57 protein-coding genes, 1 tRNA gene and 1 pseudogene (2 of these 59 running past the window's edge) are annotated in these 55,282 nt (G+C 60.3%); 17 read left to right on the forward strand and 42 right to left on the reverse strand.

The features are described from left to right. A protein-coding gene (locus AC13QE_RS14575) for an MDR family MFS transporter (protein WP_488484200.1) crosses the window boundary here: on the forward strand, positions 1–1,311 show its 3' portion. Its footprint begins 246 nt before the window's first position; the window shows 1,311 of its 1,557 coding nt (coding positions 247–1,557); its start codon lies off the left edge, out of view; its stop codon occupies positions 1,309–1,311. A 252-nt stretch (positions 1,312–1,563) separates the two neighbouring features. Here the strand turns inward: AC13QE_RS14575 and AC13QE_RS14580 are convergent, their stop codons facing one another. The 6 genes from AC13QE_RS14580 to AC13QE_RS14605 all read right to left on the reverse strand — a co-directional run bounded on the left by AC13QE_RS14580 (position 1,564) and on the right by AC13QE_RS14605 (position 7,931). Continuing rightward, entirely contained in the window at positions 1,564–2,022 is a 459-nt protein-coding gene (locus AC13QE_RS14580; protein WP_488484201.1) for a MaoC family dehydratase, read from the reverse strand. Between the two features lie 34 nt (positions 2,023–2,056). Further along, a complete protein-coding gene (locus tag AC13QE_RS14585) occupies positions 2,057–3,250 on the reverse strand; it encodes an MFS transporter (protein ID WP_488484202.1) in 1,194 nt (397 codons plus the stop codon). A gap of 91 nt (positions 3,251–3,341) precedes the next feature. Beyond that, a complete protein-coding gene (locus AC13QE_RS14590) occupies positions 3,342–3,791 on the reverse strand; it encodes an Rrf2 family transcriptional regulator (RefSeq protein WP_488484203.1) in 450 nt (149 codons plus the stop codon). 249 nt (positions 3,792–4,040) lie between these two features. After that, a tRNA-Arg gene (locus AC13QE_RS14595) sits at positions 4,041–4,117 on the reverse strand. A gap of 125 nt (positions 4,118–4,242) precedes the next feature. After that, positions 4,243–5,763: an ATP-binding protein gene (locus tag AC13QE_RS14600; protein ID WP_488484204.1), complete on the reverse strand. Its 1,521-nt coding sequence runs from the start codon at positions 5,761–5,763 to the stop codon at positions 4,243–4,245. Between the two features lie 161 nt (positions 5,764–5,924). Then, positions 5,925–7,931, reverse strand: coding sequence for a HAMP domain-containing methyl-accepting chemotaxis protein (locus AC13QE_RS14605; RefSeq protein ID WP_488484205.1), 2,007 nt, complete (start codon positions 7,929–7,931; stop codon positions 5,925–5,927). A gap of 416 nt (positions 7,932–8,347) precedes the next feature. On the opposite strand from AC13QE_RS14605, the gene rpmH reads away from it, so the two are divergent. From rpmH to yidC, 3 genes are read left to right on the forward strand one after another with little or no spacing between them, the layout of a single operon-like run. Further along, complete coding sequence (gene rpmH / locus AC13QE_RS14610; RefSeq protein WP_041677194.1) at positions 8,348–8,482, forward strand: 50S ribosomal protein L34; 135 nt, start codon at positions 8,348–8,350, stop codon at positions 8,480–8,482. A 25-nt stretch (positions 8,483–8,507) separates the two neighbouring features. Beyond that, positions 8,508–8,909, forward strand: coding sequence for a ribonuclease P protein component (rnpA, locus tag AC13QE_RS14615; RefSeq protein WP_015338668.1), 402 nt, complete (start codon positions 8,508–8,510; stop codon positions 8,907–8,909). Further along, a complete protein-coding gene (gene yidC / locus AC13QE_RS14620; protein ID WP_488484206.1) occupies positions 8,909–10,711 on the forward strand; it encodes a membrane protein insertase YidC in 1,803 nt (600 codons plus the stop codon). Before rnpA ends, yidC begins: the two co-directional genes overlap by 1 nt. Before the next feature lie 90 nt (positions 10,712–10,801). Here the strand turns inward: yidC and arsK are convergent, their stop codons facing one another. Genes arsK through AC13QE_RS14640 form a run of 4 tightly spaced genes read right to left on the reverse strand, consistent with a single transcriptional unit; the run spans position 10,802 to position 13,478 of the window. Beyond that, positions 10,802–12,013, reverse strand: a complete 1,212-nt coding sequence (gene arsK, locus AC13QE_RS14625; RefSeq protein WP_488484207.1) for an arsenite efflux MFS transporter ArsK — start codon at positions 12,011–12,013, stop codon at positions 10,802–10,804. Further along, positions 11,970–12,398 (reverse strand): arsenate reductase (glutaredoxin), encoded by a 429-nt coding sequence (arsC, locus tag AC13QE_RS14630; RefSeq protein ID WP_488484208.1) that lies wholly within the window; start codon positions 12,396–12,398, stop codon positions 11,970–11,972. The genes arsK and arsC (AC13QE_RS14630) overlap by 44 nt, the downstream gene beginning before the upstream one ends. Beyond that, a complete protein-coding gene (locus AC13QE_RS14635; protein WP_488484209.1) occupies positions 12,395–13,096 on the reverse strand; it encodes an aquaporin in 702 nt (233 codons plus the stop codon). Before AC13QE_RS14635 ends, arsC (AC13QE_RS14630) begins: the two co-directional genes overlap by 4 nt. 25 nt (positions 13,097–13,121) lie before the next feature. After that, entirely contained in the window at positions 13,122–13,478 is a 357-nt protein-coding gene (locus tag AC13QE_RS14640) for an ArsR/SmtB family transcription factor (protein WP_488484210.1), read from the reverse strand. A gap of 42 nt (positions 13,479–13,520) precedes the next feature. Here AC13QE_RS14640 and AC13QE_RS14645 point away from each other — a divergent pair, with 42 nt between their 5' ends. Together AC13QE_RS14645 and yihA are read left to right on the forward strand one after the other, a co-directional pair. Next, positions 13,521–14,033, forward strand: a complete 513-nt coding sequence (locus tag AC13QE_RS14645) for a DUF6428 family protein (protein WP_488484211.1) — start codon at positions 13,521–13,523, stop codon at positions 14,031–14,033. Positions 14,034–14,155: 122 nt separating this feature from the next. Continuing rightward, entirely contained in the window at positions 14,156–14,815 is a 660-nt protein-coding gene (yihA, locus tag AC13QE_RS14650) for a ribosome biogenesis GTP-binding protein YihA/YsxC (protein WP_488484212.1), read from the forward strand. A 74-nt stretch (positions 14,816–14,889) separates the two neighbouring features. On the opposite strand, the gene AC13QE_RS14655 is transcribed toward yihA, so the two are convergent. From AC13QE_RS14655 to AC13QE_RS14665, 3 genes are all read right to left on the reverse strand, one after another. Next, a complete protein-coding gene (locus AC13QE_RS14655) occupies positions 14,890–15,447 on the reverse strand; it encodes a fasciclin domain-containing protein (RefSeq protein WP_488484213.1) in 558 nt (185 codons plus the stop codon). 109 nt (positions 15,448–15,556) lie between these two features. Then, positions 15,557–16,270 (reverse strand): anti-sigma factor, encoded by a 714-nt coding sequence (locus tag AC13QE_RS14660; protein WP_112336646.1) that lies wholly within the window; start codon positions 16,268–16,270, stop codon positions 15,557–15,559. Then, the gene (locus AC13QE_RS14665) at positions 16,267–16,806 is read right to left on the reverse strand and encodes a sigma-70 family RNA polymerase sigma factor (protein ID WP_132715708.1); all 540 of its coding nucleotides are present in this window, start codon (positions 16,804–16,806) and stop codon (positions 16,267–16,269) included. The genes AC13QE_RS14660 and AC13QE_RS14665 overlap by 4 nt, the downstream gene beginning before the upstream one ends. A 285-nt stretch (positions 16,807–17,091) precedes the next feature. Between AC13QE_RS14665 and argB the strand changes: the two genes are divergently transcribed. Further along, positions 17,092–17,979 carry an acetylglutamate kinase gene (gene argB, locus AC13QE_RS14670; protein ID WP_015338657.1) on the forward strand — a complete coding sequence of 296 codons (888 nt, stop codon included), beginning with the start codon at positions 17,092–17,094 and terminating at the stop codon, positions 17,977–17,979. Positions 17,980–18,046: 67 nt separating this feature from the next. Here the strand turns inward: argB and AC13QE_RS14675 are convergent, their stop codons facing one another. After that, positions 18,047–18,817 (reverse strand): isocitrate lyase/PEP mutase family protein, encoded by a 771-nt coding sequence (locus tag AC13QE_RS14675; protein WP_132715707.1) that lies wholly within the window; start codon positions 18,815–18,817, stop codon positions 18,047–18,049. 216 nt (positions 18,818–19,033) lie between these two features. Here AC13QE_RS14675 and AC13QE_RS14680 point away from each other — a divergent pair, with 216 nt between their 5' ends. Further along, the gene (locus AC13QE_RS14680) at positions 19,034–19,738 is read left to right on the forward strand and encodes a pyrimidine 5'-nucleotidase (RefSeq protein ID WP_132715706.1); all 705 of its coding nucleotides are present in this window, start codon (positions 19,034–19,036) and stop codon (positions 19,736–19,738) included. A 173-nt stretch (positions 19,739–19,911) separates the two neighbouring features. Beyond that, on the forward strand, positions 19,912–20,595 hold the full coding sequence (locus AC13QE_RS14685; RefSeq protein WP_488484214.1) for an EF-hand domain-containing protein: 684 nt from the start codon (positions 19,912–19,914) through the stop codon (positions 20,593–20,595). Between the two features lie 74 nt (positions 20,596–20,669). On the opposite strand, the gene AC13QE_RS14690 is transcribed toward AC13QE_RS14685, so the two are convergent. Further along, positions 20,670–21,542 (reverse strand): LOG family protein, encoded by an 873-nt coding sequence (locus AC13QE_RS14690; protein ID WP_488484215.1) that lies wholly within the window; start codon positions 21,540–21,542, stop codon positions 20,670–20,672. A 215-nt stretch (positions 21,543–21,757) separates the two neighbouring features. Here AC13QE_RS14690 and dapD point away from each other — a divergent pair, with 215 nt between their 5' ends. The 3 genes from dapD (at position 21,758) to AC13QE_RS14705 (ending at position 24,553) form a co-directional block, all read left to right on the forward strand. Beyond that, on the forward strand, positions 21,758–22,615 hold the full coding sequence (dapD, locus tag AC13QE_RS14695) for a 2,3,4,5-tetrahydropyridine-2,6-dicarboxylate N-succinyltransferase (protein WP_069611177.1): 858 nt from the start codon (positions 21,758–21,760) through the stop codon (positions 22,613–22,615). Positions 22,616–22,773: 158 nt separating this feature from the next. After that, a complete protein-coding gene (dapE, locus tag AC13QE_RS14700; protein WP_488484216.1) occupies positions 22,774–23,967 on the forward strand; it encodes a succinyl-diaminopimelate desuccinylase in 1,194 nt (397 codons plus the stop codon). Next, a complete protein-coding gene (locus AC13QE_RS14705; RefSeq protein WP_488484217.1) occupies positions 23,954–24,553 on the forward strand; it encodes a hypothetical protein in 600 nt (199 codons plus the stop codon). The genes dapE and AC13QE_RS14705 overlap by 14 nt, the downstream gene beginning before the upstream one ends. A gap of 9 nt (positions 24,554–24,562) precedes the next feature. On the opposite strand, the pseudogene arsC (AC13QE_RS14710) reads toward AC13QE_RS14705, so the two are convergent. From arsC (AC13QE_RS14710) to def, 6 genes and pseudogenes are all read right to left on the reverse strand, one after another. Next, positions 24,563–24,963, reverse strand: a pseudogene (gene arsC, locus AC13QE_RS14710) (arsenate reductase (glutaredoxin)). Beyond that, positions 24,941–25,747: a tRNA pseudouridine(38-40) synthase TruA gene (gene truA / locus AC13QE_RS14715; protein WP_488484218.1), complete on the reverse strand. Its 807-nt coding sequence runs from the start codon at positions 25,745–25,747 to the stop codon at positions 24,941–24,943. Before truA ends, arsC (AC13QE_RS14710) begins: the two are co-directional and overlap by 23 nt. Then, positions 25,747–26,694, reverse strand: coding sequence for a methionyl-tRNA formyltransferase (fmt, locus tag AC13QE_RS14720; RefSeq protein ID WP_488484219.1), 948 nt, complete (start codon positions 26,692–26,694; stop codon positions 25,747–25,749). The genes truA and fmt overlap by 1 nt, the downstream gene beginning before the upstream one ends. Positions 26,695–26,765: 71 nt before the next feature. Then, positions 26,766–27,185, reverse strand: coding sequence for a PIN domain-containing protein (locus AC13QE_RS14725; protein ID WP_488484220.1), 420 nt, complete (start codon positions 27,183–27,185; stop codon positions 26,766–26,768). A 15-nt stretch (positions 27,186–27,200) separates the two neighbouring features. Then, entirely contained in the window at positions 27,201–27,461 is a 261-nt protein-coding gene (locus AC13QE_RS14730; protein ID WP_015338646.1) for a FitA-like ribbon-helix-helix domain-containing protein, read from the reverse strand. A 63-nt stretch (positions 27,462–27,524) separates the two neighbouring features. Further along, positions 27,525–28,040: a peptide deformylase gene (gene def, locus AC13QE_RS14735; protein ID WP_488484221.1), complete on the reverse strand. Its 516-nt coding sequence runs from the start codon at positions 28,038–28,040 to the stop codon at positions 27,525–27,527. 186 nt (positions 28,041–28,226) lie between these two features. Between def and AC13QE_RS14740 the strand changes: the two genes are divergently transcribed. The 3 genes from AC13QE_RS14740 (at position 28,227) to AC13QE_RS14750 (ending at position 32,947) form a co-directional block, all read left to right on the forward strand. Further along, positions 28,227–29,405: a DNA recombination protein RmuC gene (locus AC13QE_RS14740; RefSeq protein ID WP_488484222.1), complete on the forward strand. Its 1,179-nt coding sequence runs from the start codon at positions 28,227–28,229 to the stop codon at positions 29,403–29,405. A gap of 102 nt (positions 29,406–29,507) precedes the next feature. Continuing rightward, on the forward strand, positions 29,508–30,407 hold the full coding sequence (locus tag AC13QE_RS14745) for a ribokinase (protein WP_488484223.1): 900 nt from the start codon (positions 29,508–29,510) through the stop codon (positions 30,405–30,407). A gap of 194 nt (positions 30,408–30,601) precedes the next feature. Beyond that, on the forward strand, positions 30,602–32,947 hold the full coding sequence (locus AC13QE_RS14750) for a methyl-accepting chemotaxis protein (RefSeq protein ID WP_488484224.1): 2,346 nt from the start codon (positions 30,602–30,604) through the stop codon (positions 32,945–32,947). Positions 32,948–33,016: 69 nt separating this feature from the next. Here the strand turns inward: AC13QE_RS14750 and AC13QE_RS14755 are convergent, their stop codons facing one another. Further along, a complete protein-coding gene (locus tag AC13QE_RS14755) occupies positions 33,017–33,961 on the reverse strand; it encodes a nucleoside hydrolase (RefSeq protein WP_132715693.1) in 945 nt (314 codons plus the stop codon). 231 nt (positions 33,962–34,192) lie between these two features. Between AC13QE_RS14755 and AC13QE_RS14760 the strand changes: the two genes are divergently transcribed. Next, on the forward strand, positions 34,193–34,624 hold the full coding sequence (locus AC13QE_RS14760; RefSeq protein ID WP_095433817.1) for an Hsp20 family protein: 432 nt from the start codon (positions 34,193–34,195) through the stop codon (positions 34,622–34,624). Between the two features lie 158 nt (positions 34,625–34,782). Further along, positions 34,783–35,040, forward strand: coding sequence for a BQ00720 family protein (locus AC13QE_RS14765; protein ID WP_112336665.1), 258 nt, complete (start codon positions 34,783–34,785; stop codon positions 35,038–35,040). A 159-nt stretch (positions 35,041–35,199) separates the two neighbouring features. Here AC13QE_RS14765 and trmB read toward each other — a convergent pair whose 3' ends face one another. The 20 genes from trmB to mutS all read right to left on the reverse strand — a co-directional run. Then, complete coding sequence (gene trmB, locus AC13QE_RS14770) at positions 35,200–35,901, reverse strand: tRNA (guanosine(46)-N7)-methyltransferase TrmB (protein WP_488484225.1); 702 nt, start codon at positions 35,899–35,901, stop codon at positions 35,200–35,202. Further along, the gene (metK, locus tag AC13QE_RS14775) at positions 35,898–37,151 is read right to left on the reverse strand and encodes a methionine adenosyltransferase (RefSeq protein WP_015338637.1); all 1,254 of its coding nucleotides are present in this window, start codon (positions 37,149–37,151) and stop codon (positions 35,898–35,900) included. Before metK ends, trmB begins: the two co-directional genes overlap by 4 nt. A 192-nt stretch (positions 37,152–37,343) precedes the next feature. Next, positions 37,344–37,763 carry a helix-turn-helix domain-containing protein gene (locus AC13QE_RS14780; protein ID WP_132716659.1) on the reverse strand — a complete coding sequence of 140 codons (420 nt, stop codon included), beginning with the start codon at positions 37,761–37,763 and terminating at the stop codon, positions 37,344–37,346. A 151-nt stretch (positions 37,764–37,914) separates the two neighbouring features. Next, the gene (lnt, locus tag AC13QE_RS14785) at positions 37,915–39,516 is read right to left on the reverse strand and encodes an apolipoprotein N-acyltransferase (RefSeq protein WP_488484226.1); all 1,602 of its coding nucleotides are present in this window, start codon (positions 39,514–39,516) and stop codon (positions 37,915–37,917) included. Between the two features lie 78 nt (positions 39,517–39,594). Continuing rightward, a complete protein-coding gene (locus tag AC13QE_RS14790) occupies positions 39,595–40,764 on the reverse strand; it encodes a hemolysin family protein (RefSeq protein ID WP_488484227.1) in 1,170 nt (389 codons plus the stop codon). Positions 40,765–40,789: 25 nt separating this feature from the next. Continuing rightward, on the reverse strand, positions 40,790–41,296 hold the full coding sequence (gene ybeY / locus AC13QE_RS14795; protein WP_488484228.1) for an rRNA maturation RNase YbeY: 507 nt from the start codon (positions 41,294–41,296) through the stop codon (positions 40,790–40,792). 18 nt (positions 41,297–41,314) lie between these two features. Beyond that, positions 41,315–42,367, reverse strand: coding sequence for a PhoH family protein (locus AC13QE_RS14800; RefSeq protein ID WP_488484229.1), 1,053 nt, complete (start codon positions 42,365–42,367; stop codon positions 41,315–41,317). 30 nt (positions 42,368–42,397) lie between these two features. Further along, positions 42,398–43,810: a tRNA (N6-isopentenyl adenosine(37)-C2)-methylthiotransferase MiaB gene (miaB, locus tag AC13QE_RS14805; protein WP_488484230.1), complete on the reverse strand. Its 1,413-nt coding sequence runs from the start codon at positions 43,808–43,810 to the stop codon at positions 42,398–42,400. A 61-nt stretch (positions 43,811–43,871) separates the two neighbouring features. Then, positions 43,872–44,669: a lyso-ornithine lipid O-acyltransferase gene (gene olsA, locus AC13QE_RS14810; RefSeq protein ID WP_488484231.1), complete on the reverse strand. Its 798-nt coding sequence runs from the start codon at positions 44,667–44,669 to the stop codon at positions 43,872–43,874. A 30-nt stretch (positions 44,670–44,699) separates the two neighbouring features. Further along, positions 44,700–45,128, reverse strand: coding sequence for a Fur family transcriptional regulator (locus tag AC13QE_RS14815; protein ID WP_488484232.1), 429 nt, complete (start codon positions 45,126–45,128; stop codon positions 44,700–44,702). Positions 45,129–45,249: 121 nt separating this feature from the next. After that, positions 45,250–45,744 carry a GNAT family N-acetyltransferase gene (locus AC13QE_RS14820; RefSeq protein ID WP_488484233.1) on the reverse strand — a complete coding sequence of 165 codons (495 nt, stop codon included), beginning with the start codon at positions 45,742–45,744 and terminating at the stop codon, positions 45,250–45,252. 2 nt (positions 45,745–45,746) lie between these two features. Further along, positions 45,747–46,403 carry a tRNA (adenosine(37)-N6)-threonylcarbamoyltransferase complex dimerization subunit type 1 TsaB gene (tsaB, locus tag AC13QE_RS14825; RefSeq protein WP_132715683.1) on the reverse strand — a complete coding sequence of 219 codons (657 nt, stop codon included), beginning with the start codon at positions 46,401–46,403 and terminating at the stop codon, positions 45,747–45,749. Between the two features lie 26 nt (positions 46,404–46,429). Further along, on the reverse strand, positions 46,430–46,996 hold the full coding sequence (locus tag AC13QE_RS14830; protein ID WP_132715682.1) for a NifU family protein: 567 nt from the start codon (positions 46,994–46,996) through the stop codon (positions 46,430–46,432). Between the two features lie 117 nt (positions 46,997–47,113). Beyond that, entirely contained in the window at positions 47,114–47,605 is a 492-nt protein-coding gene (locus AC13QE_RS14835) for a universal stress protein (protein WP_015338625.1), read from the reverse strand. Positions 47,606–47,675: 70 nt separating this feature from the next. Further along, positions 47,676–48,740 carry a tryptophan--tRNA ligase gene (trpS, locus tag AC13QE_RS14840; RefSeq protein ID WP_132715681.1) on the reverse strand — a complete coding sequence of 355 codons (1,065 nt, stop codon included), beginning with the start codon at positions 48,738–48,740 and terminating at the stop codon, positions 47,676–47,678. 111 nt (positions 48,741–48,851) lie between these two features. Beyond that, positions 48,852–49,244, reverse strand: coding sequence for a VOC family protein (locus tag AC13QE_RS14845; protein WP_488484234.1), 393 nt, complete (start codon positions 49,242–49,244; stop codon positions 48,852–48,854). 247 nt (positions 49,245–49,491) lie between these two features. After that, positions 49,492–51,093 (reverse strand): murein biosynthesis integral membrane protein MurJ, encoded by a 1,602-nt coding sequence (gene murJ, locus AC13QE_RS14850; RefSeq protein ID WP_488484235.1) that lies wholly within the window; start codon positions 51,091–51,093, stop codon positions 49,492–49,494. Further along, positions 51,090–54,005 (reverse strand): [protein-PII] uridylyltransferase, encoded by a 2,916-nt coding sequence (locus AC13QE_RS14855; protein ID WP_488484236.1) that lies wholly within the window; start codon positions 54,003–54,005, stop codon positions 51,090–51,092. Before AC13QE_RS14855 ends, murJ begins: the two co-directional genes overlap by 4 nt. Positions 54,006–54,123: 118 nt before the next feature. Beyond that, positions 54,124–54,417: a hypothetical protein gene (locus AC13QE_RS14860; protein WP_132716658.1), complete on the reverse strand. Its 294-nt coding sequence runs from the start codon at positions 54,415–54,417 to the stop codon at positions 54,124–54,126. A gap of 28 nt (positions 54,418–54,445) precedes the next feature. Beyond that, positions 54,446–55,282: the final stretch of a DNA mismatch repair protein MutS gene (mutS, locus tag AC13QE_RS14865; RefSeq protein WP_488484357.1), read on the reverse strand. The gene runs 1,821 nt beyond the window's last position; only the last 837 of its 2,658 coding nucleotides appear in the window; its start codon lies off the right edge, out of view; its stop codon occupies positions 54,446–54,448.

Below are 55,282 nucleotides of genomic sequence, written 5' to 3' on the forward strand. Positions count from 1 at the left end.
AAGCTCAGCGATCAGTACGGCCGCAAGCCGATGATCTATGCGGCAATCCTCATCTTTCTTCTCGGCTCGGTGCTGAGCGGCATGGCGCAAACGCTGATGCAGCTCATCATCTTCCGAGCGATCCAGGGCATCGGCGCAGGCGGATTGCTGCCGCTGGCGCAGATCATCATCGGCGACATCGTGCCGCCGGCAAGACGCGGACGCAATCAGGGTTCGATCGCGGCCGTCTTCGCAGTCTGCAGCGTCATCGGCCCGATCGCCGGCGGCGTCATCACCGATCTTCTGTCATGGCACTGGATCTTCTACGTCAACCTGCCGATCGGCGCGGTCGCCCTCGTCATGATCGGCCGAGCACTCAAGCGGCCGCATCAGGCGCGTAGCCGCCGCATCGACTATCCCGGCGCGGCTCTGCTGACGAGCTGTACGACGACCTTCCTGCTGGTGCTCGCGCTCGGCGGCAATGAATGGGCCTGGAACTCGCCCGAGATTTTCGGGCTTTCTGCGCTTGCACTCGTTCTCTTCGTCTTTTTCATCCTGCATATCCGGCGTGAGCCTGAGCCGGTGCTGCCGCCCGATCTCTTCCGCAACCGGCTCTTCGTCGTCGCCTGCGTCGTGCTCGCCCTCACCTTCATGGGCATGCTGGGAGCAAGCCTCTTCTTTCCGCTGTTCTTCCAGATGGTCATGGGGGTCAGCCCCTCGCATTCCGGCCTGCTCACCGGTCCGCTGATGATCGGCGTCGTCATCTCCTCCATGGTCAACGGGCGTGTGCTGCTGCATCGCTTCGGGCGCTACAAGCCGGCGCAGCTCTGCGGCCTCAGCCTCGCAACCGTCGCCTTTGCCGTGCTCGCCTGGGCTGCCGCCACCAGCCAGGGCTTCTGGATCATCGAGCCGACGGTCTTTGCGCTCGGCCTCGGCCTTGGCCTCGTCATGCCCACAATGACGATCGCGGTACAGAATGCCCTCCCCCCGGCCCATCGTGGCGTGGGGACGGCGACGCTCGCCTTCTTCCGCTCGCTCGGAGGCCTCATCGGCGTCACCGGCTCCGGCGCTATTCTTGCCTATCGCGTACAGAATGCCGGCGGCGCCCTCGACGGGATGCATGGTTCCTCATTGACCGAAGCCGGCATGAAGCAGCTCGCCACCGCCTCCCCCGAAGCGCATGACGCCGCGATAGCGCTCTATCGACATGCGATCGCCATGACCTTTGCGACTGGCACTGCGATTGTGGCCTTGGCGCTGATCGCGCTGTTGTTCTTGCCGGAATTGCCGCTAAGAGCGGATCATGGGCCGGAAACGAAGCGGCAGGGTTGAGCGACGCAAAGAGACGTGAAGGCCCTCAACGCCTGCCGCGATTATCCGACGGCAGGTCCATGGGGCACAAACATCATGCCGTCAGTCAAAAATACAAATGGAAAAATGGCGCACATCTCAGGTGATGATGAGAACTACGCCCACTCTACAGCAGCCCTCTGAAGAGCGACTTTCAAACCTTCCAAGCACGGTCCGTTCTTTAGCTTGCCAAGATCGCATATATGGGCCGACCGGGCCTGCCTCGAATGGATGCTACCCTCGAGCATTTCGCCTCGGGGCGAGGATGTTGGCGACCGCGACTTGGACTTCTTCGTTGTGCTGATTGAGGGTGCGCAGACGTACCTTAAGCAGACCAAGCGCGGGATTCGATCGCGATGGCTTCACCTCCAACACCTCCGTCTCGATGCGCAGAGTATCGCCGGGGTGTACAGGACGCGGCCATCGGATTTCTTCTCCACCGGCGCCGATAACGCCACCGACGATCGGAAGCCCGCCATCCACCAGCAGGCGCATCGTGGCAGCGGCGGTATGCCAGCCGCTTGCCACTAGCCCACCGAAGAATGATGTTTTGGCTGCCGCCGGTTCAAGATGGAAGGGTTGCGGATCGAACTCGGCAGCAAAGCGCATAATCGCGTCGGCTTCCATATGGAACGGCCCCGCTTCAAATCGCTGCCCATCGGTAAAATCCTCGAGATAAAGCTTGGAAGTCATCGTAGATCCTCCGTTAAGGCCGAACTCCTTGGGATTAGGAAGCGCGCGAACTGTCCGTTGCCGCGGCCGGCACAGCGGGCGCGGTACCGCGCACTATGAGGCGGTGGGCGACTTCTGCGGTCAAAAGACCGGCAAAAATCAGAACAGCTCCAACCAAACCCAGAAAACGTGGATCAAGCACTTGGAGGACTGCTGCACCGAGTGCACCAGAGGCCGAGACGCCGATGTAGATCGCAGCAGCGTTCAAGGCGATCAGAAGGGGCGCCTTGGTGGGTGCGATGCCGATGAGGCGATGCTGCTGCGGAACCAGGACGCCCCAACCGGCGAAACCCCAGATTATGAGCGTGACACTCGCGCCGACAAAGGTACCGCTCGTCACCGGCATGAGGGCAAAATCCAGCGCAGCGATCGCCGCGGCGGCATTGATGATCCTACGGCTTCCGAACTTGTCTGTCAGGACGCCGGCAGCCAGATTGCCAGCTAACGCGGCAATTCCCCATATCGAGATCAGGGCTGCCAGAAGCGACCCATCACCACCGGTGGCACGCTCGAAGGCAAGGCTGATATAGTTGTATACGGTATAAAGGCCAGTTAGCACGAAGAGGGTCGTAAGCAGTGTCATCGCTACACGGAGGTCGCCGATCGGCGCCAGCCGTTCCGCAAGTCGCAAGCGTGGCGGAGGCGCCGTTTGCGGGAGAAGCAGTCGGACGCCAACTAAGGCCAGCAGACCCAAGGCGGCGACAAACCACATCGTCAACCGCCAATCGCCAAGGCTGCCGACCAGGGTTCCGATCGGCGCACCAAGCGCGGTTGCTCCGCTCAACCCCGCCATGACGATGGCCAGAGCCCGACCGCGTCGCTCAGGCGTGACTAGGCCCGCTGCCATAGCGCTTGCGGCCGGAGTGAACATGGCGCCGCCTAGGCCTGCTAACGCGCGGCTTACCAGAACGAGATCGAACGTAGAAACCATTGCCGTCAGCACATTGCCGACAATGAAGACGACGAGACCGCCTGCAAGCACGGTCCGGCGCGGCCATTGCGCCGTCAGCGTGGCCATGACAGGCGTCATCAGGGCATAGGCGAGAGCATAGACGGTGATCATCTGCCCGGCCGCAGTCACCCCGATATTAAGTGAGCGCGAAACATCCGGCAGAATGCCCGCGACGACAAAACTGTCAGTGCCGATCGAAAAGGTGCCAAAGGCGAGCACGAGCAGACGCATATCCATTTTACAGCCTTCCCTTCCTCTTGATGTAATCGTTTTTGTTACATTTATAGTTACAAGACATCCACCTGCCGCACCGTCTTATTGGCAGGATCTAAATTCTGTTTGATCCAGGTGTCGCCGAAAGTGTATCGGCGAGGACCTGCTCAATGGTCGTTTTCGCGAGATGTTGCTGGATCAGATGATCCAAAGAACTGTACACACGGCTGAGCGCAGGCTGAATTCCTCGCCCGACCGGGCAGCCTGGATTGGGTGGCGAAGCATGTAGGCCAAATGGCCCTCCCTGCTCGAGCGCCGCAGATACGTCGCCCAGCGTAATTGCGGCGGCGCTTTTGGCGAGCGTCCATCCCGCATTCACGCCGCGATGACTTCTGACGAGGCCCGCCGTACGCAAAAGCCCAAGAGTACGCCGGATCACGACGGGATTGGTGTTCACGCTCAGCGCAATCCGTTCCGAGGTTACGGGATCGGCGCGGTTTCGTGCTACGAGGGCCATCCACGACAAGATGTGAATGGCAACGGTAAGGCGGCTGTTTGCGCTCATTCCAAATGACTCCTTGATGTAACTGTATATGTTACGACAAGGAGATGTCAACAAATGTAGCGCGTCTGATGATCCGCATTATCACTCTCCCGGGCTTTTCATCGAGAAGTCGGTCGCAGAAGAGGGAATCGTTCACCACGATGTGACGCCACGGTCTTTCCTCCGGCATCCCGGTTTCGAGCGGAACCGGCGTAGTCCCGGCAACCATCGGCGGCAAATTTCGGTATCGATGCAGTGAAAATGGGAAAATGGCGCACCCGAAGAGATTCGAACTCCTGACCCCCAGATTCGTAGTCTGGTGCTCTATCCAGCTGAGCTACGGGTGCGTGGCCGAAACGGAAGAAACCGTTGGCGTGGGCGGTTCTCTAAAGCCTCCCTTGAGGGAATGCAAGTGGATTTCTGAAAAAGATCGCAATTTTCGTGCATAGCGACGTCAAATAACTGAAAACAATCAGTTTTCTTGCAGGCTTCTGCTGCGGTAATCATCGAGGGATACCGGGCGGTCGGGAATTTCGATGCGGAACTGCGTGCCGGCCGCCGGTTTTTCGACGAGCGCAATCGTGCCGCCATGGGCAAGGACGAGTTCACGGGCGATCGCGAGGCCAAGGCCGGTACCACCCGAGCGCGCCGAACCGCGAAAGGCCGTAAACAGGTTCTCCCTCGCCTTTTGCGGCATGCCCGGGCCGGTATCGTCGACGGTGATGCTGACGACACTGCCAATCCGATGCGCCGAAACCGTGATTCGCCTGACGCTATCGGGTTCCGCTTCGCCGAAAGCGATCAGCGCCTGATAGGCATTGCGGCAGAGATTGTGGATGACACGGAAGAGCTGTTCGCTGTCGGCATCGACCTCCAGATCCGGGCTGAGCTGCACGATGAACTCGATGCCGCTGTCCGGATCGATCGCCAAGATATCGCGAACCTCTTCAATGAGTTCGAATATGCGAATCTTGCGCCGGCGTGGGGCCGACTCAGAGGTCTGGCCAAAGGAGAGAACCTCGGTCGTATAGCCAACGGCGCGATCGATGGTGCGCAACAGCTTCGGAGCAAAGCGCTTGACCATCGGGTCGTCGACATCGACCAGACGGTCCGACATCAGCTGCGCGGCCGAGAGGATATTGCGCATGTCATGGTTGATCTTCGACACCGCCAATCCGAGCGCAGCCAGGTTCTTCTGCTGCTTGAGAGTCTTTTGCAATTGCGACTGCATCGCGGCGAGATGCCGGCCGGCCACGGCCAGCTCGTCCCGCCCCTTCTCCGGCACAAGAATATGGCCGGGATCCTCCGGATCATCGGAATAGGCCTGCATGCTGTCGGTCAGGCGGCGGATGGGACGGATCATCATGCGATTGATCGCAAAGAAGATCAGCGTTGCGGTGAACAGCGAGATGAGGATGGAGACGAAGAAGACGCTGGTCGAATAGGCAAGCATCGCATTGCGCAGCCGGGTATCCTTCAGCACCACCTCGATGCCCGTATTGGCATCGCCGCCAACCGGACCGAACACGCGGATGATGCGATTGCCGCCGAAGAGCAGCGTATCGAGCGCATCCTTGATGGCGGTGAGCTGGGACACGTCGCTGAGATCGTATTTCTCATCGACGGCAGCCGGCATCTCGGCTGTAGCCAGCAGGCGCGACGTGCCGTCCTTGCGCAGAACGATAGCCCGCGTGCCCGTCGCCATCAGGGTCTCCTTTTGCAGAGCACGCGGCAGTTCAGCCGGCTGCAGACCGTCGATGACGATGGCAGCGGCAGCGGCGGTGTTCAGCCGATCCTGCAGCCACCGCAGTCGCATATTGGCGACCGAAGGCACGAAAATCAGCACTTCCGCCAACGAAATGAAAACGACGGTGAGGATGAGGAGCTTGCCGGAAAGGCCGCCGAAAATACCTGTGGGACGACAAAGCTGGGACAGGCGGCCTTTCTCGACCTTGCCGTCCTTTACGGCATCCTTGTCCTGCCCACTGTCCATTTCAATTGTCCCGCTTCGCTTAAAAAGCGATCTGATGCGACCTGATCGAAACTACATAATAGGCGATTGTGGAGCTTTTTCCAATCGGCTTGGGATTTTGACAGAAGACGAAAGCCGGGAGCGACGCTCAGGCGCCGCAGCCGGCCTCATTGTCTGACGGATCAGAACTCTTCCCAGCCTGGCGCCGCTGCAGCCGGAGCAAGCGTCCCGCCGCCAAAGGCGGACGCGACCCTGTCGATCATGCGTCGGGCCGGCGAAGCGGCCGGACGATGCGTCTCGGCGCGTGCTGGAACGGGAGAGGAAACATTGGCTGCGTCCACCTTGAAGCGCGAGACGAGCTGGACAAGGCCATCCGCTTCGGCCGCCAGCCGATGGGTCGCGGCCGAAGTCTCCTCGACCATGGCGGCATTGCGCTGAGTGACCTCATCCATCTGATTGACGGCCTTGTTCACCTCCGACAGGCCCGTTGCCTGTTCGCGTGCCGCTGTCGCTATCGAGTGAATGTGATCGTTGATCTTCAGCACGCGGGCCTCGATGGAGGACAACGCCTCACCGGTTGCCTGCACCAGTTTGACGCCGACCTGCACCTCGTTACCGGACTTGCCGATCAAAGCCTTGATATCCTTGGCCGCGGTGGCGGAGCGCTGGGCGAGCTCACGCACTTCCTGGGCAACGACGGCAAAGCCCTTGCCCGCATCGCCGGCGCGTGCGGCCTCTACGCCGGCATTCAGCGCCAGTAGATTGGTCTGGAAGGCGATGTCGTCGATCACACCGATGATCTGGCTGATCTCGCCCGATGCCTGCTCGATGCGTCCCATGGCGTCGATCGCGTTGCGAACCACCGTGCCGGAGCGAGCCGCGTCGTCCTTGGCTTCGCTCACCATGACGCTCGCCTCACGCGCCCGTTCCGTCGAATTCTGAACGACGGAGGTGATCTCGTCGAGCGCTGCCGAGGTCTCTTCCAGAGCAGCCGCCTGCTGTTCGGTGCGCTTGGAAAGGTCGTCGCTGGCGTGACGGAGCTCGTTCGTATTGGAATTGATCGAACCGGTGGTGCCGCGCACTTCGCTCATGGTGCTTTTCAGCGTCTCGAATGTCGCGTTGACGTTCTGCTGCAGCTCGGCGAAGGCGCCCTGGAAATTGCCCTTCATCGCCTGGGTCAAGTCTCCCTCGGCCAAGCTCGCGATGACGCGGCGGACCTCACCGATACCCGTGTCGACGCTCACAAGCAGCTCGTTCACATTGCCGGCGAAACGATTGAGGTTGACGTCGCCATAGTCCTTCTCGATGCGGTGGCTGAAATCGCCGGCCGCGGCGGCAGAGACTGCGAGAGACATGCTCGACTGAAGCTCGTCGCTTTTTGCGCGCAAGGCCGCCTCCTCGGCATTCATACGGCGCACGGCCTTGCCGTTTTCCTTGAAGACGTCGACGGCCGCCGCCATCTCGCCGATTTCGTCCTTCCGGCCGGCAAATGGCACTTCGATGTCGAAATGGCCGTCGGCGACATCCTTTATCGCATCGGTCACCCTGCGGATCGGGCGGCTCAGATGGACGGTTCCAATATAGGCGCCGAGGCCGACGCCGGCTACGATACCGGCGACCATGATGCCGAGCACGACCCACAAGACGCTGCTGTGAAAGTCTGCAATCTCGGTCTCTGCCTTTGCAAGCTCCGCTTTGTCGGTCTGAACAATCGCATCTATCTCAGCCTGAAAAGCCTTGCGGTTGGCGCGGTTCGCCTCGTTGTTGCCCTGCTTGCCGGCGGCATCCGGGCCATCGGTCACGCCGAGCCTGGCCGTTTCGGTGCGAAAGGTGCGAAACTCCTGGGCACGGGCCTGCAGCTTGGTGAATTCCGGCTGCTGCATCTCCGGCACCAGGGGCGCCCAGCTTGCAAGCACCTTGTCGATCTCGTCGAGATCGGCCATCAGCCCATCGGCAAAGGGTTTGACATCCTTTGCGGCAGCAGCGGCATAAATGCCCCGCGCTTCCATCACGACCGCGGTCACGTAACGATTCAAGCGCTCGCCCATGTAAGCGCGGCTCGCCGTCTGCTCGTAGCTCTGTAATTTCTGGTCATATTGATGCAACGCATAGAGCGCAGTGACGCCGATCATTAGCGCCGCCCCGGCCATGACAGATACAAGCAGATTAATTTTGCCGCGAATTTTCACAATACCCCTCCGGCGCAGATCCCATCCCCCACAAACCGATGGGTTTTACCGCACAAAGCTAGATATCGGCTAAAATCATTAATGTTATATTGAGTTATCTTTAATCCAAGCGCCTGACATTCTTCACTATACTATCCGTATATTTTAGAAGTTATGCAATTTATATTCAAGGTTGCGCGCACGCCCCGGGGAGCGGCAGCCAGATGGCGATCAGCCGCCGCCGATCGCGCGAAATTGCCTGCCTTAAAGGAATCTGCACCCATATAATTGACTTCCGGAGGCTTGATCCGTATAAGCCCGCGCACGTCCGGTCATGGAGCCTGCATTTGCGGGCCAAGTCCGTTCGCCATAATCAACAACGCTCCTTGCTGTAAAGCAAAGCTCAAGAAGGGCCGCACTCCGCGGTGTTTAAATAAATGAAGCGTACCTACCAACCATCCAAGCTTGTCCGCAAGCGTCGCCACGGCTTCCGTGCGCGCATGGCCACCAAGGGCGGCCGTGCGGTTCTTTCCGCTCGCCGTAACCGCGGCCGCAAGCGTCTTTCGGCCTAAGGGCCGAAGTGCCCGATAATCCAGGATGGCGGGCAAATTGACGAATGAACGACCAAAAAAGACTGTCGGGCGGCTGAAAAGCCGGCCGCAGTTTCTTGCAGTCCGCGAAGGCGAGAAGCGCAGAGGCAGCTTCTTCCTCATCGAAATGCTGGACCGCAAGACCGCCGACGCCGAACCCCGCGTCGGTTTTACCGTTACCAAAAAACATGGCAACGCGGTGGAGCGCAACCGCATGCGGCGCAGGCTGAAAGAAGCCGTGCGGCTTCACGCCGGATTTGCAATGCAGCCCGGACACGACTATGTGGTTGTCGCGCGACGCGAGGTGCTGACCGCGCCTTTCGAAAAACTGGCGAGCGAACTCGTAAGCCGCATCGAAACCAGGCCGAAACACCGGCGGTCGGAAAAGGACCGCTCCAGGAAAGTATGATGGAAAACAACCGCAATTACTTCATTGCAATTGCACTGTCTGTGCTGATTGTTCTCGGCTGGCAGTTTTTCTATATGAACCCACGCCTCGAAGCGCAGCGTCAGGCCGAGCAGGCCGCCAAGCAGCATCAGCAGGCGCAGCAGGCCCAGACGACGCAGCCAGCTCCCGCGGGCACTGCGGTCAACGGTTCGCTGCCCGCAGGTGGCCAGACGGCGCCGACGGTTCTCACCCTCGAGCAGTCCGTGGCCAAGACCGCTTCGTCGCGCGTCACCATCGACACGCCCGCGCTTGCCGGCTCCATCAACCTGGAAGGCGCCCGCTTCGACGACCTCCAGCTCAAGGCCTACCACGAGACCGTCAGCAAGAGCAGCCCGATCATCACGCTTTTCAGCCCGGCGGACACCAAGGACGGCTATTTTACCGAACTCGGCTATGTCGGCAGCGACGCGACGGGCGCAGTCCCCGGCCCCTCGACCGTGTGGAAGCTTACCAGCGGCGACAAGCTGACCGACAAGACGCCGGTGACGCTTTCCTACACCAATGACAAGGGCATCACCTTCAGCCGGACGATCTCCGTCGATGATCGCTACATGTTCACGATCACAGACAAGATCGCCAACGCCAGCCAGGCTCCAGTTTCTCTGTCGAGCTACGGCCGCGTCACGCGCTACAACAAGCCCGAGACGCCGTCGGCTTACGTTCTGCACGAAGGCTTTATCGGTGTCATCGGCGATGATGGTTTGATCGAAACCAAATACGCCTCGACCGAAAAGGAAGCCACGACGCCCGCCAAGGCGACCGGCGGCTGGCTCGGCATGACGGACAAGTACTGGGCTGCGACCATCGTGCCGCCGCAGGCGACAGCCTATGACGCCCGCTTCTCGCACTTTACCGATGGCACTCCGCGCTATCAGGCCGATTACAAGCAGGATGCGGTCACCATCGCTCCCGGCCAGTCGCAGGATCTGAAGAACCTGGTCTTCGCCGGCGCCAAGGAAGTCCCGGTCATCGACCGCTATGAGACCAGCTACTCGATCCCGCGCTTCGACCGCCTGATTGACTGGGGCTGGTTCTATTTCATCACCAAGCCGATGTTCAAGCTGATGGATTTCTTCTTCCGCTACTTCGGCAATTTCGGCGTCGCCATCCTCTGCACCACCATCGTCGTCAAGGCGCTCTTCTTCCCGCTCGCCAGCCGGCAATATGCCTCCATGGCGAATATGAAGCGCGTGCAGCCGAAGATGGAGGAGCTGAAGGCCAAGTTCGGCGACGACCGCATGGCCCTGCAGCAGGCGACCATGCAGCTTTACAAGGAAGAGAAGATCAATCCGATCGCGGGCTGCTGGCCAGTGCTTCTGCAGATCCCGATCTTCTTCTCGCTCTACAAGGTGATCTACATCACCATCGAGATGCGCCATGCGCCGTTCTTCGGCTGGATTCAGGACCTTTCCGCGCCGGATCCGACCTCGATCGTCAACCTTTTCGGCCTGCTGCCGTTTGCGGCTCCCACCTTCCTGCATCTCGGCGTCTGGCCGCTGATCATGGGTGTCACCATGTTCTTCCAGATGCGCATGAACCCGACGCCGCCGGACCCGACCCAGGCGATGATCTTCAACTGGATGCCGCTGGTGTTCATGTTCATGCTGGCAAGCTTCCCGGCCGGCCTCGTGATCTACTGGGCCTGGAACAACACGCTCTCGGTCATCCAGCAGTCGATCATCATGAAGCGCCATGGCGTGAAGGTGGAACTCTTCGACAATCTGAAGGGCCTCTTCAAACGAAAACCGGCGCCATCGAAATGACGACAAAGCCCTGCTTCGGCAGGGCTTTTTCTTTTGTGGCGACAGGTGCCATCGGCGCGAACTCCGGCACCGATGTACCGCCAATAACGGTCATCGCAATGCTGCGATGGAAGATAGAGCAGCGATGGAAAGCCCACCCAGAGCGGCCGCGATGGCGAGTGACGGCGTGATGCCGATATTCTGCATCGCGAAGGCTAGGACGAACGGGGCGAGAGCTGAAAGGATCAGCCGTGCCGCCATCATCTTCCCCTGTAGCTTTCCGTAGCCATCGCTGCCGAAAAGATGCAGAGGCAGCGTGCCGGTGACGATGCTGAGGAGGCCGTTGCCCATGCCGAAGATCATCGCGAAGGCCATGGCGCCGAGTACGGAGGGAGCAGAAAGCACAAGCACCAGCACTCCGCCCGGGATCAGCATCGAGGCGATCACGGCCAGATGGAGTGCGGGCAGGTTCTTGCCGAACACCATGTTGATGAGGCGGCTGCCGACCTGCGACGGGCCGAAGAGTGTCCCCACGAGAGCGGCGGTCGCGCCGAGGCCGAGACCAGACAGCAGCGGCACCAGATGCACCAGAATGGCCGAACTGACGAGCGACATCAGCGAAAAACCCGTAACCATGATCGCAAAGCCGAGGCGACGGCGGGCAGGTGGCAATACCCCCTCGACGCGCGTAGCGACGGTCGATGCCTTCGCGCCCTGCGTGGATCCCTGACGCGACAACCATGCGTGGATTGGCAGGCAGATACAGAGGTTGAGGGCGGCGAAAACCAGATAGACGTTCTGCCAGGCGAGATGCGCATGGAGCGCCGTGGTTGTCGGCCAGAAGATTGTCGAGGCGAACCCGGCAATCAGCGTCAGATAGGTTATGCTGCGGGAAGCGACCTGTGGTCGGATTTGCACGAGCAGCGCAAAGGCCGCGCCATACTGGACCAGATTGGCGGCAACCTCGATCGCAATGAGTGCGACGACGTAGACCGCCTTGTTAGGCGCTAGGGCGCAAGCGGCCAGAGCTGCGGCTGCCACGAAGGAGCCGATCGTCATCACCCGTGCGGCACCGATCCTGTCGAACAGCACGCCCAGCCACGGCGCGGTAAGGCCGCCTGCCAGAAGCGCGACCGACAGTGCGCCAAAGACCCATTCGCTCGACCATGCGAACTGCATGGCCATATCGGGCGCAAGGATGCTGAAGCTATAATAGAGGGTGCCGTACCCGATGATCTGCGTGATGCCGAGCGCAAACACGGCATGAAGCGGCACGCGTTCAGACAAGGCGCTTGCCGTCGGCGTCGAGAACCAGCTCGCCATCTTCCTTGGTGAACGGGCCTTTATGCGTATCGGGCAGGATATCCAGGACAACTTCTGAAGGCCGGGCCAGACGCGTACCCATGGGCGTAACGACGAACGGGCGGTTGATCAGAATCGGATCCTTCAACATGGCATCGAGCAACTGGGCATCGGTTAGATCCTGGTTATCGAGGCCGAGCTCGGCATAGGGTGTGCCCTTTTCGCGGATCGCCTGCCTGATGGTCAAACCCGCATCGGCAATCATCTTGATGAGATCATCGCGGCTTGGCGGATCTCTCAAATATTCGATGACGGTCGGCTCGATGCCCGCATTGCGGATCATCGCCAGCGTGTTGCGCGAGGTGCCGCAGTCGGGATTGTGGTAGATCGTAACATCCATGGTCATGGGACGGTTTCCGTTTCAGCGAGAGTTTGAGGATTGCGGGCATCCATCAGCAGCCAGTTCGCAAGCGTCAGTGCCAGCAATGCGCCGAGGATTTCCGCGACGATAAAACCCGGCAGATCGACAGGACGGATGCCGGCGAAGGTGTTCGTCAGCGAGCGAGCGATTGCGACAGCCGGATTGGCGAAAGAAGTGGAAGCGGTAAACCAGTATGCAGCCGTGATGTAGAGGCCGACCAGCCATGGCACGGCGTCGGCGCGAAACCGCAGGCCGGAGAGGATGACGAAGACGAGGCCGAAGGTGGCCGTCACCTCGGCCAGCCATTGCGCGCCGCCACTGCGGATGGTTGTCGAGGCCTGCAGCAACGGCAGTTCGAACATGGCATGCGCGAGGATCGTCCCCGCAATCCCGCCAAGGATCTGGGCGACGACATAGCCCAAAGCCGACATCGCGGTCAGCTCGCGGCGTATCGCAAAGACGAGCGATACCACCGGGTTGAAGTGAGCGCCGGATATCGGACGGAGGACGATGATCAGCACGACGAGGATCGCGCCCGTGGGCAGCGTATTGGCGAGCAGCGCAAGCGCCGTATCGCTCGTCAGCCTGTCCGCCATGATTCCCGAACCGACGACCGTCGCGACCAGAAGGCCCGCGCCCAAGGCCTCCGAGACAAGGCGGCGCGAAAGCGGAAAAGATGTCACGGCTTCGGACCTCAGATCAGCATATTCATGGAACATTACCCGCCGCAGCTGGTACACAGCAGGCAGCGACTTGCGCCGCCGGCGCGCAGACCTCCGGATGCCCCGCACAGCAGTCTTCCATCAGGAAGCGGACGAGACCTCCGAGCACATCGTAATTGGCGGTGTAGACGATAGAGCGGGATTCCCGCTGCTGGCCAATGAGGCCGGCCCGATCCAGTTCCTTCAGATGGAACGAAACATTCGAGGGCGATACCTCGAGCTTCTCTGCAATCATGCCCGCAGCCATCCCATCAGGACCGGCAACGACCAGCATGCGGACGATCTGCAGGCGGGTCTCCTGAGAGAGTGCGCCGAACGAAGCGAGGGCTTGACCTTCATCCATATTTCAACAATCCTTGAAATGTTGAAATATGGAGTACATCAAATGAATGCGATCGACAAGAGCCTGCCTTCGGATATCAACCTCGGCCTTCTGCTTGAGACTTTGGCCGTTGCCGGCGATCTGCCCCTTGTATTCCGCTATGACGGTCGGCCGGTGAGGCCGGGCTATCACGTCACAGAAGTTAAGGCCGGGCAGTTTTCGGCACTGGACTGCGGGGCCAACCCGGAAGCATGGGCTGAGATTTTCGTGCAGCTTTGGGATATCGAGGAAGGCAACCGCACGCATATGCCGGCGGGCAAATTCGCCGCTATCATCCGCAAAGTTTCCGAGCACGTGCAGCTCGACGGCTCCGCGAGGCTGACCTTTGAGGTGAGCGACGGGTTGCAGCCGATGCAGCTCTACTGCGCATCAACTCCTGTTATCGGCGACGATGCCGTCTATGTCGAGCTCATTGCCCGCGCAGCCAGCTGCAAACCACGTGACCGGTGGCTGGCAGAACAGACCCAAGCGGCAACCTGCTGTGGATCAGCGAATGCTGCCAAGTGCTGTGGCTAGTCATTACCGGCTCCTTGGCCGACACCGAAGCTCGGCGGCACGAAGCCAAATGCCGATCCAAACTTGACTTTCGCGGACAAAAGCTTGAAGCCAATCCACGAAACCAAGCAAAGATCGAGAGAATGGCAGACCAGACGACCAAAGACGACAAGCCGCTTTTCGGGCGCCCGTGGATTTTCATTCGCGGCGTGCCGTCGATGAAATTTCTGCCACCGGAAGGGCCGCCGGAAATCGCCTTTGCCGGCCGCTCCAACGTCGGCAAGTCGTCGCTGATCAATGCTCTGGTCGGGCATAAGGGACTGGCGCGCACGTCGAATACGCCCGGACGTACACAGGAGCTCAACTATTTCGTTCCCGACGGCTTTTCCGGCGAGGCTGGCGACCTGCCGCCGATGGCTCTGGTTGACATGCCCGGCTACGGCTATGCCGAAGCACCGAAGGATCAGGTCGATGCCTGGACGAAGCTGGTCTTCGACTATCTGCGCGGGCGCACGACGCTGAAGCGCGTCTATGTGTTGATCGACAGCCGCCACGCTATCAAGAAGAACGATGCGGAGGTTCTGGACCTTCTCGACAAGGCCGCCGTTTCCTATCAGATCGTGCTGACCAAGACCGACAAGATCAAGGAGGCGGGCATACCGAAGCTGCTCGCTGATACCGCCGAAAAAATCCGCAAGCGCCCGGCCGCCTATCCCGGCATTCTTGCGACGTCTTCGGAAAAGGGCCTTGGACTTCAGGAATTGCGCGAAGCCATTGGCCTAACGGTCGGCATCCAGGTTTGAAGACCGCATCGATACAATGAGACCGCCGCCCCTGACCTCGTATCAGGAGACGACGGCCGTGTTGCCGATGAGGATCACATCTTCGGCAACAACACCTTGTCGACGACATGGATTACGCCGTTCGACTGCTTGACGTCGGCGATGGTGATGTGAGCGGCGCCGCCCGCTTCGTCGGTCAGCGTCAGCTTGTCGCCCTTGGCCATAGCCTTGATCGTGCAGCCGCCGACGGTCTTCAGATCGTATTCCCCGCCTTTGCTCTTTGCCCATTTCTGGATGGCGGCCGCCATGTCATCACCAGCCACGACATGGCAGGTCAGGATCTTGACCAGCTTCTCCTTGTTCTCGGGCTTCAGCAACGTTTCGACGGTGCCCGCCGGCAGCTGCTTGAACGCTTCATTCGTCGGTGCGAAGACGGTGAACGGGCCTTTACCCTCAAGCGTGTCAACGAGACCGGCCGCCTTCACGGCTGCGACCAGAGTCGTGTGGTCCTTGGAGTTCACGGCATTCTGGATGATGTTCTTGCTGGCATACATTGCAGCACCACCGACCATCGGGTCCTTGGCGTAGGCAAGGCTGCTCGCAACGGACAACATTGCGGCTGCGGCAGCAATGCGAAATACGGTCTTGATCATAACGTCTCCTCTTCCTCTCTATTGCCCCGATCGGGCGGGGTCGGAAGAAGATACGGAGCACGCTTTCAAACAGTTTCAGCTTGGATCGCTTTTCGCGAGCGGAAATTCGTCAGGGCAAATGGATCGTGCCGGAAGCGACCACATCGCCCGTCGGCTTGCCGGTCGGCGAACCGCCAAAGGGTTCGACGCTGACGGCGATGATTGCGCCCTCCGTCAATTTACTGTGAAGCTCCGGCGGGAGGACGATTTCACCATCGCCACCCTGCGGCAGAACGCCAAGCGCCTCGGCGGGATCGCTGCCACGAATCAGCCAGAGCTCCAGCGACTTTTCTTCGGGTTTGCCCGCAGCCACCGGCGTCACCTTCAAACGCCCATTGGCAACGTCGTAATTGGCGAGGAGCGTGATAGGGCTATTCTGACCGGAAAGCGATGCCGTCAATTGCTTGCCCGATGTTCCGCGCAGAGCACCTTCATTGGTTATGGCAAAGACGAGAACGCCGGCCGCCAAGAACAGCGAACCGAAGGCCATCGAGCGCCAGACCAAAAGGGAGTTCCAGAGCTGGGCACCGAATGCCACGTCACCGAAAATCCGCTTCTCGATCTTCGGATAGACCGAAGAAGACGGCGTCACCGTTTCATATTCCTCATTGAATTCCGAGAGGTTCTGTTCCCAGCGGCTGACGATGGCGGCAAACTGGCGGTCGCTGCGCATCCGGCGCTCGACCTTCTGTCGATCCTCCAGGGAGAGCACGCCAAGCACATATTCTCCGGCCAGGACTTCATCGCGGGAGCGGCCTCCCTTGCTTTGATCGGGCGTACTCATCGGTCCATGCACTCTCTCAGTCTGATCAGGCTTCGACGCAGCCAGGTGCGCATCGTGTTCAATGGTACAGCGTGTTGGTCGGCGAGCTCCTGGTAGCTCAAGCCCTCGACATAGGCGCTGCGGACCGCCCGCGCGCGATCAGCTTCCAACTCTTCCATGCACCTGTCAATCCGCCTTCCCTCCCCCTTCACGATTGCTTGCTCTTCGGGGCCGGGTTCCAGGTCGGCGAGATCGTAGGCGCTGTCTATTTCATCGGCTACCGGCTTGCGAGCACGCACGAAATCGATGGCTCGATTGCGCGCTATTGCCGTCAGCCAGGGCATCGCGGGCCCTTCCGTAACAGCAAATTGTTCGGCTCGCTGCCAGACCTTGATATAGACCTCCTGCAAAACCTCTTCCGCATCCGTTTTGTTGCCGACGATACGCAGGCAAACACCGAGAAGTTTCGGGCTGGTACGCTTGTAGAGCGCGGCAAAGGCTTTCTGATCGCGCATGGCGACGCGGCCGATCAGCGCTTCCGTCTCCTCGCTCGCCATCCAAATCCCCAGGGTGCGACGCCTGCACCATCTTTAGAAGAAAACTTCGCTTCGGCAAACGTGTCCGCACCATCAATTTCCGCGACGCTAATGTGACATAGCGTCAATGAAAGCACAGCGCGCTCTTTCAGATCGGCATTCGCGCTTTAGATCTTTGATTTCGCGTGTGCGATTGCGGCAAAACCGCTGCGCACTTTCGCGCGACATGTTTTATTGGCGAGATCATTATTCCCTCTGTCAAAAACTTGAGATAAAAGGCCCGCGAACAATTTCGAAGGGTGCACCATGTCCGAAGCCCAAAGCGAACTCCAAGCCAACCTGCTCGCACAGGCGCTGCCCTATATGCAGCGTTACGAAAACAAGACCATCGTCGTGAAATACGGTGGCCATGCCATGGGCAATGTCGAGCTTGGCAAGGCCTTTGCAGCCGATATCGCGCTCCTGAAGCAGTCCGGCGTCAACCCGATCGTCGTCCACGGCGGCGGCCCGCAGATCGGCGCCATGCTGACGAAGATGGGTATTGAATCGAAGTTCGAAGGCGGCTTGCGCGTCACCGACCAGAAGACGGTCGAGATCGTCGAAATGGTGCTCGCCGGCTCGATCAACAAGGAAATCGTCGCGCTGATCAACCAGACCGGCGAATGGGCGATCGGCCTTTGCGGCAAGGACGGCAACATGGTTTTTGCCGAAAAGGCGCGCAAGACCATCAAAGACCCGGACTCCAACATCGAGCGCGTGCTCGATCTCGGCTTCGTCGGCGAAGTGGTCGAAGTCGACCGTACGCTGCTCGACCTGCTTGCCAAGTCCGAGATGATCCCGGTCATTGCCCCTGTTGCCCCCGGCCGCGACGGCGCGACCTACAACATCAATGCCGATACCTTTGCCGGCGCGATCGCCGGTGCGCTCAGTGCCACGCGCCTGCTTTTCCTCACGGACGTCCCGGGCGTCCTCGACAAGCAGGGTCAGCTCATCAAGGAATTGTCCGTCGCCCAGGCCCATGCCTTGATCGCCGACGGCACGATTTCCGGCGGCATGATCCCGAAGGTCGAGACCTGCATCGACGCCATCAAGGCCGGCGTTCAGGGCGTCGTCATCCTCAACGGCAAGACGGCCCATTCCGTGCTGCTCGAAATCTTCACGGAGCGTGGCGCGGGCACGCTGATCGTTCCGTAAATCAGCCTAGCCTGCAATGTCTCAAAGGTGCTTCGCAAATGTTGATTGCGAAGCGCTGGCAGGTCCGTCAGGACGGCCGATAGATCGCTTCGGCCTCGCTTTTCAGCATTCCCATGACCGAGCGGTAGGGAGCCGGCCCATAGCTGATGCGGCTGACGCCGAGCTTTGCCATGGTCTCATTGTCCGGGGTCGTTGGGCGCACCATGATGTTAACCGGCAGTGGCGAACGTTCGCAAAGGGCGCCAATCAGATCCGGTTCGACCAGGCCCGGTGCAAAGAAGCCGCTGGCGCCAGCCTCGGCAAAAGCATCGGCGCGCTGAAAGGCGTCATCCAGCAGGAGCTGATGATGCGCCGTATCGCTTTCCTGCAGGAAAAGATCGGTGCGGGCGTTTATGAACAAGGGTATTTCCCGGCGATCGGCCATTTCACGGATGGCGCGGATGCGTGCCGCCTGCGTTTCGATAGGATGAACACCCTGACCGCCAATCACTTGATCTTCGAAATTGATGCCGATGGCGCCGTGATCCATGATCTTTTCGACATTGGCGGCGACCTCCTCGGGTTCGATGGCATAGCCGCCCTCGAAATCGACCGACAGTGGCAACGGGCTCGTCACCGAAATCAGCCTGGCGGTCACCGCCAGCAGCGATAGCGGAATTGCCTGTCCGTCTCCGAAACCGTTGGCGGCGGCGACCGACCAACTCCCCGTTGCCAGCGCCTTGGCGCCGGCCTCCGTGACAGCCTTGGCAGAGCCAGCATCCCAAATATTGAAAAGGATCAGCGGCTCGCCCTTCTTGTGCAGCCGCGCAAATTCCAGCGCCTTTTCCACTTGACCCATCGCATCCCCTCCGAAAAGCCCAATCGGGCGATTTCCCCTCCGCGACCATAAAGAGCGTAAGCTCTCCCTCACATGGCAAATAGCGTAAAACCCCGGAAATCAATAGTAAAATCATAGCCGGCATTGAATCGCACGGCAATCTCTCCTATGGCCGGGGATGCAGCAGCATGAATATTTTCCTTCCCCCGTGCCGACCGTGCGTGCCATAAGACGGGCATGAACCAGACAAAAACGCTATCCGAACCTTCAGATTTTGCCGGCATCCGCGATTGGGTGTTCGATCTCGACAACACGCTTTATCCGCATCATGTCGATCTCTTCGCGCAGATCGACAAGAACATGACGGCTTACGTCTCGACACTGCTGCAGATGGAGCGTGAAGACGCCCGCAAGCTGCAGAAGCAATATTATCTCGAGCACGGCACGACCCTGCAGGGATTGATGATCCATCATGGCATCGACCCCAACGATTTCCTGGAAAAGGCGCATGCGATCGACTATTCGGCGCTGACGCCGCAGCCGGAGCTCGCCGCCGCCATCAAGGCGTTGCCGGGACGCAAGTTCATCTTCACCAACGGCAGCGTCAAACACGCCCAGGCGACGGCCGGCGCACTCGGCATTCTCGACGGCTTCGACGACATTTTCGATATCGTCGCTGCCGACTACGTGCCGAAGCCTGCCGGCAGCACCTATGACAAGTTCATGAGCCTCCATCGCGTCGATACGAAGAAGGCGGTCATGTTCGAGGACCTGCCGCGCAATCTCACCGTGCCCAAGGCGCTCGGCATGAAGACCGTGCTTCTCGTACCGCAAAATCTCGAGACGACGATCGTCGAATGGTGGGAACGAACGACCGGCGAAGATGACCACATCGACTACGTGACGGACGACCTCACCGCTTTCCTGAAGGCGCTGGTTTAACTGTTCATTTGAGCACTTCCAGGAAAAGTGCGCAGCGGTTTTCCGTTCGGAATGCGGAAACATACGCCCAAGGCGGGGTTACGAAAGTTTCATGCGCCTTACAGAGGTTTAATTGGCCGTTTTTGACCGCCAACCGTATCGTTTGCCCATTCCTCGACACGAAAGGAAAAGCGATGAACGGGAAAAAACTTCTTCTGGCCGGACTTTCTGCAACCCTGCTTCTCGGCGGCGCCGCACAGGTGGCGCTCGCCGCTTCGCATGATAGCGACCGTGGGGACAGACATCATCATCACGGCCGCTGGCACAGACCGCATATTTCGCCCGAAGTCCTTTACGTGCGCATGCTGAAGGAATTCGGCAATCCGGGTGACACAAAGCTCACCAAGGATGAGGTCAAGGCAGGCGTCGACAAGATCTTCGACCAGATCGACGTCAACCACGACGGTGAAATCACCCCCGGCGAATATCGCGCCTACCGCCAGGAGCAGATGAAGCAGTGGCGGGCCGAACACGCCAAGGCCGATGGCGATCAGGCTCAAAACGGCCAGGCGCAAGGCGGCGACCAGGCACAAAGCAATCAGGCGGGGGGTAATCAGGCCCCAGACAACCAGGCGCCGGCCGACCAAGCTCAAAACGACAATGACAACGACAAGGGCGGCGAAGGCCATCGCCATCACGGACCACATGGCCGCTTCATGCATGAAGCGATGATCTTCCGCTTTGCCGATACCGATCAAAGCGGACAGATCAGCAAGAAAGAGGCCGAAGACGCCATGAACAAGCTCTTCGACCGGCTGGATCGCAACCACGATGGCGTTGTCAACCTTGACGACATGCCGGGCCGCCCGCTGCTCTAAGCCGATCGCTCCGCCGGCAATAAACCCATGAACAAAAGCCCGCCCTCGCCCAAGCGACGGCGGGCTTTCCGTTTTCAGTGGCCGTTATCGTGCTCGTAGAAATCGGTGACGATCTTCCAGGCTTCGTCGGCGGTATCGACAAAGCTGATGAGGTTCACATCGTCGGGCGCGATGGTGCCGAACTCGGCCAGTGCCTCGAAATTGATGATGTTGCGCCAGAATTTTTCGCCGAAGAGAATAAGCGGCAGGCGCTCCATGCGGCCGGTCTGAATGAGCGTCAGGCATTCGAACAGCTCGTCGAGCGTGCCGAAGCCGCCGGGGAACACCGCGATCGCCTTGGCGCGCACCATGAAGTGCATCTTGCGGATCGCGAAATAATGAAAATTGAAGCTGAGCTCCGGTGTCACATAGGCATTCGGCGCCTGCTCATGCGGCAGGACGATATTGAGGCCGATCGAGGGAGCCCCTTCTTCCGCCGCGCCGCGATTGCCCGCTTCCATCACGCCGGGACCGCCGCCGGTGACAACGACATATTCATGGAAGTCAAAACCGGCGGAATACCGCGAGCAAAGCCGGGCGAACTTGCGCGCCTCCTCGTAATAGACCGATGCCGCTTCGAGATTGGCGCGCTGCACCTCGTTGCGGGCGGCCCAGGCATTGGTGCCGGGGGCAGGAATGCGCGCGCCACCGAACATAACGACGGTCGATTTGATGCCGCGCTCGGTGAGCGACATTTCGGTCTTCAGCAGTTCCAGCTGCAGGCGGATCGGCCGCAGTTCCTCACGGCACAGGAAATCTTCGTCCGCATAGGCAAGCCGGTAGGACGGCGACATCGACTGCGGCGTGCGCGGCACGGATTCGGCTCGTTGCTTGTCCGCCGAGCTCGTCTTCAACGGGTCCCAAACCCCATCCTTGCGCCTCAGCCTGCCGTTCTTCCCCTTGCTCATCTATTCATGCCTTTCAAATCGATCATGACCCGCCGTTTCCGTCCGCGAACGGAAATAGCCAAGCTCTTGCATATGCCCCTACAACGCCTTGAATCCAAGCTCAATCGCCGCGGAAAAGACATTCCATTTTCGGCATGCATGCTATAGGACCAATCGACCGCTTCCGGACCTTTATCCGGAAATCACGATAGGCCCCGACGTTGTAAGGAATTCCCATGAGCGCTACCGATCTCGCCTCCCTCGAAAAGTCCATCGAGGCTGCCTTCGACAATCGCGACAATGTGAACACATCGACGCGCGGCGAAGTCCGCGATGCCGTCGAAACGGCGCTCAATCTCCTTGACAGCGGCAAGGTTCGCGTGGCCGAGCGTGGGGCCGACGGCAATTGGACCGTCAACCAGTGGCTCAAGAAAGCGGTTCTGCTCTCCTTCCGCCTCAACGACATGAAAATCGTCGAAGGCGGCTCCGGCGGCGCCACCTGGTGGGACAAGGTTCCCTCGAAATTCGAAGGCTGGGGTGAGAACCGCTTTCGCGAAGCCGGCTTCCGTGCCGTGCCGAACGCCGTCGTGCGTCATTCCGCCTATATCGCCCCCAACGCCATCCTGATGCCGTCCTTCGTCAATCTCGGCGCCTATGTCGGCGAAGGCACCATGGTCGACACCTGGGCGACCGTCGGCTCCTGCGCCCAGATCGGCAAGCATGTGCATCTTTCCGGCGGCGTCGGCATCGGCGGCGTGCTGGAGCCGATGCAGGCCGGCCCGACGATCATCGAAGACAATTGCTTCATCGGCGCCCGCTCCGAAGTCGTCGAAGGCTGCATCATTCGCGAAGGTTCCGTGCTCGGCATGGGCGTCTTCATCGGCAAGTCCACGAAGATCGTCGATCGCGCCACCGGCGAGATCACCTATGGTGAAGTTCCGCCCTACTCGGTCGTCGTCGCCGGCGCGCTGCCGAGCGGCAACACCATGGCGAACGGCCAGCCGGCCCCGAGCCTTTATTGCGCCGTCATCGTCAAGCGCGTCGACGAAAAGACCCGCTCGAAGACCGGCATCAACGAACTGCTGCGCGACTGATATCGCAAATTTCGGAAGCGCGGTTGCCATATCGCGCTTCCCGGATGCTTGCCGGCTGAGCATGCCTGTGCGATTGCTGGAATCGCGGCAAAGATTTTCGAGTCGTCACCGATCCTTTGCCATCGCTTTGCCATTTCCCGCCGGATAAGTTGCCTCCGATGACTGTTACGAATCCCATCACGAATCTGCAGACCCTGATCCGCTGCGCTTCTGTCACGCCTGCCGAGGGCGGTGCGCTGACCGCGCTTGCCGATATGCTGGCACCGCTCGGCTTCAAGGTCGAGCGCATGACGGCGAGCGAGCCGGGAACGCCCGATATCGAAAACCTCTATGCGCGGCTCGGCTCGGACGGGCCGCATCTGATGTTTGCCGGCCATACGGATGTCGTGCCGGTCGGCGATGCCGCTTCCTGGAGCCATCTCCCCTTTGCCGCCGAGATCGCCGATGGCGAACTCTTTGGCCGTGGCGCGGTCGACATGAAGGGCGGTATTGCCTGCTTCGTGGCAGCGGTTGCGCGTCATATCGAGAAGCATGGCAAGCCCGCCGGCTCGATCTCCTTCCTGATTACCGGCGACGAAGAAGGACCCGCGATCAACGGCACGGTCAAGCTGCTGCAATGGGCAGCCGAGCGCGGCGAAACATGGGATGCCTCGCTCGTCGGCGAGCCGACCAATCCCGACCGGCTCGGCGACATGATCAAGATCGGCCGCCGCGGCTCGGTCTCCGGCACCATCACCGTCCATGGGGTTCAAGGCCACGCCGCCTATCCGCACCTTGCCGATAATCCGGTGCGCAGCATCATCAAACTGACGGAAGCGCTGCTCGATCCCCCCTTTGACGCCGGCACGGACAACTTCCAGCCGTCGAACCTCGAAGTGACGACGATCGACGTCGGCAATACCGCCACCAACGTCATTCCCGCCAAGGCGACCGCTGCCTTCAACATCCGCTTCAACGACACCTGGACGGCCGACACGCTGAAGGCGGAAATCCTGGCGCGCCTGGATGCAGCCGCCGCCGACCAGACATTACGGCCCGGGCGTCCGCCGGCGAAATACGATATCGTCTGGTCGGAACGTCCGAGCCAGGTCTTCCTGACGCGCAATAATGCGCTGATCGCTTCGCTCTCCTCCGCCATCGAAAACATCACCGGTCAAAGGCCGGCGCTGTCGACCACCGGCGGCACGTCGGATGCGCGCTTCATCAAGGACTATTGCCCTGTCGTGGAATTCGGGCTTGTCGGCCAGACCATGCATATGGTCGACGAGCGCGTGGCGCTCTCGGATCTCGAAACGCTGACCGAGATCTACCAGACCTTCATCCAGCGCTGGTTCGAGAATGCCGAGCTTTAAAGAAGTCCAGTATTACCTGTCCGGCCTGTGGCTGCTGATCCGGATGGATGCGCGCGGATTCCAGTATCTGGATATTTCAGACCGCGGCATGCTGCGCTCCTTCTGGGCGATTTTCTGGAGCCTTCCCTCGATCGGCATTTCCTGGCTGTGGTGGCAGCAGGCCTATCTGCGTGCCATGCCGCCGGAAACAGCGACCGGCCTCGCCTTTTTCCTGAGGCTGGCGCTGGTCGAAGCGGCGAATTGGCTGATCCCGCCCATTCTCGCAGGCGTGCTGCTTCTGGTCTTCCGCTTCGACGATAAGTTTACGCCGATCGTCGTTACCGTAAATTGGCTGTTCGTGCCGGCAAATTATTTGAACGCACTTCTCGTTGCGATGATTGTCTTTGTCCCGGCCTCAAAAGGGTTGGCAGCGCTCCTATCGTTGGTTCTCACCATGGCGATAATCTTTTCGCTGGCGCGCATTCTGAGGATGATCTGCGGCACGCATCCGCTCTTTATCGGCACGCTGACGCTGGTGCTGCTGATCCCGACCATGCTGCTGACGGATTTCCTGCAACGCTTCCTCGGCGTCTATCCGCCGGTCTAAGGCCTGCGTCTAACGAACGACGATTTCACCGTCTTCCTTGGTGAACGGGCCAACGTCCGGGTTCGGCAGAATATCGAGCACGAGTTCCGACGGACGGCAGAGGCGTGCACCTTTGTCTGTAACGACGATCGGGCGGTTGATCAGGATCGGGTGCTCAATCATCCGGTCAAGCAGTTGCTCCTCGGTAAGATCGGGATTGCCAAGGCCGAGTTCGTCATAGGACGTTCCCTTCTGCCTGAGAATATCGCGAGCCCTCAGCCCATGGCGGATATGAGTCCCGCCAGCTGTTCCCGGCTGGGCGGGTTCTTCAGGTACTCGATGACAACGGGTTCCTCGCCGGATTGGCGGATCATCGCCAGCGTATTGCGCGACGTGCCGCAGGCTGGGTTATGATAGATCGTCACCGACATCGATATCCTCCCCTTCGCTGCCGACCGAACCGGCGCCGTCACGATAATCCACCTGCATGAAATAGAGCCCATCCGGCGGGGCGACAGGACCGCAGGCCTTGCGATCCTTTGCCTCGAGCGCCGCGCGCACATCGTCGGGCGTCCACTTGCCCTCGCCCGCAAGCTTCAGGGTACCGGCAAAGGAACGGATCTGATTGTGCAAGAAGCTTTGCGCCGTGGCGCGGATCTCGATGAGCTCGCCGCTGCGGGTCACATCCAGCCGGTCGAGCGTGCGCACCGGGCTGTTTGCCTGGCAATGCGCCGAGCGAAAGGTGGTGAAATCATGCCGCCCCACAAGGGTCTGGGCCGCGGCATGCATGACCTCGTGATCCATATCCTTCGGCACCCACCAGGCACGTCCGGCTTCCAATGCAAGCGGCGCACGACGGGCGATAATGCGATAGAGATAGTGGCGACGGATGGCTGAAAAGCGCGCATCGAAGCTTTGGTCGACCTCGACGATATCGAGAATAGCAATACGGTTCCCGGCAAGCCTCAGATGGGCATTGAGCGCATTGCGCAGCGTATAGACCTTCCATTCCTTCGAGAGATCTGCATGCATGACCTGCCCCATGGCATGCACGCCGGAATCGGTGCGTCCCGCGCCGCGGATCGAAACGGTCTCGCCGGTCAAGGACAGGATGGCGCCTTCGATTGCGCCCTGCACGGAGGGGCCGTTTTCCTGACGCTGCCAGCCGACATAGGGAATGCCGTCATATTCGACGGTCATCTTGTAACGCGGCATCAGGCTTGCTCCGAGGCGAGCACGGTGCCCGGCGCGATCGGCGTGCCGCGCAGGAAATCGGCGGCCGCCAGCGGTTTGCCACCGGCCTTTTGCAGTTTGGTCAGTCTGACCGCGCCGGAAGCGCAGGCAATGACAAGATCATCCGTCAGAACGTGACCCGAGGCTCCGTTGCCCTCGGCCAATTCAGCGCCTAACACCTTGATACGCTCTGGCCTGCCGGCGATTTCGGCCTCGAACCAGGCGCCGGGAAAGGGCGACAGGCCACGGATATGATTATGGACATCGGCTGCCGGCCTGCCGAAATCGATACGGGTTTCACCCTTGTCGATCTTTGCGGCATAAAGAACGCCTTCGGGCGGCTGAGCGGTCAGCGATAGTTCATCATGCTCCAGCTTGTTCATCGCTTCGACCATGGCCTTTGCGCCGACGAGCATAAGCCTGTCATGCAGTTCGCCCGCAGTCATGGTGTCGCCGATCTCGACTTCGCGTGTCAGCGCGACCGGACCGGTATCCAGCCCCTTGTCCATCTTCATCACCATCATGCCGGTTTTTTTGTCGCCGGCCATGATCGCTCGCTGGATGGGAGCGGCGCCGCGCCAGCGCGGCAGCAGCGAAGCATGACCGTTGTAGCAGCCGAGACGCGTGCCTGACAGAATCGCTTCCGGCAGCAACAGGCCGTAAGCGACGACGACGGCAACATCGGCATCCAGATCGCGGAAGCGCTGGCGTTCGTCGGGATCCTTGAAGTTGACGGGCGTGAAGACCGGCAGTCCCAATAGCTCAGCCGCCTGATGCACCGGCGATTTCTGCAGGTCGAGCCCGCGCCGGCCGCCGGGACGCGGTGGCTGCGTATAAACGGCACGAATCTTGTGGCCGGCATCGATTAGGGACCGCAATGTCGGCACGGAGAATTCGGGCGTTCCCATAAAGATGATATTAAGCGACATGCGATCCATCCGGCTAAGATATCGGTTTTCGAATGACCCAGCGGCGGCGGTACACGCCATCGAGTCCAATGCTAGCCGCCTTCAAACGGGTTTACGAGCTTGAGATCAAGCCCCTCGAAGTCTTTTGTATTGCGCGTCGCCAATGTCGCACCGCTCGCAAGGCAGATGGCGGCGATCATGGCATCCTTCGTTTCCATCCTTCGCCCAATCTTGTGGCGCTGAGCGGAGATTATTCCGTATTGATGGGCTGCGTTGCTCGAAAATCCCAGAACGCGGCCCGAAAACTCTGCCTCTATCGCATCCAGTTCCGCGACCAGTGCCGCCTTGCGCTTCCCGTCAGCCAGGAGTTCCAGTCCAAACCTAATCTCGCCGATGGTGATGGTGGTCAGAAAAACGGCCTCGACGGCGAAGCTATCCAGCCAGGATAATATGCGCTCGCTATGCAGCCGCCCTTGCAACTCCGATACGACATTTGTGTCCAGAACGATCATGCGCAGGCCAGAGCACTATTCGAAATGGGGCGGATCGCGATCCGGCGCATTCCGAAAAGCATTGATTGCCTCGATTTCCTCTTCGCTGAGCTTTTCTGCGCCAAGAATTGCTCTCAACCCCTCCCCCGCCGAGTTGCTCCCACCCTGCTGGCGTCCAAGCGATTGACGCAGTAGTTCGATCGCCTCATCCGAGAGGCTGCGGCCATGCCTGCTGGCATTGGCCTGCAACTGCTTCTTCAAGCTGTCGTCGATGCCGCGCAGCAACAGATCACTCATTCGCGCCTCCTATGATATCAATGATATCATAGGAGCTTGAAGCCGATCTTTCAATGTCTGGGATCAGAGAGCCTTGGACTTCGCAGCTTTGGTGAATTTCTTGATCACCATCTCCCGCTTCAAGCGCGAGATATAGTCGATGAAGAGCACGCCGTTCAGATGGTCGATCTCGTGCTGCACGCAGGTCGCAAGCAGGCCGTCGGCCTCGGTGAGCTGCTCCTTGCCATTGCGGTCCAGATGCTTGACGGTGACGCGCGCCGGGCGCTCCACCTCTGCATAATAATCCGGAATGGAGAGGCAGCCTTCCTCATAGACCGAACGTTCATCCGAAGACGCGACGATCTCCGGATTGATGAAGACCAGTGGCGTTTTCTCTTCGCCCTCGCGCGCGACGTCGATGACGAGCATGCGGCGGGGAACGCCGATCTGGATCGCAGCAAGGCCAATGCCCGGCGCGTCATACATGGTTTCCAGCATGTCGTCGGCGAGGCGCTGAATTTCGGTATCGATCTGCTCAATGGGCTTGGAAGCCTGGCGGAGCAGCGGATCGGGCAAAATGATGAGTGGCTTGATCGTCATGACGTTTCCCATAACGCATCTTGTTGTGCGATGGAATCGCCAAGATGGCGGTGAGACAGTGTTTTTTCAACGACGGCCATCTGGATCAGCGCAAATGATCCAGAAATTATGTTCACGTTTTGATCTGGATATTCGCGATGGTTTTGTTATGGTGCCCATAAGAACTTCATCAGCGCGCCAGGTTTCATGTCTTTCATCATCTTCGGCCAAGCCATTTCCACCGTCCAAGTTCTGACCGGCCTCGTCATCCTGCTTGCGATCGCAGTCATCGTCCTTTTCGTCCGCGGCAAGGCACGCGCGGAAGACGACGCGCTCGACGCCGAGCATACGATGGCGGCGCTGCTACGGTCGCAGGCGGAGATGCAGGGACGGCTCGCCACCATGGCCGAAGTCTTCGGCTCCAGACAGGCCGAGCTCAATCAAGCCATCGGCCAGCGCCTCGACGGCATGTCGCAGCGGGTGACGGCGACGATCGGCGAGCAGACGCGCTCGACCCATGAAAACCTGCGCCGCCTGCAGGAACGGCTCGCCGTCATCGATGCCGCCCAGACCAATATCCAGACGCTGGCGAAGGATGTGGTCGGCTTGCAGGCCATCCTTTCCAACAAGCAGACACGCGGCGCCTTCGGCCAGGCACGCATGGAAACCATCATCGCCGATGGGCTGCCGATGGGCGCCTATGCATTCCAGGCGACGCTATCGAACGGCTCACGGCCTGACTGTACCGTTCGCATGCCGAACGGTTCGCCACCGCTTGTGATCGACGCGAAATTTCCGCTGGAAGCCTGGAGTGCCATTCGCGCTGCTGCCAACCCCGAACATGGCAAGATCGCCGCACAGCAGTTCCGCCGGGATTTGGAGCTGCATATTCGCGATATCTCGGAAAAATATCTGATCCCCGGTGAGACGCAGGATACGGCCTTTCTCTTCGTGCCGTCCGAGTCGATCTTTGCCGAGATACACGAGAATTTCGAGGCGATCGTGCAGAAGGCCCAGCGCGCGCGCATCGTCATCGTCTCACCCTCGCTGCTGATGTTGTCGATCCAGGTCATCCAAGCTGTCCTGAAGGATCAACGCATGCGCGAGCAGGCCCATGTGATCCAGAGCGAAGTGGCGCATCTGATGGATGACCTCTCGCGCCTCGATGAACGCGTGCGCAAGCTGCAGGGGCATTTCGCCATGGCGCAGAAGGATGTCGATATGATCGTTACCTCTGCTGACAAGCTGGCGAGGCGCGGCGAGCGGATAGAGGCGCTGGAATTCGAGGCGGCAAAAGAGCCTGCCAAGCCGCGCGCGGAAGAACGGCCCAAGCCTGTCGACAACCGCACAAGCCAACTCAAGCTCAGGGTAGTTGACGAAGACTGATCGCTTCGGCAGTGTCGCGCCCACTCGATGCATGATCCGAAAAGACAAAGGCAGCCTTCTGGGCAGGATCATGCAGGCGCAACACCCAGGGCAGGACATCGCATGATCACTATTTTCGGCTCCATCAATATGGACCTCATCGCCACCACGGATCGTTTGCCGAAGCCGGGCGAAACGGTTGCCGGCAACGGCTTTTCCACGGCCGCCGGCGGCAAGGGCGCCAACCAGGCGCTGGCCGCGCGCCGCGCCGGCGCAACGGTCCGCCTCAGCGGGGCGGTCGGCAATGATGCCTTCGCGGAACCTGCGCTTGCCTTGCTCGATACGGCAGGGACCGATCTTTCCACCGTCCGGCATGTATCCGAAGCGACGGGCACGGCTCTCATCCTCGTGGGGGGTGACGGTGAGAACATGATCGCCGTTGTGCCGGGCGCCAATGGTACGAACACCGCCGAACACGCAGCGGCCGCCATTGCTGCTCTGAATGCCGGCGATACGCTAATGCTTCAGCTCGAAATTCCGGTCGCGGCCGTCGAGATGGCGCTGAACGCCGCGAAAGCAAAGGGCGTGCGCACCGTGCTCAATCTGGCGCCGCTGATCCCGGAAGCTGCCCGCCTCGGCCGCCTTGCCGATATCGTCATCGCCAACGAGACGGAATTCGAGAGGCTTGCCGGCCAGGACAACATGTCGGCTTCCGAGCGCGAGGCAGCCCTGGTTCGCCTACATGGTGAAACCGGCCAGACGCTGATCGTCACGCTTGGCGGCGATGGTGTCATCGCCATTCGCGACGGCGAGCTCGCGCGCGCCAAGGGTCTCGTGATCGAGCCGGTCGACACCGTCGGCGCCGGCGATACCTTCTGCGGTTATTTTGCAGCCAGCCTCGATCAAGGCCTGGATTTCCATGCCAGCCTGCGTCGGGCTGCCGTCGCCGGTTCGCTCGCCTGCTTGAAGCCTGGAGCACAGCCGTCCATTCCGGTTGCAAGCGAAGTGGCCGAAAAGCTTTAAAGCTAAAATTCCCCACGCATCGGGAAGCGCAATTAATTAAATTTTTGCGCTTCCATATCATTCTCCTCTGGCCTGGCGCGCATAGCCTTCCGGTTGCGGCAGGAATCTTAACGGCGGCTCCATGACAGGGCCATCCTGCGCCGACCTTGCATTCGGATAATGTGTATCCGACGCATCGCTTTTTCGAGGAAATGATGTTCATCTTTCGCATGAAGTCGCTTGCGGCCAAGCTCATCTTGGTCACCGGGCTGGCGATCGCACTCGTTCTGCTGGTTTCCAATTTTCTGCTGATTTCCCAGACCCGCGATCGCGTCGAGACGCTGACAATGGATCAGGCGAACACCGAGGCCAAGTCCATTTCCAACGAGATCGCCGCAAATGTCGGCGAACTGGCGAGCGCCGCCCGCTCCATGGCCGCCATCATCGGCCGCGGCCACGAGGGTCATACCTTCGACCGCAAGGGCATGATCAATATCCTCAAGGCCAATGTCGAGCAGAATGCCTTTGCCTTCGGCAGCTGGTTCTGTGAGCAGCTCGGCGCGCTGGATGGCAAGACGACCGAACTTGCCAACAACAAGGATCAGGCCGTCAACGACAAGGGCGCCTTCACGCCCTATTGGTCGAAGACCAAGGATGGCGGCATCCAGTTCTCGACTTTCGACAATGATTACAGCGCCGCCTGGTGGAAGCTTGCCGCCGACAGCGGAAAGGGCGCGATCACGCCGCCCTATCTCGCGCAGGGAACCGACGTTCCGACGACCATGAGCTCGATCGCCTATCCCGTCATGTCGGGCGGCAAGCTGATCGGTGTCGCAGGGGTCGACATTTCTCTCGGCTCGCTTTCGACGAAGCTGCAGAAGATGCAGCCTTTCGGCACCGGCCGCGTGCTGCTGGTTTCCCAGGACAACAAGTGGCTGGTGGCACCGAGCGTCGACCTGCTGATGAAGGACTATAACGGTTCTGGCGCTGACGTCATCAAGGCGGCGCTGACCACCTCTTCTTCAAGCGTCCTCAAGAACCTTTCTGAAAATGGCGGCGAAGCATTCGACCGCGTCGTCTATCCTTTCGCCGTTCCCGGCCTCAATGCCACCTGGGTCGTTCTCATCGACGTGCCGCATAGCGCCATTGCATCACCGGTACGCGATCAGACCTATATGATGATCGTTGCCGGCATTCTCGTGCTTGCCGCCGTCATGCTCGCCCTCTACGTCGCTGTGCGCGGTTTCGTGCAGAAGCCGCTCGCCGGCCTCGTCGCAAGCGTCAATCGCCTCAGCACCGGCAATTATGCCGAACCGGTCGCCGGCCAGGCAGGTGCAGACGAAGTTGGCTCGGTCGCCAAGGCACTGGAAGGGTTCCGCTTTGCGCTTGCCGACACCAAGCGCCTCGAAGGCGAAGCCAACGATCAGCGTCTGGCTGCCGAGGGCGAACGCCGCCGGTCGGAGAGCGAACGCAACGAGAGCGTCACCCTCCAGCGCCATATCGTCAGCATTCTCGGCAATAGCCTCGCCGAGCTCTCCAAGGGCAACCTCACACAGCGGATCACGGACGATTTCCCCGGCGAATATGCCCAGCTCAAGCAGGACTTCAATGCTGCGCTGGCGAGCCTTGAGGAGACGGTTCATACCGTCAATGTCAGCGTCGGCAATATCGGCAGCGGCACCGGCGAAATCAGCAACAGTGCCTCGGATCTCGCCCGCCGCACCGAACAGCAGGCGGCCAGCCTCGAAGAGACGGCGGCAGCCCTCAACGAGCTGACCGCGCAGGTCAATTCCAGCGCCGAAAACGCACGCACGGCGGCAAGCAGCGTAAACGCGGCGTCTCAGGATGCCGAGCATTCCGGCGAGATCGTGCAGAAGGCCATTTCCTCCATGCACGGCATCGAGCAATCGTCGCAGGAAGTGTCGCGCATCATCGGCGTCATCGACGAGATTGCTTTCCAGACCAATCTCCTGGCGCTCAACGCCGGCGTCGAAGCGGCGCGGGCGGGCGACGCTGGCAAAGGCTTTGCCGTTGTCGCGCAGGAAGTGCGCGAACTGGCTCAGCGCTCGGCAAATGCCGCAAAGGAGATCAAGACTTTGATCAACGCCTCGGCCGGACAGGTCAAGGAAGGCGTCGATCTGGTCGGCCGCACGGGCGATGCCCTGCACAAGATCGCCCAGCAGGTCATGGAGATCAACGGCTTGATCCGTCAGATCTCCGCTTCCGCGAGCGAGCAGGCTATCGGCCTGAAGGAAATCAATTCTGCCATGAACCAGATGGATCAGGTAACCCAGCAGAATGCCGCGATGGTCGAGGAAACCACAGCCTCGAGCGTTGCCCTTGCCGAAGAAGCCCAGTCACTTCGGACACTCGTTGCGCGCTTCCGCACTGCACGTGCCATCCAGGAGAATGCCAGCGCGTTGCGGGCGACCGCTCAACAAATGCGGGCTCCGGCCGCGCCGCGGCGGGCAGCTCCTACCGCTGCATCACCGGCACGCAAGGCAATTCCACAGACGCAGGGCGCCAACGCACTCGCCCAGGACGACTGGGAAGAATTCTGAGCCGAGCCTGGACAGGTAAAAGGTACAAAAGGCCGCCGGATCGCTCCGGCGGCCTTTTTGATAAGTTAGTCAGATGCGGGCGAAGCGCTCCGTCAACAGCGCGAAGAAGCCGTCGGCATCGACATCGCGCATGACCTTGGCGTTGCGCTTGCGGTCGGTGACGTGCCACCAGTCGACGACGGTCATGCCGACGGTCAGTTCCGACGTCACTTCGATTTCCACGTTGCATTCGCGGCCCTTGAAGAGCTCGGGCTTCAGAAGGTAGGCGATGACTGTGGGATCGTGCAGCGGACCGCCGTCCGAACCGTATTTCTCGATATCAAAACGCTCGAAGAACTGCAGCATTTCGACCATGGCCTTGGCTGGCGGCGTGCCGACGGCAGCAATGCGCTCGACGCGATCCTTGCGCGTCAGCAGCTTATGGGTGACGTCGAGCGGCATCATGACGATGGGCACGCCGGAACGGAACACCACGTCCGCCGCCTCCGGATCGACATAGATGTTGAACTCGGCCGCCGGCGTGATGTTGCCGCCCTCGAAAAAGCCGCCGCCCATCATTACGAGTTCGCGCACGCGACCGACGATGTCAGGCGCCTTCTGGAACGCCATTGCGATATTGGTCAGCGGGCCGAGCGTGCAGAGGGTCACAGCGCCTTCCGGCTCCTTGCGCAGCGTATCAATGATGAAATCGACGGCGTGGCCTGGCTGCAGTTCCATCGTCGGCTCGGAGAGTTCCGGACCGTCGAGGCCGGTCTTGCCGTGTACATGTTCGGCAGTGACCAGCTTGCGCTTGAGCGGTGCATCAGCGCCGGCAAACACCTTGACGTCGCGACGATCGCAGAGCTCGCAGACGATGCGGGCATTCCGGCTCGTCAACCGCAGCGGCACGTTGCCGGCGACGGTCGTGATGCCAAGCACGTCGATCTCCTGACGGCTGCCGAAGGCAAGAAAGATCGCCGCGGCGTCGTCCTGACCGGGGTCGGTATCGATGATGATTTTTCTAGGTTCGGTCATGTCTTCAACTTTCCTCCGGTACAGATCGACAGGCTTTGTCGCGGGTCCGGTCCGGCTTTGTCAAGCGCTCGCTCGCCATGTGACAAAACCATTTTTCACCACGGATTTCGATCTCGCAAATGCGAAGACCTCATGGCTTGCACTCGCAGGCGCGTACTCCCATATTAGGGACAACCGGGTGCTGAAGATCAGGTCCGGAACGGTCGCTTGACACCCAAGGACTTTGAGACGATGAGCCGGACGACTCCCTTTGCCAGCCCGCTGCTTCTGGGCTTCGACACTATGGAAAAGACGCTTGAGCGAATTTCCAAGGTCAGCGACGGTTACCCTCCCTACAATATCGAGCGGATGCGCGCGGATCGCCTGTCGGGCGAGCCGGAACGCCTGCGCATCACGCTGGCGGTCGCCGGCTTTTCCGAAGACGAGCTTGACGTCACTACGGAAGAGAACCAGCTGCTGATCCGCGGACGCCAAATGGAACAGGGCGAGCGAGACTATCTCTACCGGGGCATCGCGGCCCGGCAGTTCCAGCGTGTTTTTGTCCTTGCCGACGGCATGCAGGTGCTCGGCGCCACGCTGAAGAACGGTCTGCTCTCCGTCGATCTCATTCGGCCGGAACCGGACCGCGTGGTAAAGAAAATTAACATTTCGGTCTCACAGTAGAACAACGGCCTAGAGCCGGATGATTTCAGGCCGAATCAACCTGAAGTCCGAATCGGCTCTAGAATCAAAGAACTAGAGCACGACGTCACCCGAAAGCCGCTCACACTTTTGGTCATCATGCTCTGGAGCCGTTGGTCCCTCATACTGGAGGTACGAGCATGTTGTTGAAAGAAGCTAACGCCCGCCTGACCCCATCCGAACTTGCCAATATCGGCACCGGCGAGGTCGCCTATATCAGAAAAATGGATTGGTCCGAAGTATCCCGTTGCTTCCCGGAAGCGCCGGATATCGATCCGGACGTCGATCTCTGGGCGCTTTTCGGCGCTGACGGCACCCCTATTCTGCTGACCGATAATCGATCCAGCACCTTCTATCGTGCTGCAGAAGACGAATTGAAGACGGTCAGCCTGCACTGACCGTGAGCCTCGTCCGGCGGTGAAACACCGTCCGCAAGGACCTTATCGAGGCGCCGGCGCATAGCCGCGCATGCGCATGATCCAGACCGCCTCGAGCGGCGCTCCTCACGGGATGATGCGAATATTTCAATTTGAGATTCTCGCCCGTAATTGGAGCGATCAGACCCTCTTGAAGGTCAGATAGGCCGACGAGCGCCCTTCGCGCCTGGCCTTGGCCTCGTAACGCGTGCTCGGCCACCCCTCATAGGGCGTCAGCCAGTCGGCGGCATTCTGCGCGGTCCATTCGAAGCCACCATGCGCCTGGCAATGCTGCAGCGTCCAATTGACATAGGTGTCGATGTCGGATGCGAAGCAGAAGAGCGCCCCGGGCTTCAGGACACGATGGAAGCGGGAAAGGTTCACCTGCGAAACGAAGCGGCGTTTCCAATGCTTCTTCTTCGGCCAGGGATCGGGATAGAGCAGGTCGATCTGGTCCAGGCAGGCGTCAGGCAGCCAATCCAGCACCTGCGTCGCATCGTCATTATAGACACGGATGTTGCGCGCGCCGGCGTCGTCGACGCTCGCAAGCAGCTTCTGCATCGAATTGACGAAAGGTTCTACTCCGATAAAGCCGGTCTTCGGCTGCTCCAGCGCCCGGTGGATCAGATGCTCCCCACCGCCGAAACCGATCTCCAGGCGCAGACGCTCGGTCGGCACCGGGAAGAGATCGTTCAGCGGCTGCGGCGCCGGGGCGGAAAGATCGAGGATGAACTGCGGCAGCAATGCTTCCAGCTTTTCGGCCTGCTGGCCGCGCAAGGCTTTACCCTTGCGGCGGCCGAAGAATGCTTCCGTCGCCCGCGACCGGCGCTCGGTATCGATCATGCGGCTTCCCGGAGCTTTACGGCTTCCTTGAGAGCCTTCACCAGGTCCGTACGCTCCCAGGAGAAGGAGCCGTCGCGACCGGCCTTGCGGCCGAAGTGACCGTAAGCCGAGGTCTTGGCGTAGATCGGCTTGTTGAGGTCGAGGTGACGGCGAATGCCGGTGGGCGAAAGGTCCATGTTCTTGCGGATGGCCGCTTCGACCTGATCCTCGGTGACGTCCTTGCCCGTACCGTGCAGGTCGACATAGATCGACAGCGGCTGGGCAACGCCGATCGCGTAAGAGAGCTGGATCGTGCAGCGATCGGAAAGACCGGCGGCAACGACGTTCTTTGCAAGGTAGCGCGCAGCATAGGCAGCGGAACGGTCGACCTTGGTCGTGTCCTTGCCCGAGAAGGCACCGCCGCCATGCGGGGCTGCGCCGCCGTAGGTATCGACGATGATCTTGCGGCCGGTGAGGCCGGCATCGCCGTCCGGACCGCCGATAACGAACTTGCCGGTAGGGTTGATGTACCACTTGCAGTCGGAGGCAATCTTCAGGTCGCCGAGCGCTTCGCGGATATAGGGCTCGACGACGGCGCGTACCTTCTTCGAATCCCAGCTGTCGTCGAGATGCTGGGTCGACAGCACGATCGAGGCCACTTCGGAGGGCTTGCCGTCGACATAGCGAACCGTCACCTGGCTCTTGGCGTCAGGCCCGAGCTTGGCGACTTCGCCATCGCCCTTCTTGCGGGCGGTTGCGAGCAGCTGCAGGATCTTGTGGGAATAGTAGATCGGCGCCGGCATGAGGTCAGGCGTTTCCTTGCAGGCGTAGCCGAACATGATGCCCTGGTCGCCGGCACCTTCGTCACCCTGCTGGTCGGCGGCATTGTCGACGCCCTGGGCGATATCGGCGGACTGCGAGTGCAGAAGCACATCGATGCGGGCCTTCTTCCAGTGGAAGCCGTCCTGCTCGTAGCCGATATCCTTGATGGCGCGGCGGGCGGCGGCCTTGAACTTCGAAGGATTGATGACATCGTTGCCGTCCTTGTCCTTCTTCATCAGGCTCGGCGGGAGACGAACCTCACCGGCGATGACCACGCGGTTGGTGGTGGCAAGGGTCTCACATGCAATGCGCACGCTCCAAGGGTTCACGCCGGTCTTTGTGGCCTCGCGATAAACCAGATCAACGATTTCATCGGAAATGCGGTCACAAACTTTATCCGGGTGACCTTCGGCAACAGACTCACTCGTAAACAGATAATTCGCGCGCATACGGGATTCCCCTCAAAGAACAAATCTCTGCTTTTGATATTCGTCTCCGGCGCGAAAAACAAGTCGCACAAGGACATAAATATATCTTTATATCCCCGCCAAAGTGATAAATTTTTGCCTTAAATAGGGAAAAGGCGGCCAAAACGGCCGCCTCCCGACTTTCTCGATCTTTGCTTGCTTTCGAAGTACTGCTTACTCGGCGTCGGCCTCGGCCGCGAGTGCCTTGACCAACTCGACAACCTTGCGTCGGACCTTGCCATCGGAAATCTTCACGAAGGCGCGGTTAAGCTGCAATCCTTCGGAAGAGGACAGAAAGTCGACGACGTAGTTGGAGCTGGATGCTTCGGCCATGCCGCCGGCACCGGCTGCGTGGTCACCCGGCGCATCCTCGAAAAAGAAGGAGACCGGGACATTGAGGATGCTGGAGATGTTCTGGAGGCGGCTGGCGCCGACACGATTGGTGCCTTTTTCGTATTTCTGAATCTGCTGAAACGTAATTCCGAGGCTTTCGCCGAGCTTCTCCTGGCTCATGCCAAGCATCGTGCGGCGGAGGCGTATGCGGCTACCGACATGAATGTCGATGGGGTTCGGCTTCTTTTTATTCTCTATCATCATTTTACCCTAACATAGGTTGAATTCAGGACCTGCCACCCGGTACCCTTCTCCACCCCTATAACGCTACGTTGCAGCCGATGCCCCCAAGGCCTCCAGTCTACGTTCAAAAGGCGGATGTCTAGCACTATGCAATTTTAGGGTTTTTTGGTCAATTCACCCTAAAAATAAAACCCATGCGCGAAATCGCAGCGATCAGACCGGCTGCAGCGATGATCAACCAAAAGTATGTTTTTCTGGCCTTATCGTCGATGCGCGAAACGGTTGCGCCACCCAGAGTAGCATCAATAAAGCCTTGCTGGTTATAATCGATACCAGAAAGCAGACGTCCGCGTGCATCGACAAATGCTGAAATACCAGTATTGGCGCTCCGAATCAGCGGTAATCCCTGCTCCACCGCTCTCACTCTTGCCTGCAGGAAATGCTGGTATGGCCCTGGCGTATCGCCAAACCAGCCGTCGTTCGTAACGTTGAGGATGGCGTTGGCCTGCCTGATTTCCGGGGTCATCTCGTTCGGAAAAATGATCTCGTAACAGATCAGCGGATAGAATTTCAGGCCATCCGGCATGCTCAGCAATTCCCGTTTGGCGGCCGCTGAAAACCCTCCCGGCAGTTCGATGACATTTTCGATGCCGAGATAGCCGAGGATATGTTCGAAGGGGACGTATTCTCCGAAAGGAACCAGATGGGTCTTGTCGGAGGCCCCGATGATCTGACCTCGCCCATCGATGACGTAAATGGAGTTGTAATAGCGCGGATCGACGCCGGGTCCCATATCTTCGATGCGGACGGCACCGGTAATCAGGATCTGGTCGTCGTCGAGCTGATCGGCGATGCGGGCGAGCGCATCGCGATTGTCGGTGAGGATGAAGGGCACGGCCGTTTCTGGCCAGACGATGATGTCAGGCCGCTTGCCGCCATTGGCAGGCGGCTGCACGGAAAGCGCCAGGTGCCTGTCGAAGATGGCGGCGCGATCGCCGGCGGTGTCCATCTTGGCTTCCTGGTCGATGGAAGGCTGGACGATGCGCACGACAGGCGCCGTCTTCACACCTGCCAACGGCGCCTCCGGCTGGCTCAGTGCATAATAGCCATAGCCGAAATGGGCTGAAACGATGAGAACGGCAAGCCCGAGCCCCGGCACCCGGCCCTGGCGCGTACCAAGCAATGCCGGTGCCGCGAAGACGAAGACGGCAAGCACGGTGACCCCGAGCACCCCGATCAAATGCGCCGACTGCATCATCAGCGGAATGGGCATGGCGCCATAGCCGACGGCATTCCAGGGAAAGCCGCTGAAAAGGAAACTGCGCAACCATTCGAGAATGCCGAAGCTGAAGGCAAGCGCGGCGATGCGTCCCATGCCATCGGACCACAGGACACGGGCAAGCATGGTCGCGGCACCGTAGAAGACCGCCAGGAAGGCGGGAAGACCGAGGATCGCGAGCGGCAAGGCCCAGGCGAACTCGTCGGCATCGATCAGCAGCGCGTGGCCGAGCCACCAGAGGCCGGCAACAAAATAACCGAAGCCGAACAGCCAACCGGTGAAGAAAGCCGGCCACAGACGCCCGAACAGGCCACTATCCGGCCCAGCGGCAACGCCATCCAGCAGCCAGACCAGGAGCGTGAAAGAAATGAACATCGCCGCGAAGAAGCCGAAGGGCGGCAGCGCCAGCACCCCGATGGCTCCGGCAAGGATTGCAAGCAACGCACGTTTGAAACCCCAGACGAGGATCACCTTGCCCGAAAGCCATTCCATGCGCCAGCTCCGTCCAATCGCGAATCAACTGGCGGCAGTCTTTCAAAAAAGCAGCGATTTGTCCCGCTGAAGCGCCATTTATTGGCTGGCGGCATTGCGTTCGGTTGGCATTTCCTCAGCGATCGCGTCGTGTGCCAGCAAGCCGCGTTCAGATGTTCCCGCTTCGCCCTCGAGCTTTGCTGGACGACGCCGGACAGCATGACGCTTGCGTGTGATGCGCACCCGCTTGATGCGGCGCGGATCGGCATCGAGAATATGAAACTCGAAGCCCGGAAGCGCCTGCACCACCTCACCGCGCACGGGAATGCGTCCGAGCGCGGAGAAGATCAAGCCACCAAGCGTATCCACCTCGTCCACCTGCTCGGCGATATCGAAATCCGGACCGATCGCGGCGGCGATCTCCTCCAGCTCGACACGGGCGTCGGCAACGAAGACGTCCTCGGAAACGCGCTTGAACATGACTTCTTCATCATCATGCTCGTCGTCGATATCGCCCACGACCATTTCGACGATGTCCTCATGCGAGGCCAGACCATCCGTGCCGCCATATTCGTCGATGACGAGGGCCATCTGCGTGCGGTTGACCTGCATGCGGCGCAGCAGGTCGGAGGCGAGCATCGAGGGCGGCACGAAGAGGATCTTGCGGATGATGCCGGCCTCAGCCAGCGTCTTCTGCAGATCGACGCGCGAAAGATCGAAATTCGGCTTGGCGGACCGCACCGGCTTTTCGGCCGCAGGTGCTGCCGTTGCGGCGGCCGCCGTCTTAGCGCTGCCGCTGCGGCGCTTGTTGCGAGCCTGCTTGGCAACATAGGACAGCAGGTCGCGGATATGCACCATGCCACGCGGATCATCCAGCGTATCGGCATAGACGGGCATGCGTGAGCGGCCGCTTTCCTCGAAGAGGATCATCAGCTCGCCGATGGTGATGTTCTGATCCACGGCCTCGATGTCGGCACGCGGCACCATGACATCCTCGACGCGCACCTCGCGGAAGCGCAGGATATTGTGCAGCATCGCCCGCTCATCCGCGGAGAAGGCGTCGTCACCGGCCGCGTTGGTCATCAGCGCGTCGGCAAGGTCCTCGCGCAACCGGGCGGAATCCTGTGCCGGGCGCAGAATGCGCGCGGCACGTGCCCAGAAGGAAGAGTGGGATCGCTTGCCGTTGCTACTACTGCCTACCTCGTCGGAGGAGGCTGCATCGGCTCCGTCTTTGGCCTCGGGGGCCGATCTTGTCGTAAAGTCGCTCATTGTTCCTGGTCAGACAGGGTTCAGATCAAATGGGGTCTTGTCCCGCATAGGGATCAGATAGGCCAAGACTAGCCAAAATGCGAGTCTCCAGCCCCTCCATTCTTTCGGCTTCGCTATTATTCATATGGTCGTAGCCGAAGAGATGCAAGAAACCATGCACCATCAAATGCGTGAGATGGTCGTCAAAACTCTTTTCGAGTTCCACCGCCTCACGCTCCACCGTCTCCCTGGCGATGATGATATCGCCCAGCATCGGGCCGGGTTTGCCGCCGGGTTCAAGCGGAAAAGCTGGAAAGGAAAGAACGTTTGTCGCCTTGTCCTGAGAGCGCCATTCCGCATTGATCTCGCGGATCGAGGCATCGTCGGTGAAAACCAGCGACAATTCGGGCGCCATTTTTGGAAATGGCTGCTTCTCGTGTTTCCTAAGATAATTTGCAGCTTCGCCCAGCACGCGCTCGGCAAGCGACTGCAATATTTCTTCGGAGGGCCAATCGCCCTCCTCCACGCTGATCTGTATGTCGAGTTCGGCCATGAGCTTTCGTGCCGCAGATCAAATCTGCGGATCGCTTTCCTCTGCCTTTACGGCATAGGTGGAATCATAGGCCCGGACGATGCGCGCCACCAACGGATGACGGACGACGTCCGTATCCTTGAAGCGGACGATGGTGATGCCCTCGACGCCGTTCAGCAGCTCGAGCGCCTCCACCAGGCCGGACTTGACGCCGCGCGGCAAGTCGATCTGGCTTGGGTCGCCCGTCACGATCATCCGCGAATTTTCGCCGAGACGCGTCAGGAACATTTTCATCTGCATGGATGTCGTGTTCTGCGCCTCATCGAGGATGACGGCGGCATTGGCAAGCGTGCGGCCGCGCATGAAGGCGAGCGGCGCGATCTCGATGACGCCTGCTGTGATGGCACGTTCGACCTTGTCGCCGGGCATCATGTCGTAAAGCGCGTCGTAGAGCGGGCGCAGATAGGGATCGACCTTTTCCTTCATGTCGCCGGGCAGGAAGCCCAGACGCTCGCCGGCTTCGACGGCCGGGCGCGACAGGATGATCTTTTCGACCGCACCGCGCTCCAGGAGCTGGGCAGCATGCGCGACGGCGAGATAGGTTTTACCCGTACCGGCCGGACCGACACCGAGGACGAGCTCGGAGCGCTCCAGGGCCCGCATATAGGCATCCTGAGTCGGCGTCCGCGCAATGATCGTCTTCTTGCGCGTCGAAATCTGCGCCATCGTCAACTTTGCTTTTCTCTCCATGGTCGGCAGCGTCAATTGATCGTCGGCGGCAACCGCCATGCGGATTGCCCCTTCCACATCGGAACGCTCTACATTGCCGCCTTTTTGCAGCTTGTCATAGAGGTAATCGAGCGTGCGGCGCGCCTGATTGGTGGCCAGCACATCGCCTGTTATGACGACGGAATTGCCGCGAGCGCGAGCGTCTATGCCGAGGCGCTCCTCTAGAAGCTTCAGATTCTGGTCGAACTGCCCGAAAAGCTCGCTGGCGAACCGATTGTTTTCGAACGTCAGGGTGAAGTGATTGGCGTCGCTCGCGGTGCGGGGCTGGCGCGATGAAGAAGAAACCAATTCCTGTCCGTTCAAGCGGTGCGGCTCCTTTGATCCGTCCGGAACCTAGAGCAATTCAGCGAAAAGGCTGTTGGTGCTGGTTCCGGTGATTCGTACGTTAATAATGTCACCGATTTGCGATGCTTTTGCATCAACATTCACAGATTGCAGCCAAGGGGAGCGTCCAATCAACTGGCCAGGCATCCGGCCCGGCTTTTCCAGAAGGATATCCACCGTTTTGCCGACGCAAGCCTCCGCGAACGCATGCTGCTGACGCAGCAGCAATGCCTGCAATCGCTCCAGCCGCTCGGTCTTGACCTCTTCGGGCACCTGATCCTTCAGCTCCGCACCGGGCGTGCCCGGCCGCGTCGAATATTTGAACGAGAAGGCCTGTGCATAATTCACCTCCTCGATGAGCTTCAGTGTATCCTCAAAATCCTGGTCTGTCTCCCCCGGGAAGCCGACGATGAAATCGCCGGAGAGAGCGATATCGGGGCGCGCAAGACGGATCTTCTCGATGAGCGTCAGATATTCGGCCGCCGTATGCCGTCGGTTCATTGCCTTCAGGATGCGATCCGAGCCGGCCTGCACCGGAAGATGCAGATAGGGCATCAGCGTTCGCAGGTCGCGATGGGCGCCGATGAGGCGGTCGTCCATGTCTCGCGGGTGGCTGGTCGTGTAGCGCAGGCGCGCGAGACCGGGGATTTCCGCCAGGCGATAGAGGAGATCGCCGAGGCTCCAGGCTTCGCCCTTCGGGCCGATGCCGTGCCATGCATTGACGTTCTGGCCTAGCAGCGTGATCTCGCGAACGCCGCCATCCACCAGCTTCTCGGCCTCCTCGACGATCTGAGAGACCGGACGGGAGACTTCGGAGCCGCGCGTATAGGGCACGACACAGAAGGTGCAGAACTTGTCGCAGCCTTCCTGCACCGTCAAAAAGGCGGTGACGCCGCGGGCGCGGATCTTTGTCTTTTCGGCGATCGGCAGATGTTCGAACTTGTCCTCGATCGCATATTCCGTATCGACGACGCGCTGGCCTTCCTTGGCGCGACGCAGCGCGTCCGGCAGGCGATGATAGGTCTGCGGGCCGATGACGACATCGACGGCAGGCGCGCGGCGCAAGATCTCTTCGCCCTCGGCTTGCGCGACGCAGCCGGTGACGCCGATCATCATTTCGCGGCCATCAGCGGCCTTGCGCTTCTTCATCTCACGCAGGCGGCCAAGCGCAGAATAGACCTTTTCGGCCGCCTTCTCGCGGATATGGCAGGTGTTCAAAAGGACGAGATCGGCCTCTTCCATGTCCTCGGTCGGCTCATAGCCGTCGCGCGCGAGCGCATCGCTCATCCGCGTGGAATCATAGACGTTCATCTGGCAGCCATAGGTCTTGATGAAGACCTTGCGGCTGTTGGAGCCGTCGCGGGAACCGAGCTGCAAAGCGTCGGTCGCCGGGGCGTCGAGGGTCAGGCTATCCTTGGTCATGCGCCGCTATGTAGTGGCTTTTGCTTTCGGAGAAAATGGAAAAGTTGGAATCACCTGGAAATCAGGCGATCTCGCGCCCGAGCAGGCGGCTGGCAAGCATCTTACGGATCCGCTTGGCGATGGTGGCACTGACTTCCTTGCGATTGGTGCCGGCGCGATAATCCACCGCCTCGCCGAAACAGACGTCGACATCGATGGCACCGCACTGGATGATGCCCTTCAGGTGCGGCACAAGCTCGATATCTCCAGGCCATGCCGTCAGCGGGCGATAATAGCGGCCCATCGGTGTTCCATGGACGCGGGTATAGGCGACCGCGACCGGCTGGACATGCACGACGGCATCTGGCGCCTTCGGCAGGGCGGCAGCGGCAGCACCGAACAGCGAGGATTTGACTTCGAGCAGCCGATTGCCGTCCGACGTGGTTCCTTCAGGGAACAACACCATGATTTCGCCGTCCGCCATGCGCTCGGCGATCTCGTTCACCTGCTCGCCGGTCTTGCGCTTCTGTTCGCGCTCGACGAAGACGCTCTTCTGCCATTGTGCGAAAAGCCCGAAGATCGGCCAGTCCCGTACTTCGGACTTGGCGATGAAGGAGACGTCAGCAACCGCCGACAATACGAGAATATCGAGCCAGGACGAATGGTTGGACGCCAGCATGAGAGGCCGGCTCGTCTCCATCTTGCCGACCACGTGGATGCGCACGCCAAGCCAATAGCAGACGATGCGATGCCAGCAGCGCGGCAGATAGCGCCGGAGCTTCCAGTCAAAGCGCAGGCAGAGGATCTGCAGCGGCAGCATCACCGCGCTGACGACGCCAATGACCACGGCGGCACAGCCGATGCGCAGCCAGGTCATCAAATCATTCGCTCCTGCTTGAAAGCCTTCACGTCAACGTTCGTCCTTCTTCAGCGGGATGCCGTAAAGCTCCAGCCGGTGGTCGACGAGTTTGAAGCCGTGTTCGCGGGCTATACGTTCCTGCAGCGCCTCGATCTCCGGCGAGTGGAATTCGATCACCTGGCCGCTCTTCAGATCAATCAGGTGATCATGATGTTCTTCCGGCACGGTTTCGTAGCGGGAACGACCATCGCGGAAATCGTGGCGGGCAAGAAGGCCGGCATCCTCGAAAAGCTTTACCGTGCGATAGACCGTGGAAATCGAGATCTTGGCATCCACCTCCACCGAGCGGCGATAAAGTTCCTCGACATCGGGGTGATCGCCGGAGCTCTCAATGATGCGCGCAATGACCCGGCGCTGCTCCGTCATGCGCATTCCGCGCTCGGCGCAAAGCTCCTCCAGGGATTTTACGGCGTCTTCCATCAATCGCTGTCTTCGGTCTGTTTGGACTGTGGCAACAGTTAGAGCGTCGAATTGCTGCTCTAACTATTTGTTTTGCCGCATTTGTGCGACGCCAGGTGATGCCACTTGGCTGCAAAATGCTCTAGCGAAGAACGCGGCGCATGACAAGCGCCGTCGACTTCTGGCCGTTTTCACCGACATAATAGGCCTTGCGCTCAGCGACGGTTTCGAAACCGAGCTTGCGGTAGAGGCCTAGCGCCGGCTGATTGCCGCCATCGACCTCCAGGAACATGGTTTCGCCGCCGCGATTGCGGGCTTCCCGCAGCGCCGCCTGCATGAGGCGCCAGCCGAGACCGGAGCGTCCGAGCTTGGCATTGACGGCAATCGTCAGGATTTCGCCCTCGCCCGCCACATGCCGCGCCAGCACGAAGCCGGGAAGCGCCTTTTTCAGGATGGCGTTGGTCTGACGGGCGACGAAGCCGAAGGTGGTCTCCTGCGAAAGGAGACCCTGAAACTCAGTCTCGTCCCATACCCGCGGGAACCGTTCGCCATGCAGGAGCGCCACTTCGGCGCAATCCTTCAGTTCCATCGGAACGATTTCGTATTCGGCTTTCAAGGTAAGATAGGATTCGAGCATGTCTATTGCCTGGCAACTGCGTATCCGGCCTGCGGTCTGGCATCGGGTCCGCGAAGATAAAGCGGCTTCGGCTTTTCGCCGGCAGGCTTGCCGGCGCCCAGCCGGGCGACGATGGCAATCGGAAATGCGTCTGGCCGCTCCGCAGGCGGCGCGTCGCTCAACCGGGCGACAGCCGTTCCGGTGACGACCCCGTCGAATGCGCCGGCGATTGCCCGCGCTTCGTCGATCGTCACGGCCCGAGCCTCGTCCAGCGGGTTGCCATCGGCACCGAAGCTCTGGAGATAGATCTCCTCGCGCTTGGCATCGATGGCAGCCAGAACCGACTTGCCCGGATTCTGTGCTCGCGCGGTCGCCGCCATGACCTCGAGGGTCGTGACGCCAACTGCTGGAACATTGAGGGAAAGTGCAAATCCGCGTGCGGCTGCAACGCCGATGCGGATACCGGTGAAGGAACCGGGGCCGACGGTCACGACGACATGCTCGATCGCCGAAAGCGCTACGCCGGCTTTCGCCAGCGCTCCGTCGACAACGTGCATCAGATGCTCGGCATGCCCCCGTCCGATCGTTTCCGTGACCTCCCCCATCACAGAATCACTGCCGCTATCATACACAGCGGCAGCGCAATCCACACCTGCCGTGTCGAGCGCCAGTACGATCATGTCAAATTTTCCGAAAAGCCTAAATATTAAACGGCTTCGACTTCCTGAACTTCGGGCACGAAATGGCGCAGCAGGTTCTGCACGCCATGCTTCAGCGTCGCCGTCGAGGACGGGCAACCGGCGCAGGAACCCTTCATGTTGAGATAAACCTTGCCGTCACGGAAGCCACGGAAGGTGATGTCGCCGCCATCCTGGGCAACGGCCGGGCGAACGCGTGTATCCAGCAGCTCCTTGATGGTCAGCACGATCGATTCATCGCCTTCATCGAAGAATTCGCCACCGGCATCCTGCACTTCGGAGAGAACCGACGCCGAGCCCATGACCGGCTTGCCGGACATGAAATGCTCCATGATCGAACCGAGGATAGCGGGCTTCAGATGCTGCCACTCCTGATTTTCCTTGGAGACGGAAATGAAGTCGTAGCCGAAGTAAACGCCGATGACGCCCGGGATTTCGAAGAGGCGTGCAGCCAGCGGCGAAGCTTCGGCTTCCTCGGCGCTGCGGAACTCGGCCGTGCCGTTTTCCATCACCACTTTGCCCGGCAGGAACTTGAGGGTCGCGGGGTTCGGCGTCGCTTCGGTCTGAATGAACATCTTGATCTCCATGCGGCGGGCGGAAACCCTGTCCCGACTTTAGAATATTTCAAAAGAAGATAGGCCTTTTGGCCATTCTATTCAAGAGAATGTTTCTCAAGAAATAGCGTCTGCCCATCAACTCAGAGCGTCGATTTCCTCGTTGCTCAGCGTGTCCGGAAGCACCGTCACCGGGATCGGAAAAGCGGTTGCGCGACCGGCGATCGACGAAACCAGTGGACCGGGACCCTCCTTAGCAGACCCTGCCGCAAGAACGAGGAGCGCGATGTCCCGATCCTCTTCAATCAAGGCATTGATCTGCTCGGCGGCCGATCCCTCACGAATGACAATTTCGGCGTCAATCCCGACATTCTCGCGCACGGCCTGCGCCGCCTTTGCCGTTGCTGCCTCCGCTTCCTCGCGTGCTTCCGCCCGCATGATCTCCTCGACGCCAAGCCATTGCTGGAAGTCGCCCTCGGGAATCACATAGAGCAGAACGAGGCCGCCATTGGAGTTCTTGGCGCGCCGGCCGGCATAATGGACGGCGCGCTGGCATTCTGGAGTGCCGTCGATGACCGCCATGAACTTGCGGCGATGACCTTCGAGCCGTGAGAGACGTTTTGAAACCATGCGGCGATTCTGACACCCGAAGACGACGTTTTGCAAGCCCCCGATTCAGGCGGCGGCTTGCATGCCGATATCAATATAGAAAGCCGATAATATCGCGAACCTGCTTCATGGTCACATCGGCACGAGCGCGGGCGCGGGCGCCGCCATCGCGCAGAACGGCGTCAATATGGCCGGGATCGGCCATCAGGCGGCGCATTTCCGTCGTGATTGGCGAGAGCACATGTACGGCGAGATCGACCAGCGCCGGCTTGAAGACGGAGAACTGCTGGCCGCCGAATTCGGAGAGAACCTCCGCCTTCGACTTGTCGGCAAGGGCCGCGTAAATGCCCACCAGATTGTCGGCTTCCGCACGGCCGGCGAGACCGGCGATTTCGCTCGGCAAGCCATCCGGATCTGTCTTCGCCTTGCGGATTTTCTTGGAGATGTTTTCCTCATCATCGAGCAGATTGATGCGCGAGAGGTCCGATGCGTCGGATTTCGACATCTTCTTCGTGCCGTCGCGCAGCGACATGACGCGCGGCGCCGGGCCATCGATCAGCGGCTCGACCATCGGGAAATAGGCATGCACCGGCTCGTCGCCGACAGTGATATCGATGCCATAACCCGTGCGGCGGATATGCTCCATGTAGTCCAGATTGAACTTCATGGCGATGTCGCGGGTCAGCTCCAGATGCTGTTTCTGGTCGTCACCGACTGGAACATGGGTGGCGCGATAGAGCAGAATGTCGGCGGCCATCAGGCTTGGATAGGCATAAAGCCCGAGCGAGGCCTGCTCGCGGTCCTTGCCGGCCTTGTCCTTGAACTGCGTCATGCGGTTCATCCAGCCGATACGGGCGACGCAGTTGAAGATCCAGGCAAGCTCGGCATGGCCGGGCACGGCGGACTGGTTGAAGACGATATGCTTTTCCGGGTCGATGCCGGCGGCGAGGAAGGCCGCGGTGATCGAGCGCGTCTGGTTCGGCATGTCCTCATGGACGAGCTGCGCCGTCAGCGCATGCATGTCGACGACGCAATAGATGCAGTCGTTGTTGGCCTGCAGGGCCACGAACTTGCGGATCGCGCCAAGATAGTTACCGAGGTGGAGGTTGCCGGTAGGCTGAACGCCGGAGAATACGAGCGGCTTGAATTCGGTCATGTCGTCCTCAAAAGGCTTGTGGAGGGCCCGGGTGAGCAATGCTCGACCCTTGGTTTCGAGCGGCTTATGCACGTGGGATCGATGGGGATCAAGTGGCTATGTGACAGAGTCTCAGGAAGAATGCTGGATCAGATCCCAAGTGTTGCCATAGGGATCGGCAAAGACCGCCACCGTGCCATAGACCTCATGGCGCGGTTCCTCCAGAAAACGCACGCCCTTTGCCTTCATCGCGGCATGATCGCGGGTGAAATCATCGGTCTTGAGGAAGAAGCCGACGCGGCCGCCGGTCTGGTTGCCGATCGCCGCGCGCTGGCTGTCGCTGGCGGCTTGAGCGAGCAATAGCGCGGCGCCCTCCGTGCCTTTCGGCCCGACGACAACCCAGCGCTTGCCCTCCGGCTGCACCTCGTCAGCCAAGCACTCGAAACCAAGGGCATCGCAATAGAAGGCTTTGGCGCGGTCGTAATCATCGATGACGAGGGCGACGAGGAAGAGGGATTGGGGCATTGGAGGGCTCCGCTTCTGGCAGAATCGTCCCCTCGCCCCGCTTGCGGGGAGAGGGCTAGGGTGAGGGGCCATGTACAAACATGCGGCTTGGGCAGACTATCTTGGCCAGCCACAAATATGGCGGTGCCTGCATATTTTATTTCGGCGGGAACATCGGTGAAAGCCCCTCATCCGACTTGTCGCCATCTCACCCTGTTCGATCGCGCCAAGCCACCTTCTCCCCGCATTGCGGGGCGAAGGAGCCTTGTTATTCCCCGTTCACCGCCTTCGCATCCGACGCTGGCGCCGGGCGCTTGCGCTTCAAATTGCGGCGTATCATGCCCACATCCACGCCGCCGATCAGGAAGGCGACAATGAAATACACTGCCATCGCAATCAATATAAGCAAGCCCAGGACGCCGGTCTTGGTGAGCAGCGTCGAGCCGGATCCCAGAAGTGGCTCCCACCGATGAGACAAATATACGATGACGCCACCCATGACGGCGGAGGAGACGAGCAGCATGGCGGTGCGTCGCACCAGCGACCATTCCCAGACGAGATGCCCGCGGCGATAGAGGGTCACGAAGAGCTGTACAGCGTTCAGCCATCCGGCAACCGCCTCGGCGAGCGCAATGCCGCGTTCGGCCAGCACCGGGAAAAGCAGGATGGACAGCGCCGAATTGACGGCGACGGCGATCGCCGTGTAACGCATCGGCGATTTCGTATCTTCGCGGGCATAAAAGCCGGGCTGCAAGGCCTTGATCAGCACGAAAGCCGGCAGGCCCAGGCCGAAGATGGCGAGGATGGAGCCGACCAGCGTTGTATTGTTCGCGTTAAAGGCGCCGCGCTCGTAAAGCACGCGGATGATATCGTCGGAGAGCAGCCACAGGGCGACAGCGGCCGGCAGCGTCAGGAACAGCACGAATTCGATCGAGCGGTTCTGGATATTGGCGGCTTCCTTGATGTGGCCCGACTTCAGCGAACGCGCCAATTCCGGCAGAAGCACGATTCCGACCGCGACGCCGACGACACCGAGCGGAAGCTGGTAGATGCGGTCTGCATATTGCAGGGCGGCGATCGCGCCTTCCTTGCCCGAGGCAATCGCCTGGCCGATCACCAGATTGATCTGAGTGACGCCGCCGGTAATGGCCGCTGGGATCGCAAGAAGCAAGAGCCGCTTGACATTGGGCGTGAAGCGCGGAAAGCGCAGACCGATATTGATGCCGGCATGGCGCACGCCGATATAGACGACGGCCAGCTGCAGCACGCCTGCCACCAGTACCGACCAGGACAGATACCAGGCGGTGGTCAGCGGATCGGCGCCGAAATAGATCGCGTAGAACAGCGCGCTGATCATCACCAGGTTGAGGAAGATCGGAGCCACGGCCGCGGCGAAGAAATGATGCAGCGAATTCAGCATGCCGCTCATCATCGCCGTCAGCGACATCGACATGAGATAGGGGAACATCACGGCCGCCAACCGGACCGTCAGGTCGAATTTCTCGGCATCGTCGGCAAAACCGGGCGCGATGACCCAACGCACCAGGAGCGGCATGGCCAGTTCCATGACGATGGTGATCAGCAGCAGGACCGAGAAGAGAACGCCGAACACCTCTTCCGAGAAGCGCTTGGCGCCATCAATGCCGTTCGCCTCGATTTCCTTGGCAAAGAGCGGCACGAAGGCGGCGTTGAAGGCACCTTCGGCAAACAGCCGGCGGAAGAGGTTCGGAAAGCGGAAGGCAGCGTAGAAGACGTCTGCCATCGGCCCCGTGCCGAGCGCGGCGGCCATCAACGTTTCGCGGGCGAAGCCGAAGATGCGGCTGCCGAGCGTCGCGCCACCGACGGTGATGAATTTCTTGACTAGGCTCATGCGGCTGAACCGGCTTTCTTCTCGGTGTCTGACTTTTCGACGGCAACGCCGCGCGTGGCGGCGGGCGCGATGATGCCGGAGGGCATGCGCTCGCGCATTTCATCCTCCTCGCCCGCCATGACGGCTTTCAGGCGGGCGGTGATATAGGCTCGCCTGTTCTCGTTGGAAATCTTCTGGCCCACCAGGTCGGCGACATAGAAGGTGTCGATGACCTTTTCACCGAAGGTGGTGATGCGGGCAGACTGGATATCGAGCGACAGATCCGAAAGAACGGCGGTTATTTCCGACAGCAGGCCCGGGCGATCGAGGCATTCGACCTCGATGACCGTGAACTTGTTGGAGAGGCTGTTGGTGATGATCACCGACGGAGGGATAACGAAAGCCTTGTTCTTGCGGCGGTTCTTCGTCCGCGTCGCGATGACCTCCGGCAGCCGTTTGCGGCCGGCCAGCACATCCTCGATCATCTTGCCGATGGTGGCGGCGCGGCGCAGCTCGTCGGCATCATCGGGGAATTCGCGGCTGACATGGATGGTGTCGAGCGCGCGGCCGTCCGATGTCGTGAAGATCTGCGCATCGGCAATATTGGCCCCGGCCGCGGCGCAGGCGCCGGCGATCACAGTCAAAAGACGCGGATGGTCGGGCGAGAGCACGGTGATTTCGGTAATGGCGTGGAAGCTATCGGTGCGCACCATCGTGGCGAGGACCTTGCCCGCCTTGTCGGATTCACGCATGAACTGCGTATGGCGGATCTGATCTTCCAGCGGCACGGACAGCAGATAGGGCTGATAGTGCAGCTTGACGTAGGCCTTGCGCTCCTTCTGGCTCCAATCGGCAAGTGCGTGTTCCAGCGCTTCGGCGGCAGCCTCCGCCCGTTCCTTGCGCGACACTTCGGAGAACCCGCCTGACAGCAGCAGCTCGGTTTCATAATAGAGCGTGCGCAGCAGCTGACCCTTCCAGCCGTTCCAGACGCCAGGGCCGACGGCGCGGATGTCGCAAACGGTCAGGATCAGCAGCATCTTCAGCCGGTCGAGCGACTGGACCCGGTCGGCAAAATCGATGATCGTCTTGCGGTCGGTCAAATCGCGCGTCTGGGCGACCATCGACATGGTCAGATGTTCCGCGATCAGCCAGACCACCAGCTCCGTCTGCTTCGGTGAAAGGCCGAAGCGCGGGCAGAGCTTGCGTGCGACTGCGGCACCGGCTTCCGAATGGTCCTCCTCGCGGCCCTTGGCGATATCGTGCAACAGGACGGCGACATAGAGCGCATCGCGATCCTCGATATTGGGCATCAGCTTGTTGGTGAGCGGATGAATATCCTCAGCCTTGCCCTTGTCGATCTCCGACAGCACCTCGACGGCACGGATCAGATGCTCGTCCACCGTATAGTGATGATACATGTTGAACTGCATCATCGAGACGATCTTGCCGAATTCCGGGATAAAGCGGCCGAGCACGCCCGCCTCGTTCATGCGGCGCAGGATCAGAGCCGGATCGCGCTTCGAGGTGAGGATGGAGAGGAAGAGCCGGTTCGCCTCCTCGTTTTCGCGCAGATCGTTGTCGATCAGGCTCAGCGAGCGGGTGACGCGCTTCAATGCATCCGGATGGAATTCGAGGCCATTGATGTCGGCGACGAAGAACAGCCGGATGAGACTGACCGGATCGCGCTTGAAGACATCGGGATTGGCAAGCGCGATGCGGCCGCGGTCCTCGACGAATTCGACGGTGCCGGGGATCTTGCGCGAACGGTTGGCAAAACGGCTGATGACGCCGGTGAGGCCCGGAGTGGCCTTCGCCTGCTGGTCCTCCAATGCGGCGCAGAGGATGCGGGTGAGATCGCCGACATCCTTGGCGACGAGGAAATAGTGCTTCATGAACCGCTCGACGGCGGAAAGGCCCGGGCGGGCGTTATAGTCGAGGGCTGCAGCGATATCGCGCTGGATATCGAAGGAAAGCCGCTCTTCCGCCTTGCCGGTCAGGAAATGCATGTGGCAGCGCACGGCCCAGAGGAAATCCTCGGCCTTGTCGAAGAGACGATATTCCTGCTTCGAGAGCACGCCGAGCTTTACCAGCTCGGCGGGATCACGGACGTGGTAGTAATATTTCGAGATCCAGAACAGCGTGTGCAGATCGCGCAGGCCACCCTTGCCTTCCTTGACGTTCGGCTCGACCAGATAGCGGGTATCGCCGGCCTTGCGATGGCGCTCGTCGCGTTCGGCGAGCTTGGCGGCGATGAATTCCGGGCCGGTATTGGTGACGATTTCCTTGTCGAAGCGCGCCTGCAGCTCGCGCTCCAGTGCGATGTTGCCGCAGATATAGCGGGTTTCGAGGATGGCGGTGCGCACCGTCATATCGGACTTGGCCTCGCGGATGCATTCCTCGACCGTGCGCGTGGCGTGGCCGACTTTGAAGCCCATGTCCCAAAGCATATAGAGAATGAATTCGACCGCCTTGTGCGTCTCGCTCGCCGGCTTCGGCTGGAAGAGGAAGAGAAGGTCGATATCGGAGCCCGGCGCCAGCGTATCGCGGCCATAACCGCCGACGGCGGTGACGGAGAAGGCGCCTGCCTGTTTCGGATAGACGTGGCGGACGGTGAAATCGTAGATGACGGTGATGATCTGGTCCTGCAGCCAGGAAATCCGGTGCGCGCAATTGAGCCCGCTGCCGTCGGCCATCAGCAATCGCCGTGCTTCTTCCCGTCCATCCTGGCTTGCTTTTTTCAACAGCGCCAGCAGCACGGAGCGCTCTTCATTCTTGTCCAGACCGCGTTTGGCGAGAGCCTCGCACTCCGCCTTCAGCGCGGATACATCGAGAATGGTCGAAAAATCGATATGATGCGTTTCCATGCTCTGCCGATCGGCTTTCTCTTCGCTGACCGCGGCCCGTTGCCGGCGCGCCTGTCTTTTCGTCTGCATGCGCTATAGCCTCTTTGGCCCGCGATTAACACAGGCATTCTGGGCCTGGTCTTTCCATGATTTCTACCGGGCCAAAGTTGACGAAGCGTGACGGCAATCGACGCAGAAGCCGGCGGTTTTAGGGCCTTGCCGGCTCGATCGCTCGTCTGAGCTCGTTCAAGCTATATAATATGTTTCGCGACTGGGCGCCGATCTGCGTCACCATTTCACGCTCGCATTCCCAATAACCGGCCTTGGCGATCTTTGAGCAAATATCGGAAATGCGGCTGCAGGACAGCGTAATATCGAGCAGGCCACGATCGGAGTCACAATCCGGGGGCTCTCCCTCGCCGCAGATCTTGCCGCGCGCGGCGATCGGAGAGAAGCGCTCACCCAGAGTGCGGACTTCGGCGAGAAGAACTTCGAGATACATCATATTGCCCTTGGAATATCGCCTGTGGTCAGCTGCTTTTGGTAAGCGTTTTCTTCAGTTCATAGAGCACGTCAAGAGCGGCGCGCGGCGTCAGATCGTCCAGATCCAGCGTTTTCAGCCGTTCCTCGACCTTGGACGGCTCGCGCCGGCCAACGGCCTCCTCCCGGCGGACTGCCACCTGGAAGAGAGGCAGATCGTCGATGAGCTGGCTTGCCGGATTCTTGCGGTCGGCATCTTCAAGCCGCGTCAGGACATCGCGGGCTCGCGCCACCACGGACGCCGGAAGGCCGGCAAGACGCGCAACCTGAATGCCGTAGGAGCGATCGGCAGCACCCGGCCCGACCTCGTGCAGGAAGATGACGTCGCCATCCCATTCCTTGACGCGCATGGTGGCATTGGAGAGCCGGCCGAGCTTCTCCGAGAGCACGGTCAGCTCATGGAAATGGGTGGCGAAGAGACCGCGGCATCGATTGGCCTCGTGCAGATGCTCGACGGCTGCCCAGGCGATGGAAAGGCCGTCGAAGGTCGCGGTGCCACGCCCGATCTCATCGAGGATGACCAGAGAGCGTTCCGTCGCCTGATTGAGGATCGCCGCCGTCTCGACCATCTCGACCATGAAGGTCGAACGGCCGCGGGCCAGATCGTCGGAAGCGCCTACGCGCGAGAACAGCCGGTCGACGATGCCGATGTGAGCGGAAGCGGCCGGCACGAAGGAACCCATCTGCGCGAGAATGGCGATCAAAGCATTCTGGCGCAGGAAGGTCGACTTACCGCCCATGTTCGGGCCGGTCAGGAGCCAGATGGCGCCATCCTTGCCATCGGCCTTCGGCGAGAGATCGCAATTGTTGGCGACGAACGGACCGCC

Source organism: Martinezella sp. CNPSo 3957, from assembly GCF_057784395.1.

What these genes read in the sequence shown, in the direction of transcription:
- AC13QE_RS14685 (WP_488484214.1), top strand. Translation starts at nt 19,912, where the DNA reads ATGAACGGGAAAAAACTTCTTCTGGCCGGACTTTCTGCAACCCTGCTT.
- AC13QE_RS14600 (WP_488484204.1), bottom strand. Translation starts at nt 5,763, where the DNA reads ATGGACAGTGGGCAGGACAAGGATGCCGTAAAGGACGGCAAGGTCGAG.
- AC13QE_RS14745 (WP_488484223.1), top strand. Translation starts at nt 29,508, where the DNA reads ATGATCACTATTTTCGGCTCCATCAATATGGACCTCATCGCCACCACG.
- AC13QE_RS14820 (WP_488484233.1), bottom strand. Translation starts at nt 45,744, where the DNA reads ATGCTCGAATCCTATCTTACCTTGAAAGCCGAATACGAAATCGTTCCG.
- yidC (WP_488484206.1), top strand. Translation starts at nt 8,909, where the DNA reads ATGGAAAACAACCGCAATTACTTCATTGCAATTGCACTGTCTGTGCTG.
- AC13QE_RS14585 (WP_488484202.1), bottom strand. Translation starts at nt 3,250, where the DNA reads ATGGATATGCGTCTGCTCGTGCTCGCCTTTGGCACCTTTTCGATCGGC.
- AC13QE_RS14680 (WP_132715706.1), top strand. Translation starts at nt 19,034, where the DNA reads ATGAACCAGACAAAAACGCTATCCGAACCTTCAGATTTTGCCGGCATC.
- AC13QE_RS14750 (WP_488484224.1), top strand. Translation starts at nt 30,602, where the DNA reads ATGTTCATCTTTCGCATGAAGTCGCTTGCGGCCAAGCTCATCTTGGTC.
- AC13QE_RS14815 (WP_488484232.1), bottom strand. Translation starts at nt 45,128, where the DNA reads ATGGAAGACGCCGTAAAATCCCTGGAGGAGCTTTGCGCCGAGCGCGGA.
- AC13QE_RS14765 (WP_112336665.1), top strand. Translation starts at nt 34,783, where the DNA reads ATGTTGTTGAAAGAAGCTAACGCCCGCCTGACCCCATCCGAACTTGCC.
- arsK (WP_488484207.1), bottom strand. Translation starts at nt 12,013, where the DNA reads ATGGCGAGCTGGTTCTCGACGCCGACGGCAAGCGCCTTGTCTGAACGC.
- AC13QE_RS14855 (WP_488484236.1), bottom strand. Translation starts at nt 54,005, where the DNA reads ATGCAGACGAAAAGACAGGCGCGCCGGCAACGGGCCGCGGTCAGCGAA.
- murJ (WP_488484235.1), bottom strand. Translation starts at nt 51,093, where the DNA reads ATGAGCCTAGTCAAGAAATTCATCACCGTCGGTGGCGCGACGCTCGGC.
- trpS (WP_132715681.1), bottom strand. Translation starts at nt 48,740, where the DNA reads ATGACCGAATTCAAGCCGCTCGTATTCTCCGGCGTTCAGCCTACCGGC.
- yihA (WP_488484212.1), top strand. Translation starts at nt 14,156, where the DNA reads ATGGCAGACCAGACGACCAAAGACGACAAGCCGCTTTTCGGGCGCCCG.
- rpmH (WP_041677194.1), top strand. Translation starts at nt 8,348, where the DNA reads ATGAAGCGTACCTACCAACCATCCAAGCTTGTCCGCAAGCGTCGCCAC.
- AC13QE_RS14660 (WP_112336646.1), bottom strand. Translation starts at nt 16,270, where the DNA reads ATGAGTACGCCCGATCAAAGCAAGGGAGGCCGCTCCCGCGATGAAGTC.
- tsaB (WP_132715683.1), bottom strand. Translation starts at nt 46,403, where the DNA reads ATGATCGTACTGGCGCTCGACACGGCAGGTGTGGATTGCGCTGCCGCT.
- rnpA (WP_015338668.1), top strand. Translation starts at nt 8,508, where the DNA reads ATGGCGGGCAAATTGACGAATGAACGACCAAAAAAGACTGTCGGGCGG.
- AC13QE_RS14830 (WP_132715682.1), bottom strand. Translation starts at nt 46,996, where the DNA reads ATGTTCATTCAGACCGAAGCGACGCCGAACCCCGCGACCCTCAAGTTC.
- AC13QE_RS14740 (WP_488484222.1), top strand. Translation starts at nt 28,227, where the DNA reads ATGTCTTTCATCATCTTCGGCCAAGCCATTTCCACCGTCCAAGTTCTG.
- AC13QE_RS14760 (WP_095433817.1), top strand. Translation starts at nt 34,193, where the DNA reads ATGAGCCGGACGACTCCCTTTGCCAGCCCGCTGCTTCTGGGCTTCGAC.
- dapD (WP_069611177.1), top strand. Translation starts at nt 21,758, where the DNA reads ATGAGCGCTACCGATCTCGCCTCCCTCGAAAAGTCCATCGAGGCTGCC.
- argB (WP_015338657.1), top strand. Translation starts at nt 17,092, where the DNA reads ATGTCCGAAGCCCAAAGCGAACTCCAAGCCAACCTGCTCGCACAGGCG.
- AC13QE_RS14655 (WP_488484213.1), bottom strand. Translation starts at nt 15,447, where the DNA reads ATGATCAAGACCGTATTTCGCATTGCTGCCGCAGCCGCAATGTTGTCC.
- metK (WP_015338637.1), bottom strand. Translation starts at nt 37,151, where the DNA reads ATGCGCGCGAATTATCTGTTTACGAGTGAGTCTGTTGCCGAAGGTCAC.
- AC13QE_RS14725 (WP_488484220.1), bottom strand. Translation starts at nt 27,185, where the DNA reads ATGATCGTTCTGGACACAAATGTCGTATCGGAGTTGCAAGGGCGGCTG.
- AC13QE_RS14845 (WP_488484234.1), bottom strand. Translation starts at nt 49,244, where the DNA reads ATGCCCCAATCCCTCTTCCTCGTCGCCCTCGTCATCGATGATTACGAC.
- AC13QE_RS14645 (WP_488484211.1), top strand. Translation starts at nt 13,521, where the DNA reads ATGAATGCGATCGACAAGAGCCTGCCTTCGGATATCAACCTCGGCCTT.
- AC13QE_RS14580 (WP_488484201.1), bottom strand. Translation starts at nt 2,022, where the DNA reads ATGACTTCCAAGCTTTATCTCGAGGATTTTACCGATGGGCAGCGATTT.
- ybeY (WP_488484228.1), bottom strand. Translation starts at nt 41,296, where the DNA reads ATGGCCGAACTCGACATACAGATCAGCGTGGAGGAGGGCGATTGGCCC.
- trmB (WP_488484225.1), bottom strand. Translation starts at nt 35,901, where the DNA reads ATGATCGATACCGAGCGCCGGTCGCGGGCGACGGAAGCATTCTTCGGC.
- AC13QE_RS14755 (WP_132715693.1), bottom strand. Translation starts at nt 33,961, where the DNA reads ATGACCGAACCTAGAAAAATCATCATCGATACCGACCCCGGTCAGGAC.
- AC13QE_RS14705 (WP_488484217.1), top strand. Translation starts at nt 23,954, where the DNA reads ATGCCGAGCTTTAAAGAAGTCCAGTATTACCTGTCCGGCCTGTGGCTG.
- def (WP_488484221.1), bottom strand. Translation starts at nt 28,040, where the DNA reads ATGACGATCAAGCCACTCATCATTTTGCCCGATCCGCTGCTCCGCCAG.
- AC13QE_RS14790 (WP_488484227.1), bottom strand. Translation starts at nt 40,764, where the DNA reads ATGAGCGACTTTACGACAAGATCGGCCCCCGAGGCCAAAGACGGAGCC.
- lnt (WP_488484226.1), bottom strand. Translation starts at nt 39,516, where the DNA reads ATGGAATGGCTTTCGGGCAAGGTGATCCTCGTCTGGGGTTTCAAACGT.
- dapE (WP_488484216.1), top strand. Translation starts at nt 22,774, where the DNA reads ATGACTGTTACGAATCCCATCACGAATCTGCAGACCCTGATCCGCTGC.
- AC13QE_RS14690 (WP_488484215.1), bottom strand. Translation starts at nt 21,542, where the DNA reads ATGAGCAAGGGGAAGAACGGCAGGCTGAGGCGCAAGGATGGGGTTTGG.
- AC13QE_RS14640 (WP_488484210.1), bottom strand. Translation starts at nt 13,478, where the DNA reads ATGGATGAAGGTCAAGCCCTCGCTTCGTTCGGCGCACTCTCTCAGGAG.
- AC13QE_RS14590 (WP_488484203.1), bottom strand. Translation starts at nt 3,791, where the DNA reads ATGAGCGCAAACAGCCGCCTTACCGTTGCCATTCACATCTTGTCGTGG.
- truA (WP_488484218.1), bottom strand. Translation starts at nt 25,747, where the DNA reads ATGCCGCGTTACAAGATGACCGTCGAATATGACGGCATTCCCTATGTC.
- AC13QE_RS14730 (WP_015338646.1), bottom strand. Translation starts at nt 27,461, where the DNA reads ATGAGTGATCTGTTGCTGCGCGGCATCGACGACAGCTTGAAGAAGCAG.
- arsC (WP_488484208.1), bottom strand. Translation starts at nt 12,398, where the DNA reads ATGACCATGGATGTTACGATCTACCACAATCCCGACTGCGGCACCTCG.
- AC13QE_RS14780 (WP_132716659.1), bottom strand. Translation starts at nt 37,763, where the DNA reads ATGATAGAGAATAAAAAGAAGCCGAACCCCATCGACATTCATGTCGGT.
- AC13QE_RS14675 (WP_132715707.1), bottom strand. Translation starts at nt 18,817, where the DNA reads ATGGGTCAAGTGGAAAAGGCGCTGGAATTTGCGCGGCTGCACAAGAAG.
- miaB (WP_488484230.1), bottom strand. Translation starts at nt 43,810, where the DNA reads ATGACCAAGGATAGCCTGACCCTCGACGCCCCGGCGACCGACGCTTTG.
- AC13QE_RS14665 (WP_132715708.1), bottom strand. Translation starts at nt 16,806, where the DNA reads ATGGCGAGCGAGGAGACGGAAGCGCTGATCGGCCGCGTCGCCATGCGC.
- AC13QE_RS14860 (WP_132716658.1), bottom strand. Translation starts at nt 54,417, where the DNA reads ATGTATCTCGAAGTTCTTCTCGCCGAAGTCCGCACTCTGGGTGAGCGC.
- AC13QE_RS14835 (WP_015338625.1), bottom strand. Translation starts at nt 47,605, where the DNA reads ATGGTTTCAAAACGTCTCTCACGGCTCGAAGGTCATCGCCGCAAGTTC.
- fmt (WP_488484219.1), bottom strand. Translation starts at nt 26,694, where the DNA reads ATGTCGCTTAATATCATCTTTATGGGAACGCCCGAATTCTCCGTGCCG.